At 66.6% G+C, this 54,805-nt stretch carries 60 protein-coding genes and 1 pseudogene (1 of these 61 cut by a window edge); 35 read left to right on the top strand and 26 right to left on the bottom strand.

Annotated features, from left to right (window positions below):
* Both AB7O82_RS00910 and AB7O82_RS00905 read left to right on the top strand, forming a co-directional pair.
* Positions 1–93, top strand: the 3' end of a protein-coding gene (locus tag AB7O82_RS00910; protein WP_428541189.1) for a GFA family protein. Its footprint begins 378 nt before the window's first position; only the last 93 of its 471 coding nucleotides appear in the window; its start codon lies off the left edge, out of view; it ends in the stop codon at positions 91–93.
* Between the two features lie 56 nt (positions 94–149).
* A complete protein-coding gene (locus tag AB7O82_RS00905; protein ID WP_428541192.1) occupies positions 150–512 on the top strand; it encodes a VOC family protein in 363 nt (120 codons plus the stop codon).
* A gap of 15 nt (positions 513–527) precedes the next feature.
* Here AB7O82_RS00905 and AB7O82_RS00900 read toward each other — a convergent pair whose 3' ends face one another.
* The gene (locus AB7O82_RS00900; protein ID WP_428541195.1) at positions 528–917 is read right to left on the bottom strand and encodes a VOC family protein; all 390 of its coding nucleotides are present in this window, start codon (positions 915–917) and stop codon (positions 528–530) included.
* 188 nt (positions 918–1,105) lie between these two features.
* Between AB7O82_RS00900 and AB7O82_RS00895 the strand changes: the two genes are divergently transcribed.
* A complete protein-coding gene (locus AB7O82_RS00895; protein ID WP_428541198.1) occupies positions 1,106–1,993 on the top strand; it encodes a Ku protein in 888 nt (295 codons plus the stop codon).
* Between the two features lie 15 nt (positions 1,994–2,008).
* Positions 2,009–3,115, top strand: a complete 1,107-nt coding sequence (locus AB7O82_RS00890) for a tetratricopeptide repeat protein (protein WP_428541201.1) — start codon at positions 2,009–2,011, stop codon at positions 3,113–3,115.
* A 239-nt stretch (positions 3,116–3,354) separates the two neighbouring features.
* Here AB7O82_RS00890 and AB7O82_RS00885 read toward each other — a convergent pair whose 3' ends face one another.
* The 3 genes from AB7O82_RS00885 to AB7O82_RS00875 form a co-directional block, all read right to left on the bottom strand.
* On the bottom strand, positions 3,355–4,032 hold the full coding sequence (locus AB7O82_RS00885) for an alpha/beta family hydrolase (protein WP_428541204.1): 678 nt from the start codon (positions 4,030–4,032) through the stop codon (positions 3,355–3,357).
* A complete protein-coding gene (locus AB7O82_RS00880) occupies positions 4,019–4,306 on the bottom strand; it encodes a DUF2277 domain-containing protein (RefSeq protein WP_428541207.1) in 288 nt (95 codons plus the stop codon). Before AB7O82_RS00880 ends, AB7O82_RS00885 begins: the two co-directional genes overlap by 14 nt.
* 323 nt (positions 4,307–4,629) lie before the next feature.
* Positions 4,630–5,478, bottom strand: coding sequence for an SDR family NAD(P)-dependent oxidoreductase (locus tag AB7O82_RS00875; protein ID WP_428618419.1), 849 nt, complete (start codon positions 5,476–5,478; stop codon positions 4,630–4,632).
* Between the two features lie 134 nt (positions 5,479–5,612).
* Between AB7O82_RS00875 and ligD the strand changes: the two genes are divergently transcribed.
* Both ligD and AB7O82_RS00865 read left to right on the top strand, forming a co-directional pair.
* On the top strand, positions 5,613–8,801 hold the full coding sequence (gene ligD / locus AB7O82_RS00870) for a DNA ligase D (RefSeq protein WP_428541213.1): 3,189 nt from the start codon (positions 5,613–5,615) through the stop codon (positions 8,799–8,801).
* Positions 8,798–9,748, top strand: coding sequence for an alpha/beta fold hydrolase (locus AB7O82_RS00865; RefSeq protein ID WP_428541216.1), 951 nt, complete (start codon positions 8,798–8,800; stop codon positions 9,746–9,748). The genes ligD and AB7O82_RS00865 overlap by 4 nt, the downstream gene beginning before the upstream one ends.
* 42 nt (positions 9,749–9,790) lie before the next feature.
* Here AB7O82_RS00865 and AB7O82_RS00860 read toward each other — a convergent pair whose 3' ends face one another.
* Positions 9,791–10,177 (bottom strand): nuclear transport factor 2 family protein, encoded by a 387-nt coding sequence (locus AB7O82_RS00860; protein ID WP_428541219.1) that lies wholly within the window; start codon positions 10,175–10,177, stop codon positions 9,791–9,793.
* A gap of 131 nt (positions 10,178–10,308) precedes the next feature.
* Here AB7O82_RS00860 and AB7O82_RS00855 point away from each other — a divergent pair, with 131 nt between their 5' ends.
* The 9 genes from AB7O82_RS00855 (at position 10,309) to AB7O82_RS00815 (ending at position 15,560) form a co-directional block, all read left to right on the top strand.
* Positions 10,309–10,788, top strand: coding sequence for an Lrp/AsnC family transcriptional regulator (locus tag AB7O82_RS00855; protein WP_428541222.1), 480 nt, complete (start codon positions 10,309–10,311; stop codon positions 10,786–10,788).
* Complete coding sequence (locus AB7O82_RS00850; RefSeq protein ID WP_428618417.1) at positions 10,785–11,024, top strand: hypothetical protein; 240 nt, start codon at positions 10,785–10,787, stop codon at positions 11,022–11,024. The genes AB7O82_RS00855 and AB7O82_RS00850 overlap by 4 nt, the downstream gene beginning before the upstream one ends.
* On the top strand, positions 11,012–11,338 hold the full coding sequence (locus AB7O82_RS00845) for a DsrE family protein (RefSeq protein ID WP_428618414.1): 327 nt from the start codon (positions 11,012–11,014) through the stop codon (positions 11,336–11,338). The genes AB7O82_RS00850 and AB7O82_RS00845 overlap by 13 nt, the downstream gene beginning before the upstream one ends.
* Before the next feature lie 92 nt (positions 11,339–11,430).
* Positions 11,431–12,171 (top strand): DUF72 domain-containing protein, encoded by a 741-nt coding sequence (locus AB7O82_RS00840; protein WP_428541231.1) that lies wholly within the window; start codon positions 11,431–11,433, stop codon positions 12,169–12,171.
* Positions 12,172–12,427: 256 nt separating this feature from the next.
* The gene (locus AB7O82_RS00835; protein WP_428541234.1) at positions 12,428–12,868 is read left to right on the top strand and encodes an ArsR/SmtB family transcription factor; all 441 of its coding nucleotides are present in this window, start codon (positions 12,428–12,430) and stop codon (positions 12,866–12,868) included.
* Positions 12,757–13,209, top strand: coding sequence for an SRPBCC family protein (locus AB7O82_RS00830; RefSeq protein ID WP_428541237.1), 453 nt, complete (start codon positions 12,757–12,759; stop codon positions 13,207–13,209). The genes AB7O82_RS00835 and AB7O82_RS00830 overlap by 112 nt, the downstream gene beginning before the upstream one ends.
* A complete protein-coding gene (locus AB7O82_RS00825) occupies positions 13,206–14,063 on the top strand; it encodes a transglutaminase domain-containing protein (protein WP_428541240.1) in 858 nt (285 codons plus the stop codon). Before AB7O82_RS00830 ends, AB7O82_RS00825 begins: the two co-directional genes overlap by 4 nt.
* Positions 14,064–14,145: 82 nt before the next feature.
* A complete protein-coding gene (locus AB7O82_RS00820) occupies positions 14,146–14,592 on the top strand; it encodes a VOC family protein (RefSeq protein ID WP_428541243.1) in 447 nt (148 codons plus the stop codon).
* The gene (locus AB7O82_RS00815; RefSeq protein WP_428541246.1) at positions 14,589–15,560 is read left to right on the top strand and encodes a dienelactone hydrolase family protein; all 972 of its coding nucleotides are present in this window, start codon (positions 14,589–14,591) and stop codon (positions 15,558–15,560) included. The genes AB7O82_RS00820 and AB7O82_RS00815 overlap by 4 nt, the downstream gene beginning before the upstream one ends.
* Here the strand turns inward: AB7O82_RS00815 and AB7O82_RS00810 are convergent, their stop codons facing one another.
* Positions 15,561–16,025, bottom strand: coding sequence for a gamma-glutamylcyclotransferase family protein (locus AB7O82_RS00810; RefSeq protein ID WP_428541249.1), 465 nt, complete (start codon positions 16,023–16,025; stop codon positions 15,561–15,563).
* The gene (locus AB7O82_RS00805; RefSeq protein WP_428618412.1) at positions 16,022–17,326 is read right to left on the bottom strand and encodes an adenylate/guanylate cyclase domain-containing protein; all 1,305 of its coding nucleotides are present in this window, start codon (positions 17,324–17,326) and stop codon (positions 16,022–16,024) included. The genes AB7O82_RS00810 and AB7O82_RS00805 overlap by 4 nt, the downstream gene beginning before the upstream one ends.
* A 60-nt stretch (positions 17,327–17,386) precedes the next feature.
* Between AB7O82_RS00805 and AB7O82_RS00800 the strand changes: the two genes are divergently transcribed.
* Both AB7O82_RS00800 and AB7O82_RS00795 read left to right on the top strand, forming a co-directional pair.
* The gene (locus AB7O82_RS00800) at positions 17,387–18,448 is read left to right on the top strand and encodes an alpha/beta hydrolase (protein WP_428543831.1); all 1,062 of its coding nucleotides are present in this window, start codon (positions 17,387–17,389) and stop codon (positions 18,446–18,448) included.
* Between the two features lie 2 nt (positions 18,449–18,450).
* Positions 18,451–19,080 carry a TetR/AcrR family transcriptional regulator gene (locus tag AB7O82_RS00795; RefSeq protein WP_428618410.1) on the top strand — a complete coding sequence of 210 codons (630 nt, stop codon included), beginning with the start codon at positions 18,451–18,453 and terminating at the stop codon, positions 19,078–19,080.
* 88 nt (positions 19,081–19,168) lie between these two features.
* On the opposite strand, the gene AB7O82_RS00790 is transcribed toward AB7O82_RS00795, so the two are convergent.
* The gene (locus AB7O82_RS00790; RefSeq protein WP_428618408.1) at positions 19,169–20,041 is read right to left on the bottom strand and encodes a fumarylacetoacetate hydrolase family protein; all 873 of its coding nucleotides are present in this window, start codon (positions 20,039–20,041) and stop codon (positions 19,169–19,171) included.
* A 90-nt stretch (positions 20,042–20,131) separates the two neighbouring features.
* Between AB7O82_RS00790 and AB7O82_RS00785 the strand changes: the two genes are divergently transcribed.
* A complete protein-coding gene (locus AB7O82_RS00785; RefSeq protein WP_428543837.1) occupies positions 20,132–20,791 on the top strand; it encodes a family 16 glycoside hydrolase in 660 nt (219 codons plus the stop codon).
* Positions 20,792–20,914: 123 nt separating this feature from the next.
* Here the strand turns inward: AB7O82_RS00785 and AB7O82_RS00780 are convergent, their stop codons facing one another.
* Positions 20,915–21,718, bottom strand: coding sequence for an HAD-IIB family hydrolase (locus tag AB7O82_RS00780; protein WP_428618406.1), 804 nt, complete (start codon positions 21,716–21,718; stop codon positions 20,915–20,917).
* 83 nt (positions 21,719–21,801) lie between these two features.
* Between AB7O82_RS00780 and purB the strand changes: the two genes are divergently transcribed.
* Positions 21,802–23,130 (top strand): adenylosuccinate lyase, encoded by a 1,329-nt coding sequence (gene purB / locus AB7O82_RS00775; protein ID WP_428543841.1) that lies wholly within the window; start codon positions 21,802–21,804, stop codon positions 23,128–23,130.
* Positions 23,131–23,300: 170 nt separating this feature from the next.
* Here the strand turns inward: purB and AB7O82_RS00770 are convergent, their stop codons facing one another.
* Entirely contained in the window at positions 23,301–23,627 is a 327-nt protein-coding gene (locus AB7O82_RS00770) for a DUF1476 domain-containing protein (RefSeq protein ID WP_428543843.1), read from the bottom strand.
* A 107-nt stretch (positions 23,628–23,734) separates the two neighbouring features.
* Here AB7O82_RS00770 and AB7O82_RS00765 point away from each other — a divergent pair, with 107 nt between their 5' ends.
* The 5 genes from AB7O82_RS00765 (at position 23,735) to AB7O82_RS00745 (ending at position 27,755) form a co-directional block, all read left to right on the top strand.
* A complete protein-coding gene (locus AB7O82_RS00765) occupies positions 23,735–24,583 on the top strand; it encodes an FAS1-like dehydratase domain-containing protein (protein WP_428543845.1) in 849 nt (282 codons plus the stop codon).
* Positions 24,584–24,624: 41 nt separating this feature from the next.
* Positions 24,625–25,113, top strand: a complete 489-nt coding sequence (locus tag AB7O82_RS00760; RefSeq protein WP_428543847.1) for a carbonic anhydrase — start codon at positions 24,625–24,627, stop codon at positions 25,111–25,113.
* Positions 25,114–25,177: 64 nt separating this feature from the next.
* Complete coding sequence (locus AB7O82_RS00755; protein WP_428543849.1) at positions 25,178–26,227, top strand: glycosyltransferase family 2 protein; 1,050 nt, start codon at positions 25,178–25,180, stop codon at positions 26,225–26,227.
* A gap of 4 nt (positions 26,228–26,231) precedes the next feature.
* The gene (locus AB7O82_RS00750) at positions 26,232–26,936 is read left to right on the top strand and encodes a class I SAM-dependent methyltransferase (protein ID WP_428618403.1); all 705 of its coding nucleotides are present in this window, start codon (positions 26,232–26,234) and stop codon (positions 26,934–26,936) included.
* Positions 26,937–26,966: 30 nt separating this feature from the next.
* Positions 26,967–27,755: an enoyl-CoA hydratase/isomerase family protein gene (locus AB7O82_RS00745; RefSeq protein WP_428543853.1), complete on the top strand. Its 789-nt coding sequence runs from the start codon at positions 26,967–26,969 to the stop codon at positions 27,753–27,755.
* Between the two features lie 198 nt (positions 27,756–27,953).
* On the opposite strand, the gene AB7O82_RS00740 is transcribed toward AB7O82_RS00745, so the two are convergent.
* Complete coding sequence (locus AB7O82_RS00740) at positions 27,954–29,078, bottom strand: ferritin-like domain-containing protein (protein WP_428543855.1); 1,125 nt, start codon at positions 29,076–29,078, stop codon at positions 27,954–27,956.
* Between the two features lie 155 nt (positions 29,079–29,233).
* On the opposite strand from AB7O82_RS00740, the gene purC reads away from it, so the two are divergent.
* The 7 genes from purC to AB7O82_RS00705 all read left to right on the top strand — a co-directional run bounded on the left by purC (position 29,234) and on the right by AB7O82_RS00705 (position 34,503).
* Positions 29,234–29,998, top strand: a complete 765-nt coding sequence (purC, locus tag AB7O82_RS00735; RefSeq protein WP_428543857.1) for a phosphoribosylaminoimidazolesuccinocarboxamide synthase — start codon at positions 29,234–29,236, stop codon at positions 29,996–29,998.
* A gap of 41 nt (positions 29,999–30,039) precedes the next feature.
* On the top strand, positions 30,040–30,282 hold the full coding sequence (purS, locus tag AB7O82_RS00730) for a phosphoribosylformylglycinamidine synthase subunit PurS (RefSeq protein WP_428543859.1): 243 nt from the start codon (positions 30,040–30,042) through the stop codon (positions 30,280–30,282).
* Positions 30,282–30,971 carry a phosphoribosylformylglycinamidine synthase subunit PurQ gene (gene purQ, locus AB7O82_RS00725; protein WP_428543861.1) on the top strand — a complete coding sequence of 230 codons (690 nt, stop codon included), beginning with the start codon at positions 30,282–30,284 and terminating at the stop codon, positions 30,969–30,971. Before purS ends, purQ begins: the two co-directional genes overlap by 1 nt.
* A gap of 138 nt (positions 30,972–31,109) precedes the next feature.
* Positions 31,110–33,317, top strand: a complete 2,208-nt coding sequence (purL, locus tag AB7O82_RS00720; RefSeq protein ID WP_428543890.1) for a phosphoribosylformylglycinamidine synthase subunit PurL — start codon at positions 31,110–31,112, stop codon at positions 33,315–33,317.
* 17 nt (positions 33,318–33,334) lie between these two features.
* Positions 33,335–33,571 (top strand): BolA/IbaG family iron-sulfur metabolism protein, encoded by a 237-nt coding sequence (locus AB7O82_RS00715; RefSeq protein WP_428543863.1) that lies wholly within the window; start codon positions 33,335–33,337, stop codon positions 33,569–33,571.
* Between the two features lie 55 nt (positions 33,572–33,626).
* Positions 33,627–33,968 carry a Grx4 family monothiol glutaredoxin gene (gene grxD / locus AB7O82_RS00710; RefSeq protein ID WP_428543865.1) on the top strand — a complete coding sequence of 114 codons (342 nt, stop codon included), beginning with the start codon at positions 33,627–33,629 and terminating at the stop codon, positions 33,966–33,968.
* 118 nt (positions 33,969–34,086) lie between these two features.
* Entirely contained in the window at positions 34,087–34,503 is a 417-nt protein-coding gene (locus AB7O82_RS00705; RefSeq protein WP_428618490.1) for a DUF4143 domain-containing protein, read from the top strand.
* A 23-nt stretch (positions 34,504–34,526) separates the two neighbouring features.
* On the opposite strand, the gene AB7O82_RS00700 is transcribed toward AB7O82_RS00705, so the two are convergent.
* Complete coding sequence (locus AB7O82_RS00700; RefSeq protein WP_428543867.1) at positions 34,527–35,285, bottom strand: DODA-type extradiol aromatic ring-opening family dioxygenase; 759 nt, start codon at positions 35,283–35,285, stop codon at positions 34,527–34,529.
* 74 nt (positions 35,286–35,359) lie between these two features.
* Here AB7O82_RS00700 and AB7O82_RS00695 point away from each other — a divergent pair, with 74 nt between their 5' ends.
* Genes AB7O82_RS00695 through AB7O82_RS00685 form a run of 3 tightly spaced genes read left to right on the top strand, consistent with a single transcriptional unit; the run spans position 35,360 to position 37,775 of the window.
* Positions 35,360–36,934 (top strand): ABC transporter substrate-binding protein, encoded by a 1,575-nt coding sequence (locus AB7O82_RS00695; protein WP_428543869.1) that lies wholly within the window; start codon positions 35,360–35,362, stop codon positions 36,932–36,934.
* Positions 36,913–37,395: a hypothetical protein gene (locus AB7O82_RS00690; RefSeq protein WP_428618401.1), complete on the top strand. Its 483-nt coding sequence runs from the start codon at positions 36,913–36,915 to the stop codon at positions 37,393–37,395. The genes AB7O82_RS00695 and AB7O82_RS00690 overlap by 22 nt, the downstream gene beginning before the upstream one ends.
* A complete protein-coding gene (locus tag AB7O82_RS00685; RefSeq protein ID WP_428543872.1) occupies positions 37,392–37,775 on the top strand; it encodes a winged helix-turn-helix transcriptional regulator in 384 nt (127 codons plus the stop codon). The genes AB7O82_RS00690 and AB7O82_RS00685 overlap by 4 nt, the downstream gene beginning before the upstream one ends.
* A 183-nt stretch (positions 37,776–37,958) precedes the next feature.
* On the opposite strand, the gene AB7O82_RS00680 is transcribed toward AB7O82_RS00685, so the two are convergent.
* A complete protein-coding gene (locus AB7O82_RS00680) occupies positions 37,959–38,990 on the bottom strand; it encodes an ABC transporter substrate-binding protein (RefSeq protein WP_428543874.1) in 1,032 nt (343 codons plus the stop codon).
* Positions 38,991–39,037: 47 nt separating this feature from the next.
* Between AB7O82_RS00680 and AB7O82_RS00675 the strand changes: the two genes are divergently transcribed.
* A complete protein-coding gene (locus tag AB7O82_RS00675) occupies positions 39,038–40,312 on the top strand; it encodes an FAD-dependent oxidoreductase (protein ID WP_428543876.1) in 1,275 nt (424 codons plus the stop codon).
* Positions 40,313–40,403: 91 nt separating this feature from the next.
* Here AB7O82_RS00675 and AB7O82_RS00670 read toward each other — a convergent pair whose 3' ends face one another.
* From AB7O82_RS00670 to AB7O82_RS00610, 13 genes and pseudogenes are all read right to left on the bottom strand, one after another.
* Positions 40,404–40,856, bottom strand: a complete 453-nt coding sequence (locus AB7O82_RS00670) for a nuclear transport factor 2 family protein (protein ID WP_428618398.1) — start codon at positions 40,854–40,856, stop codon at positions 40,404–40,406.
* Positions 40,857–40,969: 113 nt separating this feature from the next.
* Positions 40,970–42,535 carry an ABC transporter substrate-binding protein gene (locus AB7O82_RS00665; RefSeq protein ID WP_428543880.1) on the bottom strand — a complete coding sequence of 522 codons (1,566 nt, stop codon included), beginning with the start codon at positions 42,533–42,535 and terminating at the stop codon, positions 40,970–40,972.
* Positions 42,536–42,592: 57 nt separating this feature from the next.
* On the bottom strand, positions 42,593–43,639 hold the full coding sequence (locus tag AB7O82_RS00660; RefSeq protein ID WP_428543882.1) for an amidohydrolase family protein: 1,047 nt from the start codon (positions 43,637–43,639) through the stop codon (positions 42,593–42,595).
* Positions 43,640–43,876: 237 nt separating this feature from the next.
* Positions 43,877–44,278, bottom strand: a complete 402-nt coding sequence (gene hpxZ / locus AB7O82_RS00655) for an oxalurate catabolism protein HpxZ (RefSeq protein ID WP_428543884.1) — start codon at positions 44,276–44,278, stop codon at positions 43,877–43,879.
* Positions 44,279–44,294: 16 nt separating this feature from the next.
* Complete coding sequence (locus tag AB7O82_RS00650; protein WP_428543886.1) at positions 44,295–45,464, bottom strand: amidase; 1,170 nt, start codon at positions 45,462–45,464, stop codon at positions 44,295–44,297.
* A 12-nt stretch (positions 45,465–45,476) separates the two neighbouring features.
* Entirely contained in the window at positions 45,477–48,593 is a 3,117-nt protein-coding gene (locus tag AB7O82_RS00645) for an efflux RND transporter permease subunit (RefSeq protein WP_428618395.1), read from the bottom strand.
* Positions 48,594–48,609: 16 nt separating this feature from the next.
* Positions 48,610–49,875: an efflux RND transporter periplasmic adaptor subunit gene (locus tag AB7O82_RS00640; RefSeq protein ID WP_428556282.1), complete on the bottom strand. Its 1,266-nt coding sequence runs from the start codon at positions 49,873–49,875 to the stop codon at positions 48,610–48,612.
* A gap of 148 nt (positions 49,876–50,023) precedes the next feature.
* Positions 50,024–50,638 (bottom strand): 30S ribosomal protein S4, encoded by a 615-nt coding sequence (rpsD, locus tag AB7O82_RS00635; RefSeq protein ID WP_428556279.1) that lies wholly within the window; start codon positions 50,636–50,638, stop codon positions 50,024–50,026.
* Between the two features lie 286 nt (positions 50,639–50,924).
* Complete coding sequence (locus AB7O82_RS00630; RefSeq protein ID WP_428542233.1) at positions 50,925–51,347, bottom strand: OsmC family protein; 423 nt, start codon at positions 51,345–51,347, stop codon at positions 50,925–50,927.
* A 2-nt stretch (positions 51,348–51,349) separates the two neighbouring features.
* On the bottom strand, positions 51,350–52,117 hold the full coding sequence (locus AB7O82_RS00625; protein WP_428542230.1) for an RNA methyltransferase: 768 nt from the start codon (positions 52,115–52,117) through the stop codon (positions 51,350–51,352).
* Between the two features lie 61 nt (positions 52,118–52,178).
* Positions 52,179–53,003 carry an ATP-binding cassette domain-containing protein gene (locus AB7O82_RS00620; protein ID WP_428542227.1) on the bottom strand — a complete coding sequence of 275 codons (825 nt, stop codon included), beginning with the start codon at positions 53,001–53,003 and terminating at the stop codon, positions 52,179–52,181.
* Positions 53,000–54,304, bottom strand: a complete 1,305-nt coding sequence (locus tag AB7O82_RS00615; protein ID WP_428542224.1) for a sugar ABC transporter permease — start codon at positions 54,302–54,304, stop codon at positions 53,000–53,002. Before AB7O82_RS00615 ends, AB7O82_RS00620 begins: the two co-directional genes overlap by 4 nt.
* A 34-nt stretch (positions 54,305–54,338) precedes the next feature.
* A pseudogene (locus tag AB7O82_RS00610) lies at positions 54,339–54,805 on the bottom strand (hypothetical protein); the annotation flags it as partial.

The raw sequence follows: 54,805 nt of genomic DNA, 5'->3' as shown, positions 1-54,805 counted from the left end.
GGTGGAAAGCTCGTACCGCTCAAGGGGTATCCCGGTGTCGTCTGGGAGCGTCCCAAGAGGAAGCACCGGCTTCGCGACGACGGCATGTTCTGATGCGAAAATCAGACTGGCTCCGGTTCAGGTCACCGGCTTTGCGGTAAGGTGCCGGCATGATCGACGCGATTAGCGCAGTCACCCTCGGCACGCACGACATGCGACGGGCCGTCGGGTTCTACCTCTCCCTGGGGTTCGAGATCGTGCACGGCGGTGAATTTGCCTCTTTCACCAGCCTTCGCGCCGGCCCTGGCTATCTCAACCTGATCGCCCAGCCCGCGGACAAGACCTGGTCGTGGTGGGGACGCATCATCTTCCATGTCGCCGACGTCGATACCCTGTACCGGCGCGCGCTGGCGGGTGGGTTGCAGCCTTCGACGACACCGCGCGATGCCGAGTGGGGCGAACGATACTTTCACCTCACCGATCCCGACGGCCACGAACTCAGCTTCGCGCGGCCCTTGCGATCGCTCAGGTAGGTCCGCACCGCAGGCTCAAATCTCGGCGTAGATCTCCAGCACATTGCCGTCGGGATCGCGGAAGAAGATCGTGCGATGCCCCCAGGGATGGTCAGTCAGGGGCGAGACGAGCGCGACGCCCTTTGCCTCGAGCGCCGCTGCGCAATCGGCGACCGCCTGTGGCGGCACGCGAAATGCAAGCTGCAGAGAAAGCACGCCCTTTGCCGGCGGCGGATCGTCGAAGCGACCGCCGTGGACGGTGAGCGCGAGCGTCGTCGCTCCGACCCGATACTCGATCCAGCGCTCGCTCAGGACGCGCAACAACGGAAATTCCATGACCTGCTCGTAGAACTGCCGCATCGCGTTCAGGTCACGGGCAAAAATGACGGTGTAGTCGATCTGACGGATCTGGCTTAGCGCCTGCATTCGGTCTAGCTCCTGCGGTTGGGCATGCGGGCCCTCTATAGAGAAAATCGGCTTTGGGTGCGGTTTCCCCGTCCGTGGCGGCAACCGGACCTCGGATACAATGGTTACAGAACCGTGCAGGCCGGCCGTTGGACCTGCGACCGCCGCTCCCCTAAAATGCGCACGGCCTTCTGTTCGGGAGTATTTCGATGCCGCGGTCCACGTGGAAGGGCTACCTCAAGCTGTCGCTCGTTTCCTGCGCGGTGGCGCTCTACAATGCCACGTCGACGTCGGAGCGCGTGTCGTTCAACACCTTGAACCGCAAGACGGGCAACCGGCTGAAGCAGAATCTCGTCGATTCGGTGAGCGGCGAGCCGGTCGACACGGCCGACCGCGTCAAGGGCTATCAGGTCAGCAAGGGACAGTACGTCCTCGTCGAGGACACCGACCTCGAGGCATTGAAGATCGAGAGCACCAAGACCATCGAGATCGAGACATTCGTGCCGCAGGCGGAGGTCGACCAGATTTACCTCGACAGCCCCTACTATCTCGCGCCCGACGACAAGGTCGCCGAGGAGGCATTCGCCGTCATTCGCGACGCCATGATCCGCAAGGAGATGGTCGGCATCGGCCGGGTCGTGCTGAACCGGCGCGAGCGCATGCTGATGCTCGAGCCGCGCGGCCGGGGCATGCTGGCGACGACGCTGCGCTATCCCTACGAGGTCCGGCAGGACGGCGAATACTTTGCCGACATCACCGACGTGAAGCTGCCTGCCGAGATGCTCGACATCGCCCAGGAAATCATCGGCCGAAAGTCGGGACACTTCGAGCCCGACAAGTTCACCGACCGCTACGAGGAAGCCGTCATCGGCATGCTGCGTGCCAAGCAAGCCGGCCAGGCTTTCGCGGTGCCCGAAGCCGAGGCGCCAGCCAATGTCGTCAACATCATGGATGCGCTGAAGCGCAGCCTCGAGGCGGAAGGTGCGGAAACCGGCGCAATCCGCCGGCCGCGCGCCCCGAGCAAGAAGGCAGCCGAGGCGCCGACTGCGGCCGCCGAGCCGGCGCGCAAGCCCAAGGCGCGCAAGGCCGCCCGCTGACGGCGGGAGGCCAGGTTGCCTCTCGCCGGACAGACACTCCACCTCGTCGGCCGCATTCAGGGCCTGACGCGCCGCCGCCTCGAGCAACTGGTGCGCAGCCGCGGCGGCCGGCTCGCGACCCGGCCCTCAAATCGTGTGACGATTGTGGCTTTCGGGCATTCGGCGGTCGCGCACGCGCTCGATGACGGCCGGGTGAAGCTGCCGCCGGGATTGCCGGCGACCGCAGCGCTGATCAGCGAGAACGTGCTGCGCCGCCATCTCGGCCTGCTCGAGCCACCGCCGGAGATCGAGCGCGGGATGGGGCGCACCGAGGTCGAGCGCCTGGCCGGGCTCTCGCCTAACCTGCTGTCATGCCTGGTGCTGTTCGACGTGCTGGAGCCGGTCGACGAACGCTTCGCTTACCGCGACCTCGTGGCAGCACGCGAGGCCGCGCGCCTCCTGAAGCGCGGCGTCGCCCTGGGCGACGTGCTCATCGCGGCGGTCGCGCTGCGCCGGCGCGGCAGCCATCTTGCCGAGGCGCGACTGACCGAAGGTCCGTCGGGCGCGCTGGTGCGCGAGATCGGTGACCAGCTTGCCGAGCTGAGTGGCCAGCTCACCATGCGCCTGGAGCAGACGGCGCGCAGCCTCGACGAGCTGCTGGTCGAGGCGGAGGAGGCCACAGAGCGCGGCGACCTCGCCGCCGCCGAAAGCCTTTACACGACGGCGATGCGCGCCGACGCCGCCGACCCGGTGCTGCCCTTCAATCTCGGCAACGTGTTCCAGTCGCAGGGCCGTGCGCCCGAAGCGAAGATCGCTTGGCAGATTGCAGTGGCCCGCGACCCCGCCTTCGCCGAGGCCTGGTACAATCTCGCCCTGGCGGCGGAAGACGAGACGCAGACCGACCTCGCCGTCGCCGAGTATCGCCGCGCCGTGCAGGCCCAGCCCGACTACGCCGACGCCCACTTCAATCTGGCCCTGCTGCTCACCAAGCTCGACCGCTGCGCCGAGGCGCTCGCGATCTGGGAACGATTCCTCGAGCTCGAGCCCTCGTCGCGACACGCCAGCACCGCGCAGAAGGCGATCGCCCTCTGCCGCATGCGCTTGCAGCAGGAAAGAAAGGATCCCTCCCTGCGTTCGGGATGAGCCGTTCGCCCCCGTCTTACGGGGCGGAGGGGTATGGCTGGGAGCGCGCCACTCCGATGGCGCTCATGGCATGAGCAAGCAACAAGAAGAGCGCCATCGGAGTGGCGCGCTCCCAGCGCATTACGTGCTCTCTTGGCAGAGTTAGCGCCTATGGTTGGCGCTCCCAGCCATGAGATTCATGACCCCTCCATCGCGTATGACGCGACACCTCCCCAGCGAAGCCGGGGAGGATGATGCCTTCACAATCCCTTCGCCCACGCGGCCAGCACGTCGAGCATCTCGCGCAGGACGTCGACGTCCTTGCGGCCGGTGCGGGCCGGGACGTGGAAGGAATGGTCCGCGTCGTCGACGAGGTGCAGCGTCGCGCGCGCACCAAGAGCAGCGACCACCGGACGCAGCATCGCGAGGTCGGCCAGCGCATCTCGCGTGCCTTGCAGGAAGAGCATCGGGATGCGCACCTCGGCGAGATGGCTGGCGCGGCCGTCCGACGGGCGCTTGGCGGGATGCAAGGGGAAGCCGAGGAAGGCGAGGCCACGGACATTGGCGAGTGGTTGTGCCGCCTGCGCCTGCGAGGTCATGCGGCCACCGAACGACTTGCCGCCGGCGATCAGCGGCAGGTCGGGCGCCAGCCGGCCAGCCGCCGCCACGGCGGCGCGCACCGTGGCCTGCGCCAGCGCCGGCGGATCGGGCCGCTTGCCACCCTGCTCCATGTACGGGAACTGATAGCGAAGAGTGGCGATGCCACGCTCGGCGAGCTCCATTGCGACGTTCGCCATGAAGGTATGCGTCATGCCCGCGCCGGCGCCGTGCGCCAGCACGTAGCAACAGCGCGCGTGCGGCGGCATCTGCAGCAGGCCCGAGACGCGGCGCCCTGCGTCGACGCCGATGCCGACCTCACTCGCGCTAGGCGGTGCCATCGGCCGGCCGACCAAAGCGCAAGGCAGAGCGGGTGCGCGCTTTCTCGGCCTCAACCTCGCGGTCGCGCGGCGGTGCCGTCGTCGTCAGCGAGTCGATCAGCTCGCGCGCGGCGCGCGATACCGCTTCCACTGCGCGGTTGAACGCCTCCTCGTTGGCCCTGGAGGGCCGATTGAAGCCGCTTAGCTTGCGCACGAACTGCAGCGACGAGGCGTGAATCTCCTCCTCCGTCGCAGGCGGCTCGAAATTGTAGAGGTTCTTGATGTTGCGGCACATGAGACGCCTCCGGGGCAAGCTGGTCGGGGCAAAATGCTCGCTTGATGCTGGCACGCCTCCGCCGATCGCATCAAGCCAGCGGACATGGTTGAAGCGTCCCCTGGGGACGGCGCTCCTATGAAGACGCGCTGGGGGCGCGCCACTTAAGGCGAAGTAATCTCCGCCGGCCGTGGCGCTCATGCTCTTCCGGACCGCGTCCCGCCCGCTCATGGTTCATTCCGTCGTCCCGAGCGCGGGATGACGGCAAGGACGCATGAGCAGGCGGGACGCCCGCGGTCCAGAAGAGCATGAGCGCCTATGAGTGGCGCGCGCTGGAGGTCTCCTCAATGCTTCGGCCTGCGCCCGCGGATTTGGTCGAAACCTTTCTTGATCGCAGCGAAACGCGCTTCGATGTACGGCTCGAATTCGGCGTCCGTGAAGATGTACGGCCAATCGTTCTCGATGCCCTCGCGGACGAGTTCGCCGACATAGGTGGGATCAATGCCCTGGGAAACGCGGTCGCGAACCTGTTTCACCCGTTCCGCAAGGGGACCGGACGTCGGCATTCGGCCGACCGCGCCTTCGAAGCGCTTGGGGATGTTGCGCGCCGAATTCAAGATTTGAGTGCGAATGAAACCCGGGCACAGTACCGACACGCCGATTCCACGCGGTGCGAGCTCGCCCCGCAAGCCCTCGGACAGCGCGACAACGCCATACTTGGAAACGTTGTAGGGGATGCTCCCCGATGAAATGAGACCAGCGATCGAGGCCGTGGAGACGATGTGTCCTCCATCGCCATGCTGCTCGATCAGCGGCCCGAACATCTCGATACCCCAGATGACAGCCATCAGGTTGACGCCCAGCGTCCAGTCCCACGCGGCTTCAGTCCAAGTGCCGTAGGGTCCACCACCGCCCACGCCGGCGTTGTTGACGAGGATATGCACCTTGCCATAGCGGGCTATCGTGGCTTCCGCCGCCGACCTGAGTTCGACTTTGAGCGAAACATCCGCCTTCACCCCCTCGACGTCGACATTGGTGAGCCTCAGCTGCTCGAGCGCAGTCGACAAGGCCTTTTCCTCGATATCGCAAAGCATCACCTTCACTCCCGCCTGGGCCAAGGCGGTGGCGATCCCCAATCCAATTCCAGACGCGGCGCCCGTAACGAACGCGGTCTTCCCGGCCAGTTCCTTCATGCGCATGCTCTCCTGTGCCTTCTCGTCTAGTCCAACTTGGCCAACGGGACCAGGCAAGAGTTCGCTGCCCAGAGCAGCGGTGCTTCAATTCACACAGGGTGGCATCCGTATCGAGGTTCCCCTACGCTGCCACCGTGGCCAAATCGCTGGACACCTACAACGCCAAGCGCGACTTCTCGAAGACGCCGGAGCCGCCCGCCCGTCCCGGCGCCAGGACAGCGGGCAACAGCTACGTCATCCAGAAGCACGCCGCGCGGCGCCTGCACTACGATTTTCGCCTCGAGCTTGACGGCGCGATGAAGAGCTGGGCGGTGCCGGAAGGCCCGAGCCTGATCGCCGGCAAGAAGCGCCTCGCCGTACATGTCGAGGATCATCCGCTGGAGTACGCCGGCTTCGAGGGCGTCATCCCGCCGGGTCAGTACGGCAGCGGCACGGTGATGATCTGGGATCGCGGCACCTGGACTCCCGACTTCGATCCCGCCTTCGGCTATCGCAAGGGCCATCTCAAGTTCCAGCTCGATGGCCAGAAGCTCAAGGGCCAGTGGCATCTCGTGCGCATGGCGCCAAAGCCGCGCGAGAAGCAGGAGGCCTGGCTGCTGTTCAAGTCCGACGACGCGGCGGCACGCCCGGCCGATGCCCCGGACATACTCGTCGACAAGCCGAACTCGGCCGCGACCGGCCGCACCATGGAGGCGATTGCCCGCGACCAGGATCGTGTCTGGACATCGGGCCAGGGCGAGATCACGCAGCCGGCGAAGAAGCGCCGCCGCCGCAAGCCCGCCGTTGATCCCGCGACACTCACCAAGGCGAAGGCCGGAGCTCTGCCGGGCTACATCGAGCCGAGCCTGCCGTCGCCCATCGACAAAGCGCCCCAGGGTCGCGGCTGGCTGCACGAGATCAAGCACGACGGCTATCGCTTGCAGGCGCATCTTGAGAACGGCCGCGTCAGGCTGTTCAGCCGCCAGGGACTCGACTGGACGGAACGGTTCCCCGCCCTGGCGCATGCGCTCGCCGACCTGCCGGTGAAGGTCGCCATCATCGACGGTGAAGCGGTGGTGCATGCGGACACCGGCGTCGCGAGCTTCACCGCCCTGGTCGATGCGCTGAAGACCGGCCGCGGCGACATGGTGTTCTACGCCTTCGACCTCCTCTATCTCGACGGCTTCGATCTCCGCGCCTCGCCGCTCGGCGAACGCAAGGCGGCGCTGGCTCGGGTCATGGCAGCCGACGGCAGCACGAGTCGCCTGCGCTACAGCGACCATATCGAGGGCGATGGCGACGCCGTCTTCCGTCATGCCAGCCGTCTCGGCCTCGAGGGCATCGTCTCCAAGATGGCGTCGTCGCCTTACCAGTCGGGACGCGTCAAGACATGGCTCAAGCTGAAGTCGAGCCTGACCGACAGCTTCGTGATCGCGGGCTTCATCCCCTCCACGGTCGACAAGGCGGCGGTCTCGGCGCTGGTGCTCGGCGAATATGCCGGCAACACGCTGGTACCGGCTGGCCATGTCGGGTCGGGCTTCACGGTGGCGAGCGCGCGCGAGCTTCGACAAAGGCTCGAGCCATTGCGCACCAGCACGCCGCCGCTCGTGGACGAGACGGCCGTGACCAAGGGTGTACGCTGGGTCGAGCCCGTGCTGTCGGCCGAGATCGAGTATCGCACGCGCACTGGCGGCGGGCTGATCCGTCACGCGGTGTTTCGTGAGCTCGTCGAAGGCAAGGTGTCCGCTTCTCAGCCGCGCGACGCGGCAACGATCCAGAGCAAGTCCCGGAGCACGGCAAAGGGCGACACTGCGCCAGCGATTCGATTGACCAATCCCGGCCGCCTGCTTTGGCCCGAGCAGGGCATTACCAAGCAGGGACTGGCCGAGTTCTATGTCGAGATTGCCGACTGGATCTTGCCGCACATCGTCGGCCGCCCGCTTAGCCTGCTGCGCTGCCCCGAAGGCATCGCCCAGCAATGCTTCTTCCAGAAGCATGCCTGGGCCGGCCTGGGAGGTGCGGTGCGCCAGGTCGCGGTGCCCAACGACGAGCAGCCGATGCTCGTCGTCGACGACCTCGCGGGCCTGCTCGAGCTCATTCAGGCGAGTGTGCTCGAGATCCATCCCTGGGGTGCGCGGGCCGACCGGCCGGAGCTGCCCGACCGCGTGACCATCGATCTCGATCCCGACGACACCGTACCGTGGCAACGGGTGATCGATGCGGCCCGCGAGGTGCGCCGTCGTCTCCAGGCGAGCGGGCTCAGGAGCTTCGTCAAGACGACCGGCGGCAAGGGACTGCACGTCGTGTTCCCGCTCGTGCCGCAGGCCGATTGGGACAGCGTCAAGGCGTTCGCCCAGTCGATCGCCGCGACCATGGCCGCCGACCAGCCGACCCTCTACACCGACAACATGGCCAAGAGCGGCCGCCGCGGCCGGATCTATGTCGACTACCTGCGCAACGGCATGGGCGCCACCGCCGTCGGCGCGTACTCGACACGCGCCCGCGACGGCGCACCGGTCTCGGTGCCGCTCGACTGGGACGAGCTGGGTCCCGACATCCGCGCCAATCACTTCACCCTCCTCAACCTGCCAAAGCGCCTGGCCTTTCTGGACCGCGATCCCTGGCAGGATATTGCCATGCTGAAGCAAACCCTTCCCGTCGCGGCCGCCGCGCCGGCGGGACGGAACGAAACGGCGCCGACGAAGGCCGCGCTCACGGCCTACTGGAAGAAAGTCGGCAAGGAAGCTCTCGTCCATCTCGCCCGGCGACCTCTCGATCTCGTGCCGGCCGATCCGTCAGTCGAGGTGCCCAAGGCCGTGCAGCGAATCGCGGTCGGCGACGGTCATCGATTGTGGATCGACAGCGTCGACGGTCTGCTGGGGCTGGTCGGAATCGGGGCGGTCGAACTGCATCCTTGGAATGCCACGGTCGACGATCTCGACCATCCGGACCAGCTGGTGTTTGCGATCACCGCGGACCGTGGCAAGGACTGGCAGCGAATCGTCGCATCGGCTCTCCGCCTGCGCGCCCTCCTGCAAGCCGAGGGCCTGGAGAGCTGGCCCAGGCTTAGCGGCGGCCCCGAGCTGCACGTCATGGTGCCGATCGAGCCAGAACTCACCTGGCTGGAGGCCCAGCGCTACAGCAAGGACATTGCCGGCCGGCTGGCCGACGCCGCCGTCGATTGCCGCTACAACGCACGCGGCACTGCTGCGATCGGTGCCTTCTCGCCGCGTGCTCTGCCCGGCTTCCCGATCGCTGCGCCATTGGACTGGGAGGGATTGGAGCGCGGCGTCGACCCTGCCGGCTTCACGCTTAAATCGACTCGGAGTAGGGTCACCCGATGACAACGACGGTCTATTTTGCGACCAACCGCGCCGTGAACAACCCGCCGGAGGCGCCGACCAGCTACACCCTCAACATGATCGCGCCCGAAAAGCAGATGGCCTATGGATCGGCGTTCGTCGACAGCAGCGACCTGCCGGGAGACAACGTCGGCACGATTCGATCGCTCCAGGACTTTCAAGCAGGCGACTTCTCCGCGACGGCAAAGGCCGACATCGAGTCGGGTGGCCGCAACATCCTCGTCTTCATCCATGGTTTTGCGAACAGTTTCGCGGATGCGATCACGCGCGCCGCCTTCAATCGCGAATGGCTGACCAAGTCGAACGTCCCCGGCGCCGACACCACAGTGATTGCCTTCAGCTGGCCGTCACGCGGCCACGTAATCGAGCCGCCATTTCCCTCCTACGCCTATCACTCCGACCAAAGGACAGCCGGCAAGTCCGGGCCCCACCTCGCACGGTTCTTCGCCAACCTGCTTCCGCTGCTCCAGAACGCACGCAACAACGGCCTGCGCACCTTCCTGCTCGCCCACAGCATGGGAAACTGGGCGCTGCAAGCCGCCACCGAAGCATGGTTCTCCCAGGGCCAGGGTCCGGCTGACCTGTTCGACGAAGCCCTGCTGGCTGCCGCGGACGAGGAATACACCTCCTTCGAGCGCGGACCGTTCGGCCGGCTGAGCGCATTCAATCAGCTGGCCCGACGCATCTCCATTTATCATAGCACGGGCGACAGGGTTCTCGATGACCTCGCTGAAACGCTGAATCTCAAACAACGTCTGGGCCAGCGAGGCCCGGCGGGATATCCCAATGCGAGCCGCTTTCCGGCCTCGACGTACCGCGTGGTCGATTGCAGCGGGTACACCGATTACCTCCGCACCTTCCAGGCGACTCACCAGTACTATCGCCGCTCCGAAGGCGTCCGGACGGACATCGCGAGCGTCATGGCATAGCGCGAGCGCGGCAACTCATGACCGGGTGCCGACCGGGCGCGGCTACGGCGCGAAGCGCCTCTCGATGTGAAAGGACTTGGCGGTGATGCGCCATGCGCCGTCGACCAGGTGGAAGCAGAGATAGTCGACGTACAGGAGCGTATCGATCCGCACCCTGACCTTGACCAGGGCCTGCACCGGTGCGGCAAAGTCGATCGAGAGGATCTCCTGCTGGCGCGGCGCCGCCTTGGATTTCGGCGATGGGGTCGAGGCGAGTGCCTTGCGATACTCGGCTACGGGCAGCACGCGAAGTACACCATCGCGCAGGCCGTGCAGCTGCGCCGTCGGCGCGAACACCCGATCGAGGCGGCCCACATCGTTGTCGAACATTGTCTCGAAGTACTGGTCGACGACGTCGACGAGGCGTTGGCAGGTGGCTGTCTCGGTCATCGTCGTACTCCCGCGGGATGAAAGGCGGGCGACCATGCCATTCGAGACAGAAGCATGTCCTTGCGATCTGTGCCATCCGGATGGCAACTGACGCAATAATCCGCTAGTTCCGCGCCGAGGATATACAGAACATGCCAGGAATCGACCTCGATGCCGTCGACCGCCGCATCATTGCCGCGCTGCAGGACGATGCCCGACTCAGCAATGTCGAGCTCGCCGACCGGATCGGCTTGTCCCCCTCGCCGTGCCTGCGCCGGGTCAGGCAGCTCGAGCACGGGGGATATATCGAGGGTTACCGGGCGGTGTTGCGACGCGACCGCATCGGCCTCGGCTTCTCGGTGTTCATCGGCGTGAAGATCGACGGCCATGCCAACGAGCGCGCGCTCAAGTTCGAGCACGCGGTCGCCGCCATGCCGGAAGTGATCGCCTGCCATCTCGTGTCGGGCGAGTCCGACTACTTCCTGGAAGTCGTCGTCCCCGATCTGCACCATTACCAGCGCTTCCTGGTCGACAAGCTGTTGAACCTGCCGATCGTTCGCGAGATCCGCAGCAACATCGCCATCCAGACCGTCAAGGCCGGCGCGCCGCTGCCGCTCGGCCACCTGCGATGAAGCGGCCGAGCCAGTTCACCGGTGAGATCAGAGGGAGCCCGAGCATGCGCTTTGCTCGATTGACTGGAATCGTCTGCACCCTGCTGCTCGGCGCCGCGTCGGCGCGCCCGGTCCATGCGGCGGACGTCCCCGAGATCCGTATCGACGTTCCGGTGGTCCTGAGCGAGGCCCGGATCGTCTTCAATTCGATCATCCCGTATTCGAAGGCGACGAGCCGACCGGCTTGCAGTTCCTGAGGATCATGGTCCCGCGCTTCAGGGAGAACCGGACGAAGGCCGACATCATTGCGATCTTTCACGGCAACGCGGGCTATATGCTGCTCGACGACGCCAAGTACAGCAAGGTGCGCAACTGGCGGGGCGGCAACCCCTACAAGGCGCAGATCGCCCAGTTGATCCAGCAAGGCGTCCAGATCGAGGAATGCGCCGAGACGATGCGCCTGAGGGGGTGGAGCAACGCCGACCTGCTGCCCGACGTCAAGGTGAATGCGGGTGCCAACTTCCGGATCGTCCAGCTGGTGCAGGCCGGCTTCGTCCAGATACAACCCTGACGATGCTGTTGGATTCTCGCGTTCTGCGGCTAACTGTCTGGCCCGGGTATGGGACGCGTGCTAACCCGAGCGCCCCGGACAAGGAGCAGGTCATGAGCGGCAAGATCTATGTCGGCGTCGGCGGCTGGACCTTCGAGCCGTGGCGCGGGGTGTTCTATCCCGAGGGCCTCGCCCACAAGCGCGAACTCGAGTACGCCAGCCGCAAGCTCACCTCCATCGAGATCAACGGCACCTACTATTCGAGCTTCAAGCCCGCGAGCTGGGCGAAGTGGCGTGACGAGACACCCGATGGCTTCGTCTTCGCCATGAAGGCGTCGCGCTTCTGCACCAACCGCCGCGTGCTGGCCGAAGCGGGCGAGTCGGTGCAGCGATACGTGAGCCAGGGCCTGGTGGAACTGCGCGACCGGCTGGGCCCGATCAACTGGCAATTCATGGCCAGCAAGAAGTTCGATCCCGAGGATATCGACGCCTTCCTCAAGCTGCTGCCGCGCCAGGCCGGCAAGCTGCCCCTGCGCCACGCGCTGGAAGTGCGCCATCCGAGCTTCGACGATCCGCGCTTCTACGAGCTCGCGCGCAAGCACAATGTCGCCATCATCCACGCCGAGGGCGACGCCGATTTCCCCGTCATCGACGAGCCGACGGCCGACTTCACCTACGCCCGCCTGATGGGCTCGCAGGACACGCCAAAGGCCGGCTTCAAGCCCGCCGAGCTCGACGCCTACGCCAGGCAGGCCAGGAAATGGGCCAAGCACGGCGACGTGTTTCTCTACTTCATCTCCGGCGCCAAGGTGCGCAATCCCGCTGCGGCACAGGCGCTGATCGAGCGGCTGTGAGGGCATTTCCCGTCCCTCCCCGGTTCCGTCATCCCGACCGGAGCCGAGCATAGCGAGGCGTAGTGGGGGGACCCCTCTTCTTGCCGCATCAGTAGGAAAGGTCCCTCGACTGGTGCGCCGCCAATGGCGCTGTAATCAGCGCCCAATCGGGCGGCTCCGCTCGGTATGACGGTGTTTTTCCACATGCGTATGCCCTGCCTGTCGACGCGCGGCAGCCTCTTGACTTCTCTGACGCTGCTTCCTAATTGTTAACTCTATGGTTAACTATCAGGCCACCGCGCTCGATCGCACCTTCGCCGCGCTCTCCGATCCGACGCGGCGGGCACTGCTTGCCCGCCTCGACGAGGAGGACGGGCTCACCGTCAGCGAGCTGGCGCGGCCGTTCCCGGTATCGCTGCCGGCGATCATGAAGCACCTCGACGTGCTGAGCGACGCCGGCCTGATCGCCCGCTCGAAGACGGGTCGCACCGTGACCTGCCGGCTCGCGGCCGCCCCGATGGAGCAAGCGATGAACTGGCTCGCCCATTACCAGCGCTACTGGACCGAGCAACTCGACCGATTGGCCGCATTCCTGGAGGACGAGTCATGCAATCCAACCCCAGCCTCACCCTCGCCAAGCCCAGCCTCACCCTCGAACGCCACTTCAAGGCATCGCCGGCGCAGCTCTACAAGGCCTGGACGCAGCCGGAAAAAATGATCCGCTGGTGGGGCGTCACCGGGTCCGGCAGGACGCCTATCGCGGAGACCGATCTGCGGGTCGGCGGCCGCTTCCGAGTCCAGTTCTGGTCGCCGGAGGGCGAGCATCACAGCGTGAGCGGCGTCTATCGCGAGGTCGTGCCGGAGCGCAAGCTGGTGTTCTCGTGGGCCTGGCAAAGCACGCCCGAGCGCGAATCGCAGGTCACGGTCGCCCTGGCGCCCGATCGCGACGGCACGCTCCTGACCCTGAAGCACGAGCAGTTCTTCAACGAGACGGCGCGCGACGATCACCGCCGCGGCTGGACGGCCGCTCTCGACAATCTCGAGAAAGCCCTGGCATGAATCTCGACCCGTTCCGGACGCCGATCGACATGACCGATCCCGGCCGGCACGCGAGATTGCTCGACACCCTGCCGGGCGATGCCGGCCAGCTGGCCGAGATCGTCCAGGGCGTGCTGCTCCATCAGCACGTCGCACCGGCCTATGGCGTGACGCTGACGCCGGCGCAGCAGCTCGAGCCGCACATTCGCGGCGTCGAACCGATGCTCGAGCGGATCGCGGCGCATGACGCCCGGCCGTTGACGTCCGCCCGTCCGGTGGCCGAGCGCCTGGTCGGCAACTGCCGGCATTTCAGCCTGCTGCACGTGGCGATGCTGCGCCGCCACGGCGTGCCGGCGCGCGCTCGCTGCGGCTTCGCCGCCTACTTCGAGAAGGGCAGGTTCGTCGATCACTGGGTGACTGAGCACTGGAACGAAGCCGAACAGCGCTGGCAACAGTTCGACGCGCAGCTCGACGCCCGCCAGCGCGCGCTGTTCAAGATCTCCTTCGATCCGCGCGACACGCCGCGCGACCAGTTCCTGGTCGCGGGCGAGGCCTGGCAGCTCTGCCGCGCCGGCAAGGCCGATCCGCAAGCCTTCGGCATCCTCGACATGCACGGGCTGTGGTTCATCGCCGGCAACGTGATCCGCGACCTGGCGGCTCTCAACAATCACGAGATGCTGCCGTGGGACGTCTGGGGGGCGATGCGGCAAACCGATGCCGAGCTCGACCTCGACTTCATCGATCGCATGGCGGTGCTGACCTGCCAGCCGGACCGCGATCCTGCCGCACTGCAGCGCGCCTACCAGGACGCGCGCATCGCCGTGCCCGATACCGTGTTCAACGCCGTGCTCGGGCGTCCCGACCGCATCCACTAAGGAAAAAACCGACAATTCCTGCTGTCACGGCTGATCGGGAGTGCTGTAATCTGACGGCAATGGCAACGGTCGGAGGTGACAGATGCCCGCTCTCTCGCTCGATCATTACAACATCTACTGCAAGGACCTCGAGGCGACGGTGCGCTTCTACGAGCGCTACGTCGGCCTGCGGAACGGCGATCGGCCGCCGTTCAAGTTCCCCGGTGCCTGGCTCTATGCCGGCGACAAGGCGATCCTCCATCTCCTGTCGGAGACCGGCCGGGACGCACACGGCAGCGGCGCGATCGACCACATCGCCATCAACTGCTCCGACATCCGCGGCACCATCGACCAGATAAAGAAGGACGGCGTGCCGTTCGAGGCCAAGAAGGTGCCGGCGCGGCCGCTCCAGCAGGTCTTCGTACATGACCCCGACGGCGTCATGATCGAGCTCAACTTCTGGCACGAAGCCGACGTGCCAGAGCTCAGCGATAACATGGATCCGGTGTCGCGCAGCGCGCTGGCCGACAAGGCGAAAGTTCCGGCGTGATACGTCGCGGCGCTTTGGCCGCGCTCGCCCTCCTCGCGACGGCGGGCGCGGCCGAAGCGCAGCAGCGGCAGACGATCGACTTCGAGGGCCGGCAGAAAGGCCAGCCGGTCCGGGTGCCGGCGGAAATCTACTGGCCCGCCGCCCAGGGACCGGCAAGCGAGGGCATTGTGCCGGCGATGGTGATCCATCACGGCAGCGGCGGCATCAGCGACCAGCGTGAATTGCGCTACGCCCGCGAGCTGGCGGCGATGGGCGTCGCCGCGGTTGTGATCGATTCCTTTCGCCCCCGCGGCGTCACCTCGACCGTCGAGGACCAGTCGGCGGTGAGCGGGCCCGACTTCAATCGCGACGCGCTGGCGGTGCTGATAGCGCTCGGCGCCAACAGCCGCATCAACCGCAATCGCGTCGGCATCATGGGCTTCTCCAAGGGCGGCACCTCGGCGCTGATGGCCGCTCATCTCAACCTGCTCGCAGCGACAGGTTTACCTCCGGGCCTGCGGTATGCGCTGCACGTGCCGTTCTACCCGTCGTGCGCGACGCAATACTACCGGCCGCGCACCACGGGCCAGCCGATCTACATGCTGCTGGGCGGCGCCGACACCTATGTCGGCGTCGAGCCGTGCACCACCTATGCCGAGGCGCTGCGCGCCAACGGGGCGCGCATCGAGGTCAAGGTCTATCCCGGTGCTGGCCACGGCTTCGACGGCGGGCGTGCCTACGCGAACCGACGCGGCGAAAACTACTCCCAATGCGTGTTCCAGCAGCAGTCCGACGGCTCGTTCGTCGAGCGCAAGAGCGGCGTTGCGACCCATACGGCCGACGGCAAGCCGGTCCAGGGTGCCATGGCCAAGGCGCTCGCGGCCTGTCGCACGCTGGGCGTCAGCGGCGGCCTGCAGGAAGCCGCCGCCACGCAGTCGCTGGTCGATATGAAATCCTACGTGCGCCGCGGCTTGCTGGGCGGCGGCTGATCAGTCGACAGTCGGAGTTGCCGCCAACCATCTGACATAGTCCGCGGGCAACATGTCCCTGCCGGCCAGCAGATGCGCCAGATAGGCCCGGGTCGGTCGCAAATCCGCACCGGTCAACAGGGCTACGTAGGTGATCGCCTCGACCGGCTCGCCATTGTCGAGGCGGGCGACCGAAACGGTGCGCCGTTCGTAGTGACCGCCGGCCACCCCCTCGCAGCGATCGAGCACCGCGAAACCGGCCGCGGAAAGCTGGTTCAGAGTGCCAAAGACCGAGGCATTCTCGGCCACGACGATATTGCCGGCGCCCGAGCCGGCCGGGCTGCGGGCACGCTTGTTGAAAGCGAGCCGCCAGCCGTCGAGCCGGCCAGCGACCCGTTCTCCGGCGGGAACGCCTTCCGGCACCAGCCGCTCGTCGAACAGCCGCGCCGCGCTCATGTTCGAACCGTAGGCGAAGTACCAGCTCATGCCACCCGCCAGACCCGGACCGGCTCGCCATAGCCGCGGATCGACAGCGGCCCGAGGTCGGTCGCGCCGTCGGCGCCGGCGGTGTCGGCGTGCACTGAGCCCGAGATCAGGAGCTGTGACCCGGTCTCCTTGGTGAGCTGCTCGAGGCGGGCAGCGAGATTCACCGTGTCGCCGATCACGGTGTACTCCTTGCGTTGCGGCGAGCCCACGGTGCCGGTCACGGCATCGCCGATGTGAATGCCGATGCCGACGCGCAGCGGCTGGCGAGGGCGCACCGCGTTCCAGGCGTCGACCGCCTTCAGCATGCTGCGCGCCGCCGCCAGGGCGTTGGCGGCGGCCCGCGGATCCTCGAGCGGCGCGCCGAACAGGGCGAGAAAGCCGTCGCCCAGGAACTTGTTGATGATGCCGTGATGACGGTCGACGATCTCGATCATGTCGGCGAAGAAATCGTTCAGCAGCGCCACCGTTTCGTCGGCCGGCCGCACCCGCGTCATGGCGGTGAAGCCCCTGATGTCGAGGAACAGGACGCAGACGCGGCGCATCTCGCTCGGCGGGTCGGCCTGCTGGGCCAGCAGCCGCTCGACCACGGCCGGCGAGACGTGCTGGCCGAACAGATTGGTGACGCGATCGTGCGCCGCCGACGCCGCCACCGAGGCCTCGAACTGCCGGCGCAGGCTGCCGGCCACGATGCCGGCGATCACGCCCGCCCCGAGCAGCACGACGCTGCGGCTCAGGTGATAGACCAGCGAGTGCTCGGGCATCTCGGAGAACAATTGGATTGGCATGAGGTAGGCGGCCAGCGCGAACTGCTGGATCGCCGCCACCGCCCCGGTCCACACCGACAACCAGAAATCGAGCCGCAGCGTCGACAGCACGATGAACACGAAATAGAGCATGGGCGGCCAGAAGCCCAGCACGGTGGCCGGTTCCATATGGAGGCTGAGCTCGTAGATGACGACGCTCGGCAGGCTGGTCTCGATCAGGGCATTGGCAAAGCGGGCGATGCGGGGAAAATCGAGGTCGCGGGCCATCCGCCAGCGCAGCGCCGTCAAGGCGATCCATTCGTAGGCGACGAACGGCCCGATGCCGGCGAGCGGCGTCCATGGCTCGACGGTCTTGCGGAACAGGCGCTCGGCGAATCCGGGCACGAGATTGAGCGCACCCAGGGTCGCGGCGAGCAGCACCGTCAGCACGATGGCAAGGACCTGCATGCGCTGGACCTCGCTGCGCAGGATCTCGCGGCGCAGCGCGGTGGCAAAATTGTCGGACGTCCCCTCCGCCATCGCGGCCAACCTAGCCATCCGGCATCGGCTTCACAACGGCGAGTGGTCGGCGACCGGTCGGGATGCTAGGAACGGCTGATGGCGATGAAGGAGATTGCGCGCGACGTGGTGGGCAGGGCCGCGAACCTGGCGCTGCGCATGCCGATCTCCTGGGTAAACATCCTGGCCGGCCCGCCGATCGTGGTCGACGGCCGCACGCTCGACGGCCGCACCCAATGGTTCCTGCAGCTGCTGGCCCGCAGCGGCCGGCCGGCGATGCACCAATTGACCGTGCGCGAGGCGCGGGCCGAGCTCGATGCCGTGCTGCCCCTGCTCGGCGGCCGGCCGGCGCCGGTCGGCGAGATCGTCGACCGCACGATCGCGGGGCCGGCCGACCGGATGCGGATCAGGCTTTACCGGCCGGCAGGCACAGTCGCCCGCCTGCTGCCCGCCATCCTCTATTTCCATGGCGGCGGCTGGGTGCTCGGCAGCCTCGAGGCGTACGACCTGGTCTGCCGCTACCTCTGCGCCCGCAGCGGCTGCGCCGTGGTCGCCGTCGACTATCGCCTGGCGCCCGAGCACAAGTTCCCGGCCGCCGTGGATGACGCCGTCGCAGCCTTCCGCTGGCTCGCGGCCGAGGCGACCACGATCGGCATCGACCCGGCGCGCGTCGTGGTCGCAGGCGATTCGGCCGGCGCGACGCTGGCGACGGTGATTTCCCGGCTGCTGCGCGAGGACCCCCGGCCGCCCTGCCTGCAGTGGCTCATCTATCCGGCCACCGACCTTTCCGGAAGCACACCGTCCTATGCCAGCTGCGGCGAGGGCTTCCTGCTGACGCGCGCCGACATTGAATGGGTGCGCGGCCATTACCTCAACGGTCCCGGCGAAGTCGACGATCCGCGTGCCTCGCCCTTGAAGGCCCCGGACCTCGAGGGCCTGCCGCCCGCCCTGGTCTACACGGCGGGATTCGATCCGCTGCGCGACGAGGGCCAAGCCTATGCCGCGCGCCTGTCGGCGGCCGGGGTAAAGACAATCCATCGCGAGTTCGACTCGCTGATCCACGGCTTTGCAGGCATGCGCGGGGTGCTGCAGGCGGCCGCCCGGGCGATGGACGACATGGTGGCGGGCCTGCGCCACGAACTGGCACAATTGGGCCGTTGAGCATGGGCGAGGACACGAGCATAGCGGCGGAGCCGCGCGGCGGCAGGCGCGAGCAGAACAAGGCGGAGAACCGCACCGCGCTTCTCAAAGCGGCGCGTGCGGTGTTCGCCGAGATGGGCTTTGGAGCGGCGAGCGTGCGCGACATCGTCCGCCGCACCGATCTGGCCTCGGGCACGTTCTACAACTACTTCAAGGACAAGGACGAGATTTTCGAGGCCGTGGTCGGCGAACTGACCGGCGAGCTGCTGCGGCGCCACCATGCCGGCCGCGCCCGCGCCGCCACGACCGAGGAGTTCTTCCGCCGCCATTATGCCGTGTATTTCGATTTCATCGTCGAGGATGCCGAGCTGCTGGCGCTGGCCCGCAAGAACTTCACCGCCATCCGCACCCTGCTCGACAAGCCCGATGTGCGGGCACTGGCCCAGGCGCTCAACGACGACATCCGCGCCGCCATGGCCAATGGCCTGCTGCCCAGGGTCGACGTGTCCTACCTGGCCGCGGCGATGGGCGGCATCGCCTTCGAGATCTCCGTGATCATGGTCGCGCGCGACCCCGTGGACCCCGCCGCCGCCGTCGAGTTCGCCACCCGCCTCATGATGGGCGGGCTCGAGGGTCTGCCACGCAAGGCGTGACCGTCAGGTTTCTTTGGACCGCGGGCGTCTCGCCCGCTCATCTCATGAGCGGGCGAGACGCCCGCGGTCCGGAAGACAATGAGGCCCGTCAGGCCCCTTGCACGATCGGATTGCGCAGGATTCCTATCTTCTCGATCTCGACCTCGCAGACGTCGCCCGGCTTCAGCCAAGGCTGCGGTTTGCGCGCCATGGCGACTCCCGACGGCGTGCCGGTGATGATGATGTCGCCCGGATCGAGCGTCATGACCTTGCTGAGCTCGTGCACCAGGGTCGGCACGTCGAAGATCAGGTCGTCGGTGTTGCTGTCCTGCATGACCTCGCCGTTGACGCGCGTCATGATGCGCAGCGGCGCCGCCCCCGGCGGCAGCTCGTCCGAGGTGACGATGTCGGGACCGAAGCCGCCGGTGCCGTCGAAATTCTTGCCCAGGGTGAACTGGCCGCCCGACTTCGCCTGCCAGTCGCGCACCGAGCCGTCGTTGAAGCAGGCGTAGCCAGCGATCACGCCGAGCGCCTTCTCCTTGGGGACGTTGCGGCACTTCTTGCCGATCACGATGGTGAGCTCGGCCTCCCAGTCGAGCTGGTCGGAGGCGCTGGGCCGCGGCATCTTGCCGTTGTGCGCCACCAGCGTGTTGTCGAAGCGGCAGAACACCACCGGGTAGGGCGGGATCGGGTTTTTCGTCTCCTCGGCGTGCTTGCGATAGTTAAGACCGATGCACAGGATCTTGCCCGGGTTGGGGATCGGCGGCAGGTACTTGGCCGACTTCTCCGACACCAGGGCGGCCGGCTTGGGCTTGGCGCAGGCCTTGGCGACCTCGGCCTGGACCTTCTTGCCGCCGGCCAGAATCTCGACGACGGTCTTGGGACCGCGCGGCATCTGCTTCGACAAGTCGATGATCTTGCCATTGCCCGGCTTGACCCCGACCACCGGCTTGCCGCCGCTCATGATTGTGCACAGACGCATTCTTGGTCCCCCCAAGTTTGGAAAATCAGCCGGTGCATAAACTCCCTCTTGCCGCACATGCGGTCAAGCACAGCGCGTTCGAGGCGCGCCTTGTCACGATCACGGCGCTACACTGGCGCCATGCGTGTCCTGGTTCTTCTGCTCAGCCTCGCTCTCGCCACACCGGCCTTCGCCCAGTTGGTCGTGCCACTCGCCACGGCCGACGGCCGGGTCGCCTGTGTCCAGGGCAAGACCGGCATCGGCCGGACCTCCGAATGGCGCGCCGTGGCCGACCCTGACGGTCCGAATGGCTGGGCCTTGGCCGAAACCGCCGGCGACCCGACCGATTCGCGCTTCCCCCTGTGCGTCGCCGAGCGGGCGGTCGGGCGCGATCTCGACGCCACCCTGCGCTTCAAGCCGATCTCGGGCACCCGTGCCCAAGTGGCCGGCCTCATGTTCCGAGCCCAGAGCGCCAACGACTACTACTTCGTCCAGGCCAATGCGCTCGACAAGACGGTCCGCCTCTACAGGATGGAGAAGGGCAAGCGCAGCCAGCTCGCTCGCAAGGACGCCCCGATCGAGACCGGCAAATGGCATTCGCTGCGGGTCGTCGCGGCGAACGACCGCTTCGAGGTGGCGCTCGATGGCACGCCAATGTTCGATGTAACCGACCGCAGCCTGCCGCAGTCCGGCGCCGTGGGGGTCATCACCCAGGCCGACAGCGTCACCCATTTCGGCTCCCTGCTGCTCAGCCCGCCGCAGCCTCGATAGACGGGCGCGTCACGCCGGGCAGTACCGCGCCGCAGTATCGACGGCGATCGACTGCAGAAGGTGTTGCGTAGCAGAGCAAGCCGTCCATGTCGAAGACGACGGCCATCACGGGCCGCGGCAGCGTCATGGCGAGCAGCGCGCCGCGAGCAGCGCCTCGGCAAGCTCGACGAACCCTGCCCCCGAGCGGCGGGCCGTGACCCATCGCGGCAGGTGATCCATGCCGTCGGCGAAGTCGCGCACGTTGGCGACGCCGACAGAATTGGGGAAGTAGCCGAACATGGGCGCATCGTTGGGCGAGTCGCCGGAAAAGACCCAGCGTGCGCGCTCGGCCTCGAGATCGATGCCGAACAGTTCCCGCATCATCACGCGGCTGGTGGCGAGCTTGTCGTACTCGCCAAACCAGCCATTGACGTGGATCGAGCTCGCCTTGGCGTGCGCGCCGTGTCGCGCGAAGATCTCCAGGATGCGCTTCACCTCGGCGTGGCTGAGCGGCGGGACGTCCTCGCAGAAATCGACGGCGAGATCGGCTACGCGATAGGGTTGATCCGATGCAATGCCGGCACCCGGCACCTCGCGCAGCACCTCGGCCCGCACGGTCTCGAGCCGGCGCCGCCCCTCGGAACGCTCGTCCTCGCTCTGCACGAAGCGTGTCCTGAGCTTGCCGGCCACCCGGTCCTGCCACATCCAGAAGGCGCCGTTCTCGCCCACCACGGCATCGACCGGCCAGAAGCGGGCGATATGGTCGCACCAGCCGGCCGGCCGGCCGGTCACCGGGATGACACGCAATCCGGCGGCATGCAGCGCCGCCATCGCCTGATAGGCGTCGGCAGTCAGCCGGCCATGGGTCGAGACGGTTTCATCGATGTCGGTCAGCACGCCGGCGACATTGGCGAGGACCTCGCGCGGGCACTCGGACAAGGGTGTCATCGGCAAACGGCAGGGCAACAGGGAGACATGGTGCGCGGTTTCTAGCATGGCGTCCCCGCACCATCGGGACTAAAAGGCCAATCATGATTCCCCGCTATTCCCGGCCGCAGATGGCGGCAATCTGGGCACCCGAGAACCGCTTCCGCATCTGGTTCGAGATCGAGGCGCACGCCTGCGAGGCCATGGCAGGACTGGGCATCATCCCCAAGGCGGCGGCCGAGGCGATCTGGAGGGGCGGCAAGGCGGCCATGGCGGCCCTCGCGGCCGACCCGGCGGGCCAGGTCGCCAGGATCGATGCCATCGAGCGCGTGACCAAGCACGATGTCATCGCCTTTACGACCTGGCTCGGCGAGTTCATCGGCCCCGAATCGCGCTTCGTGCACCAGGGCTTGACCTCGTCCGACGTGCTCGACACCACCTTCGCCGTCCAGCTGAGCCAGGCGGCCGACCTCCTGATCGCCGATGTCGACCTGCTGATGGCGGCGCTCGCCAAGCGGGCCCATGAGCACAAGAACACGCCGACCATCGGCCGCAGCCACGGCATCCACGCCGAACCCACGACCTTCGGTGTCAAGCTCGCCGGCCACTACGCCGCCTTTGCGCGCAATCGCGGCCGCCTGGTGGCGGGGCGCGCCGAGATCGCGACCTGCGCCATCTCGGGCGCCGTCGGCACCTTCGCCAATATCGACCCGCGCATCGAGGCCCACGTCGCCGGAAAGCTCGGGCTCGCAATCGAAGCGGTATCGACCCAGGTGATCCCGCGCGACCGCCACGCCATGTTCTTCGCCACGCTCGCCGTGGTCGCGGCATCGATCGAGAATCTCGCCACCGAGATACGCCACCTGCAGCGCACCGAGCTGCGCGAGGCGGAGGAGTTCTTCTCCGAGGGCCAGAAGGGCAGCTCGGCGATGCCGCACAAGCGCAACCCGGTGCTGACCGAGAACCTGACCGGCCTCGCCCGCGTAGTGCGCAGCGCCGTGGTGCCAGCGCTCGAGGACGTCACGCTGTGGCACGAGCGCGATATCTCACACTCCTCCGTAGAGCGCTACATCGCGCCCGACGCGACGGTCACGCTCGACTTCGCCCTGGGCCGTGCGACCTCGGTCGTCGAGCAGTTGCTGGTCTATCCGGAGCGTATGCAGGGCAATCTTGACGCCCTGGGCGGGCTGGTGTTCTCGCAGCGCGTGCTGCTCGCGCTCACCCAGAAGGGCATGAGCCGCGAGGATGCCTACGCCGCCGTCCAGCGCAATGCCATGGAAGCCTGGCGCGGCAACGCCTCGTTCCTGGCGCTCTGTCGCGCCGACAGGGAGATCGGCCAGTTCCTGTCCGACGACGAACTCACGGCGCTATTCGACATGCGCTACCACACCAAGCACGTCGATACGATCTTCAAGCGCGTCTTCGCCCCATAAACCTCACCCCGAGGAGCCGCCCGCAGGGCCGCGTCTCGAAGGGTGGGCAAAACCACGGGTGGGCTCAGCGATCTCGTCTGCAGCCCATCCTTCGAGACGGCCGCTACGCGGCCTCCTCAGGATGAGGATATTGTTGGGCATTCCGACAAGTTGGCACCGATGGCCGCGACCTACTTCTGCTCCGCCATCACCTGCTTCTTGGCTTCTTCCAGGAGCCGCTCGCCCTGCTTGCGGATGGAATGGTCCTCCATCGGCTTGCCGGCGGCGGCGAGATCCCTCATCAGCTTGTGGATGACGTCGGAATCGCCCGGCTTCTCGAAATCGGCCATGACGACGTCCTTGGCATAGGCCTCGGCGTCGGCGCCGGCCTTGCCAATCAGGCCGGCGGCCCACAGGCCGAGCAGCTTGTTCTTGCGGGCATTGACCTTGAACTGAAGTTCCTGGTCGTGCTGGAACTTCTTCTCGAAGGATTTCTCGCGATCGTCGAACGTCGTCATTGCCGCTCCGCTGGGCTGGATGAGTGGCTATATAGCGGTGCGAACCCGGTCTTTCCACCCCACTGCGGCGATGGCAGATTCAGCAGCAAACCCGGTGAGGAGACGATATGTCGTTGGAAAAGCTGCGTGAATGGGTCGGCCGTACGCGTGCCGTCGAGGATCTCGTCACCCCCTTCCCGGTACGCGCCCTGTCCGCCACCCTCGACGAGCCGGATCCCGATCCCGTCGCCGGGGACGCGCTGCCGCCGCTCTGGCATTGGCTGTTCTTTCTCGAGGCGGCCCGGCTCTCCAAGGTCGGTTCCGACGGTCACGCCGAGCGCGGCGACTTCCTGCCCCCGGTGCCGCTGCCGCGCCGCATGTGGGCGGGCAGCCGCTTCGCCTTCACCGGCGAGCCGCTGCGCGTCGGTGATACGGTCCACCGCACATCACGCATCAAGTCGGTCGAGCCCAAGATCGGCTCGACCGGCGCGATGGTCTTCGTCACGGTCGAGCACACGGTCGCCGGCCCACGCGGCGGCGCCTTCATCGAGGACCACGACATCGTCTATCGCGAGGCGCCCAAGCCCGGCGAACGCCAGCGCGACCCCAGGCCGGCGCCGGCCGACGCCACCTGGTCCAGGAAGATCGTGGCCGATCCGGTGCTGCTGTTCCGCTTCTCCGCGCTCACCTTCAACGGCCATCGCATCCACTACGATCAGCCGTATGTGACGTCCGTCGAAGGCTACCCTGGGTTGATCGTTCACGGCCCGTTGATGGGCCTGCTGCAAATGGAACTGGCGCGTCGCTCGAACCCCGGTAAAATTCCCCGGGGGTTTGAGTTCCGCGCGCTCGCACCTGTCTATGCTGGGCCCTCTTTCTCGGTCCAGGCGAGACACGAGTCCGATGGCTCGGTGACGACCTGGATCGCCGACAACAATGGCGGCTTGGCTCAACAGGGAAAGGCTACGTTCCAATGACTCGACACGTCCACCACGCGGCCTGCGGATGCATGCCTGCCATGACGCGCCGCGGCGCCCTGGGCCTCGGCTTCGGTGCCGCCATGGCGGCGGCGTTTCCCGCCCTGGCACAATACAAGCCCACCGAGGCGATGCTGATGAACTGCATCGATCCCAGGGTCACGACGACGTCCCTCGCCTACATGGTGAGCCGTGGCTTCATGGACAAATACAGCCAGTTCGTCATCGCCGGGGGGCCAGTCGGGGCCATCGCTCCCGCGTTCAGTCATTGGCACACGGCCTTCTGGGAAAACCTCGCCATCACCATCCAGCTGCACAAGATCCGGCGCGTCGTCGGCCTCACCCATCGCGACTGCGGCGCGGTCTTCGTCGCCTATGGCGAGGCGCTGCGGACCGACAAGGCCCTGGAAACCGCCAAGCAGTCGGAGGTGCTGAAAACCTTCAAGGCGGAAATCAACAAGCGGCATCCCGATCTCGCGGTCGACATCGGCATCATGTCTCTCGATGGCGTCGTGGAAGTGGTGAGCTGACCGCCAGGACTCTCGTGCATCAGGGAGCGAAGGAGTATAGAGCCGTCTGACGGAACCCTCCTTCGTGCCCGAATCGGTCATTCCTCCCCCGCGAATCCAGAACGGCGCCCAAGGCAGCACGCTCGGGCGGCAGCTCGCCATCCAGCGCGAGCGCCGGCCGGCCGACCCGCTGCTGTCGCTGGTCGTCCCGGTCTACAACGAGGAGGAATCGATCGACATCTTTCTCGAGGCGGTTACCGGGCTCATGGAGCGCGACGGATTCCGCTTCGAGATCGTCTTCGTCAACGACGGCTCGCGCGACGACACGCTAATCCGTCTGCTCGACCACAGTGCGGCCGACCGACGGCTCAGGATCGTCAACCTGTCGCGCAACTTCGGCAAGGAAGCGGCCCTCACCGCCGGCATCGACCACGCCCGGGGTGACGTCATCGTACCGATGGATATCGACCTGCAGGATCCACCGGAATTGATCGAGCCCTTCATGACCCGCTGGCGCGAAGGCTACGACATCGTCTACGGCGTGCGTACCCAGCGGACCTCCGACACGACGGCCAAGCGCCTGTCGGCCAGCTGGTTCTACCGGGTATTCAACACGATGTCGCCGGTGCGCATCCCCGAAAATGTCGGCGACTTCCGGCTGGTCGACCGGCGCGCCGTCGAAGTGCTGCGCCAGCTGCCCGAACGCAACCGCTTCATGAAAGGCCTGTTCGCCTGGGTCGGCTTCAACGCCGTCGGCGTGCCTTACGAGCGGCCGCAGCGTGTCGCCGGCTCGACCAAGTTCAATTTCTGGCGCCTGTGGAACTTCGCGCTCGACGGCGTGGTGAGCTTCTCGACGGCGCCATTGCGCGCCTGGTTCTACGTGGGCGTCGTGATCGCCAGCATTGCCGTGCTCTACGCCCTGTTCATTGTCACCCGGGTCTTGATCTTCGGCATCGACACCCCGGGTTACGCCTCACTGCTGATCGCCGTGCTGCTGATGGGCGCCATCCAGCTGCTCTCGCTCGGCATCATCGGCGAATATCTCGGCCGCCTGTTCCTCGAGGTGAAGAGCCGGCCGATCTATGTCGTCGAGGGCGTCTACGCGGACGGCACATCGCAGCCGACAAAACCCTGAGCGCATGGATCTCAAGGAAGAGGACATCCTGGGCGCCGACATCGGCCGGCACTGGTACTATCGCGCCAAGTCGGCCGCTTTGCGCCGCGCGGTTGCGTCGCTGCGGCCGCGGCATGTCCTCGACGTCGGCGCGGGCTCGGGATTCTTCTCGCGCCATCTGCTGGAAAGGACCGACGCAACGGCGGCGCTGTGCGTCGACACCGGCTACCCCTCCGACCGCGATGACAGCAGCAACGGCAAACCGGTGCGCTTCCGTCGGACGATCGGCGCTGTCGATTGCAACCTGGTGCTGATGATGGACGTGCTGGAGCACGTCGACAACGACTGTGGCCTGGTCCGGCGCTATGCCGACAAGGTGCCGCCGGGCGCCCACTTCCTGGTAACCGTTCCTGCCTTCCGCTTCCTGTGGAGTGGCCACGACGTTTTCCTCGAGCACAAGCGGCGCTATCGGCTGGACGAGATCGAGGCCGTCCTGCGCGCCGCCGGTCTCGAGATCGTGCGCGGCTCCTACTATTTCGGCTTCGTCTTCCCGCTGGCCGCCGCCATCCGGCTGGCCTCGCGCAACTCGAGCGAACCACGGACGAACCTGCAGCGGCATGGCGCCCTCGCCAACGGCGTGCTGACCGCCGCCTGCATGGCCGAACTGCCGCTCTTCCCGATCAACCGTCTGGCCGGCCTGTCCGCCTTCGTGCTGGCCAGAAAGCCCTAGCCGGTCCTAACCTCCATCCAGGAGGACGCCATGCCACTTCTCTACCGAAAGCAGGGCCATACGGGGATCTTGACGCTGAGCCGCCCGGAGGCCCGCAACTGCTGGGGGCAGGACTACGCCGACGGCCTGCTGCGCCATCTCGACGAGGCAGCCGACGACGACGAGGTGCGCTCCGTCATCCTGACCGGCGACGAAGCCGGCGGCGCCTTCTCCGCCGGCGCCAACCTGCGCGATCCCAACACCCACAATACGCGGTCGGCCGAGGCCTTCATCAAGCGGATGGGCCGGGCGCGCAATTTTCCTTCGAACCTGGTCAGTGACTTCCCAAAGCCGGTGATCGGCGCGGTCAACGGCTATGCCATCGGCATCGGCTGCATCATCACCTTCTGTTGCGATCTGATCGTGGCCTCGGAGCGGGCCGAATGGCGACTGCCCCAGGTCGCTCTCGGCGTCCTGCCGAACTATGGCGGGGCGACGCGGCTTGCCCGGATCGTCGGCAAGGGGCTGGCCATGCGGGTGGCTCTCGGCTTCCCGATCAAGGCCGACGAGGCCTATCGCATCGGCCTCGCCCAGTGGCTGGTGCCGCACGCCCAGCTGATGGACCAGGCGATGGCTGTCGCCGACCACATTGCCGGCCTGCCGCCGCTTGCCGCGCGCATGGTCAAGGAGTCGATGAATCGCGGGCTCGATATCCCCAACATCGCCGATTCGTCACTGGTCGATTCCTACCGCTTCATGGTGCTGGAAATGAGCGAGGACAAGGCCGAGGCGCACGAGGCCTGGCGCCAGCGCCGCAAGCCCAGCTTCCGCGGGCGGTAGCTCTTCTCCTCCTCAGCGTCTTCGCTGGGGAGGTGTCGCCGTCGCACGGCGACGGAGGGGTCAAGGATCTTCCGGACCGCTGGCGTCCCGCCCGCTCGGATTCATGAGCGGCGGGACGCCAGCGGTCCGGAAGACCATGACCCCTCCGTCCGCAAAGGCGCGGACACCTCAGCGAAGACGCTGGGAAGGAGAATGAGCTCACACCGTGGCGGGAATCATGTCCTTGCTGCTGATCCGCCTGCGTCTGGCGTTGATCTCGCGCAGGACCACCAGCATCTCCTCGGCGACGACGTCGCCCGGAATGCCGTCGCCCTCGGCCTCGAGCTCCTTCATGTCGACCCACACTGCGTAAAGCGGCGCCGTGCGGCTGGTGATGATGCCGGCATGCAGCAGCGTCTTGATCAGCACGCGGAAGATGTTGGTGTTTTCCTTGAGCTGGGCGCGGCGCTCCTCGTCGCCGAACGTCTCCTTGACCGCGTCGCGCACCCACTGCCAGTCGAGGCCGTATTTGCCGTAGATGACCTGCTTCTGCTCGGCATTGATCAGGTTGAACAGCAGCATCTGGAAGAGCTGCGCCGCCCAGTCCTCGACCTTCCTGTGCTCGTCTTCGCTGAGATGGCGGATGGTCTTTGCCGCCCAGATGCGACCGAAGCGATGATGGAAGGCCTCGTCACTCATCACCAGCTGCACCAGGCGACGCAACACCGGATCGTTGGTCTTGGCGTTGAGCGTGGCGAACGAGCCCATTGCCAGTCCCTCGATCAGCATCTGCATGCCGACGATCTTCTTGTAGACCTCCGGCGTGCTCACGAGGTCGGCCAGGACCGTCCGGATGGTCTTGCCGACGGGGAGCGGCTCGCCCCAGCGCTTGGCGATGTAGCGCGTGAACCCGGTGACGTGACGCGCCTCCTCTCGCGCCTGGTTGGCGGCGTATTCCTGGGCGCCCGGGTCGAGCAGGATGTGGCACAGGCTGGCCGACAGCGACAACGCCCCCTGCTCGCCATGCAGCAGGTTGGAAACCGACCAGTGGGTGACATCGTTGGCGAGCTGGATCTGCTGGCGCCCGTCGAGCCGATCCCGCACGGCGCTGCGCAGTTCCAGCACCATGTCGAGCGGCACAATCGGCGTCGTCGCCATGTCGAACGGCATCTCGAAATCGATGTAGGCCTTGTCCAGCGGGTCCCAGAAATGGTCGTGCGTGGCCGAGATGATGCCGTCGAAGGCGTCGCTGCGCCGGCCGTAGCGCGGCACCTCGAGCATCGCCGAGAAATCCTCGGGTCCGACAGCATCATAGGCCTTGTCGTAGGTAATTTGCTGGGCCATGTGGAGACTCCTACAAACCGGCAAATATGACGTACGTGTCACCTTTTTCAATGGATTTTTCCCCCGTCCCGGCGCATGGGACTTCCGCCATAGTCCGCCCCACCGGCGGGGGCCCCAATGGGGCGGGTTCCTTGCGGCCCGCCAAGGAGTAAGAGATGTCCCGCCGCCGTCGCATCTACGAGGGCAAGGCCAAGACCTTGTACGAAGGACCAGAGCCCGGGACGATCGTCCAGTATTTCAAGGACGATGCCACCGCGTTCAACAACCAGAAGAAGGGCACGATCACCGGCAAGGGCGTGATCAACAACCGCATCTCCGAGTTCCTGATGACCAAGCTCGGCGAGATCGGCGTGCCGACCCACTTCATCCGCCGGCTCAACATGCGCGAGCAGCTCATCCGACAGGTCGAGATGATCCCGCTCGAGGTGGTGGTGCGCAATGTCGCAGCCGACTCGTTCGCCAAGCGCTTCGGTCTCGAGGAGGGTACCCAGCTGCCGCGCTCGATCATGGAGTTCTTCTACAAGAACGACACGCTGGGCGATCCCATGGTGACCGAGGAGCACATCACGGCCTTCGGCTGGGCGACACCCCAGGACCTCGACGACATCGTCGCCCTGACCCTGCGCGTCAACGACTTCCTCTTCGGTCTGTTTCTCGGTTGCGGCATCAAGCTGATCGACTTCAAGGTCGAGTTCGGCCGCCTGTACGAGGACGACATGGTCCGGATCGTGCTGGCCGACGAGATCAGCCCCGATTCGTGCCGGTTATGGGACCTCAGGACCAACGAGAAGATGGACAAGGACCGTTTCCGCCGCGACCTCGGAAAGGTCGAGGAGGCCTACCAGGAAGTGGCCCGTCGGCTCGGTATCCTGATCGACCAGGGGCCGGGGGACGTCCGTGGCCCGACGACCATGCAATAGAGACGATTGCGCAGCACAGAGGCGAGCAGCAAAGAGGCGACATGAAAGCCAGAGTTCACGTGACCCTGAAGAACGGCGTGCTTGATCCGCAGGGCAAGGCGATCGGCCACTCCCTCAACCGGCTGGGCTTCGCCGAGGTGGGCGATGTCCGCCAGGGCAAGTTCATCGAGCTTGAGCTCGCCGAGACGGACAAGACCAGGGCCAGGGCGCGGCTCGACGAGATGTGCCGCAAGCTTCTGGCCAACACGGTGATCGAGAACTACTCGATCGAGCTGGTGGGCTGATGAAATCGGCCGTTCTCGTCTTCCCCGGATCGAACCGCGAAGTCGACGTCGCCCAGGCGATCGAGCTGGTCACCGGCCGCAAGCCGCAGATGGTGTGGCACGGCGACGGCGACTTCGAGAAGACCGACCTGATCGTCGTGCCCGGCGGCTTTTCCTACGGCGACTACCTGCGCTGCGGCGCCATGGCCGCACAGTCGCCGGTGATGGCCGAGGTCAAGCGCCGGGCCGCCCAGGGCGTGCCTGTGCTGGCGATCTGCAACGGCTTCCAGATCGTCACCGAAGCGGGCCTGCTGCCGGGTACCCTGATGCGCAACGCCCATCTGAAATTCGTCTGTCGCGACGTGCATCTCAAGGTCGAGACCAGCCAGAGCCTGTTCACCAACCGCTACCAGTCGGGCCAGGTGATCCGCGTTCCGGTCGCCCATGCCGAGGGCAACTATTTCGCCAGCGAGGACACGTTGAAGGAGCTCGAGGATCGCGGCCAGGTGGCGTTCCGCTACTGCGCGCCGGACGGTACCGTGGACATCGAAGGCAACCCGAACGGCTCGATCCGCAATATTGCCGGCGTGTTCAACGAAACCAAGACGGTGATGGGCCTGATGCCGCATCCGGAGAATGCGGTCGAGCCGATGTTCGGCGGCTGCGACGGCCGCGCCCTGTTCGAAGGCCTGGTCGACGCCCTGTCATGACGACCCCTTCGTGGACCGCGGGCGTCTCGCCCGCTCATGGGAAGACCGGGCGAGACGCCCGCGGTCCAGAAGAAGCGCCACTGGAGGGGCGCGCCCCCAGCCATGAGGTCTGACTCTCACGTGATCCCCCCCGTCAAGCTGCCCAACGAGCCGGTCATCACGCCGCAGGTCATTGCCGAGCACGGCCTGTCGCCCGACGAGTACCAGCGCGTGCTCGCGATCATGGGCCGCACGCCCACCATGGTGGAACTCGGCATCTTCTCGGCCATGTGGAGCGAGCACTGCTCCTACAAATCCTCCAAGGTATGGCTCCGGAAGCTGCCGACCAGGGCGCCCTGGGTGATCCAGGGGCCGGGCGAGAATGCCGGCGTGATCGACATCGGCGACGGCCAGGCCGCCATCTTCAAGATGGAGAGCCATAACCATCCCTCCTACATCGAGCCCTACCAGGGTGCGGCTACCGGAGTCGGCGGAATCCTGCGCGACGTCTTCACGATGGGTGCCAGGCCCGTTGCCAACCTGAACGCGTTGCGCTTCGGCGACCCCAGCCATCCCAAGACCCGGCATCTCGTGTCGGGCGTGGTGGCCGGCATCGGCGGCTACGGCAACTGCATGGGCATCCCGACGGTCGGCGGCGAGACCAATTTCCACTCCGCCTACAACGGCAACATCCTGGTCAATGCCATGACGGTAGGCATCGCGCCGACCGACCGCATCTTCTATGCCGCGGCCGCGGGCGTCGGCAACCCGCTGGTCTATGTCGGCTCCAAGACCGGCCGCGACGGCATCCACGGCGCCACCATGGCCTCGACCGAGTTCTCCGAGGACAGCGAGGAGAAGCGGCCGACGGTGCAGGTCGGGGACCCTTTCGTGGAGAAGCTTCTGCTCGAGGCGTGCCTCGAACTGATGGCCACCGACGCCATCGTGGCGATCCAGGACATGGGTGCGGCCGGCCTCACCTCCTCCTCGTTCGAGATGGCGGCCAAGGGCGGGCTGGGCGTGATCGTCGAGCTCGACAAGGTGCCGATGCGCGAGACCGGCATGAACCCCTACGAGCTCATGCTGTCGGAAAGCCAGGAGCGCATGCTGATCGTGCTAAAGCCCGGCCGCGAGGCACTGGCACGCAGCATCTTCGAGAAATGGGAGCTCGACTTCGCGGTGATCGGCCATCTCACCGACTCCGGGCGCATGGTGCTGTCCTGGCACGGTGACATCGTCGGCAACATCCCGATCCCGCCGCTGGTCACCGAGGCGCCGGTCTACGAGCGGCCGTGGACCTTGACGCCCCTGCCGCCGGTGCTGGCCGCGTCGGACGTGCCGGCGCCCGGCGACTGGAATTCCTCGCTGATTGCCCTGATGAGCTGTCCCGACCTCGCCAGCAAGGCGTGGATCTGGCACCAGTACGATCACTTGATCATGGGCAACACGGCAATCCGGCCGCAGGACGGTGACGCAGCGCTCGTCCGCGTTCCTGGTGGCCACAAAGGCCTCGCCATGACATCGGATTGCACGCCGCGCTACGTGCAGGCCCATCCCGAGACCGGCGGCCGGCAGGCCGTCGCCGAGGCGTGGCGCAACATCACCGCCGTCGGCGCCCGGCCGCTTGCCGTCACCGACAACATGAACTTCGGCAATCCGCAGAAGCCCGAGATCATGGGCCAGTTTGCGGGTGCCATCATGGGCATGGCCGAGGCCTGCCAGGCGCTCGACTTCCCCGTCGTGTCCGGCAATGTCTCGCTCTACAACGAGACCGAGGGCAAACCGATCCTGCCGACGCCGACCATCGGTGCAGTCGGCGTCATCGACGACATCGCCTGTGCCGTCGGCTCGCGCATTACCACGGACGGTCTCGCCATCGTGCTGGTCGGCGAGACGACGGGCTGGCTCGGCCAGTCGCTCTATCTGCGCGAGGCGTGCGGCCGCGAGGACGGCGCGCCGCCGCCGGTCAATCTGGCGATCGAGCGGCGTAACGGTGATTTCGTGCGCGCCCAGATCGCCAACCGCCGGATCGTTGCCTGTCACGATCTCAGCGACGGCGGCCTCCTGGTGGCGCTGGCCGAGATGTGCCTGGCCGGCGGCACCGGTGTGGAAGTCGCTCTGCCCGCCGGCAACGCCGTGCCGTCGCATGCGTTTTTGTATGGCGAGGATCAAGCCCGCTATCTCGTCGCCTGCAATTCCGGCGAGGAGATGGTCCAGGCGGCACAGGCGGCCGGTGTGCCGGCGACGGTTCTGGGCTACTCCGGCGGCGCCACGCTCGCCGTCAGGGGGGTGCTCTCCCTGTCCCTGGGCGAGCTGCGATCGGCCCACGAAGCGTGGCTGCCCGCCTACATGAACGCAACGGAATAGCGCAGGAAAAGCAAGCAATGCCGATGGCCGCCCAAGACATCGTCCGCCTGATCCAGGAAGGCATTCCCGGCGCCCAGGTCGAGATCCAGGACCTCGCCGGGGACGGTGACCACTACGCCGCCACGGTCGTCGCGGCGGCCTTCGCCGGCAAGTCCAAGGTGCAGCAGCACCAGATGGTCTACAACGCATTGGGCGGCCGGATGGGCGGCGTCCTGCATGCTCTCAAGTTGACCACCATGGCGCCCAAGCCGTAACGGCCCTATATTAAGTCCAAGACCGCGCCCGTTGGGCGCTCACAGGAGACCGAACATGAGCGAACCCCAGGTGTTCGAGCGCATCCGCGACGAGATTTCCAAGAACGACGTGTTGCTGTTCATGAAGGGCACGCCGGTTTTCCCGCAGTGCGGCTTCTCGGCTGCCGTCGTCGACGTGCTGAGCGAGCTCGGCGTCAAGTTCCACGGCGTGAACATCCTGGTCGACCAGGAGCTTCGCCAGGGCATCAAGGAATTCAGCCAGTGGCCGACCATCCCCCAACTCTACGTCAAGGGTGAGTTCGTCGGCGGCTGCGACATCGTGCGCGAGATGTTCGAGACTGGCGAGCTCGAGCAGCTGTTCAAGGAAAAGGGCGTCACGCTGGCCCACGCGGCTTAGGCAGGCGGTTCCGCGAAAAGAAAAAGGTCCCTCGCGGCGCTGGGAGTGACACCGGTATTGTCATCCCAGCGCCGCGAGGGACTTTTCTGTTAGAGATCGAGCGCCGCCCACCGCCAGCATTTCTGGACGTTGCCTTCGACGGCGGAGTCCGGCCTGGACTTCAAGCGATCACGACGAACCTCGTCGAACGCGTTCTGGCGGGGGACTTTCCCGAAGCGCTGGCACGGCCGACACCCGTGCGCCGGAGAGGCTGAAGGCGATCGCTCTTTCAGGCGAGCGCACGAGCCTCACCCACTATCGCGACAAGGATCAGGCGAAGGTCGATTTCGTGTTCGAGAGAACCCCGGGAAGGATTGTCGGCATCGAGGTGAAAGCGTCGGCAACCATTCGACCGCAAGACTTCAGGGGCCTGATAAGTCTCAAGGAGGCGGCTGGCGAGGCGTTCGCCATGGGTATCCTGCTGCACGACGGCGCGCGCGTGATGCCCTATGGCGACCGGTTGGCTGCAGCGCCGATCTTGAGCCTATGGCTGTAAGGCCGGCGGTGACTCGAGCCGGATCAGGCGAACGCATACGACGCCATCGACAAGTTGCCGAGGGTGAAACTCCGGTGCAGCGGGCGGCCACGGGCGCCTTCGCCGGCCGCCCCGTAGGCCACGTGCAATGGCAGCAGGTGCTCGTCGGAGGGGTGATTTTCCTCGGCATAGGGAGCCCGCGAGCGGTAGTCGGCCAGCGCCGCCTCGTCTCCGCGCGCCACGGCGTCGGCGAGCCAGTCGTCGAATGCCCGCGCCCACGGCTCAGGCTCGGGGCTGGTGCCGTGCCGCACCAGGGCGCGCAGATTGTGGGTGGCGCTGCCCGACCCCATCACCAGCACGCCTTCATCGCGCAGCGGCGCGAGCTTTCGCCCGAGCGCTATGTGATGCGCCGGGCTCTCCTCGGGCTGGACGGACAGCTGGAAGATCGGGATGTCGGCCTCGGGCCAACCCAGCATGGCCGGCACCCAGGCGCCATGGTCCAGTCCGCGATGCGGATCGTGGGCGGCGCCGGTCAGGCTGGCGACGCGCTCGGCCAGCGCCGGCGCGCCGGGCGCCTCGTAGCGCAGCTGATAGAGCGCATCGGGAAAGCCATAGAAGTCATGGATGGTGCCCGGCCGGTGGGCCAGGGACACCGCCGGCACGTCGGTACCCCAATGCGCCGACACGGCGATGATGGCGGTAGGCTTCGGCAGTTCCTTGCCGAGCAACGCCAGGAAACCGCGCGCCGGCACGTCGTTCAGGATCAGGGTCGGAGAGCCGTGCGACACAAAGATCGTTGGCATGGACATCGCTTTATTCCTCATGCGGCCCGTGGCAGCCTGTGTGCAATCGGGTTCGAAGACAAGGGTGTGTCGACATGTTGAGATTCTTGCGCAGATGGCTGGTCGTCGCGGCCTGCCTGGCTTTGCCGATCGCCGCCGCACCGGCTGGCGCCCAGACGCTGAAGCTGGTCGCCCATTCCGACCTCAAGGTGCTCGATCCCATCTGGACCACGGCATTCATCACGCGCAACCACGGATACATGATCTACGACGTGCTGTTTGCCAGGGACGAGCAGCTCCGGGTCCAGCCGCAGATGGTCGATAAGTACGACATCTCGGCCGACAAGCTCACCTGGACCTTCACCCTGCGCGACGGCCTGGAATGGCACGACGGCACGCCGGTCACCTCGGAGGACTGCATCGCCTCGATCAAGCGCTGGGGGGCGCGCGACGCCCTCGGTCAGCAGCTCATGGCCTCGGTCGGCGAGATGAAGGCGGTCGACGCCAAGACCTTCCAGATCGTGCTCAAGGAACCGTTCGGCCTGGTGCTCGACGCACTCGGCAAGCCCTCCTCCACGGTGCCGTTCATGATGCCCAAGCGGGTGGCCGAGACCGACCCGTACAAGCAGATCGCCGACTATACCGGCTCGGGCCCGTTCATCTTCAAGAAGGACGAATGGAAGCCAGGCGAGAAGGTCGTCTACGTCAAGAATCCGAAGTACAAGCCGCGCGCCGAGCCGCCGTCGATGCTGGCCGGCGGCAAGGTGGTCAGGGTCGACCGTGTCGAATGGATCGCCGTCAGCGACCCCCTCACCGCCGTCAATGCCCTGCAGCAGGGCGAGATCGACGTCCTCGAGGTGGCGGTGACCGATCTCTTCCCGATGATGAAGGCCGACAAGAACATCGCGCTCTACGGCTGGAACGCGCTCGGCAGCCAGATGATCATGCGCTTCAACCACCTTCATCCGCCATTCAACAACGTCAAGGCACGCCAGGCGGCGATGTATGCCGTCGCCCAGGAGGATTTCCTGCGCGCCCAAATCGGCGATCCCGAGATTTACCGTGTCTGCAACGCCCCGCTGGTTTGCGGCTCGCCCTACGAGAAGAGCTACGGCGATCTCCTGGTCAAACCCAATCTCGACAAGGCCCGTCAGCTCCTCAAGGAAAGCGGTTATGACGGCACGCCGATCGTCATGATGCAGGCGACCGACCTGCAATCGGCGAACCAGCTGCCGCCGGTCGGCAAGCAGGCCCTGGAGAGGATTGGCTTCAAGGTCGACCTTCAGGCGATGGATTGGCAGACCCTGGTCGCACGCCGCGCCAAAAAGGATGCCCCCGACAAGGGCGGCTGGAATATCTTCTACACCACCACCGTCACCGCGGGCGCCGAAGACCCGGCCGGCAACGCCTTCACAAGCGGCGGCTGCGACAAGGCGTGGTTCGGTTGGCCTTGCGATCCGGAAATGGAGAAACTGCGTGCCAGCTATGCCCGCGAGAACGACGCGGAGAAGCGCAAGCAGGTCGCGCTCGCCGTGTCCGATCGCGTCATGGACCAGGCAAGCTACATCGTGCTCGGCCAATACAAAGCATTCGGCGCTTATCGCAAGGACCGCATCTCGGGCTGGCTGGCCGGCCCGGTGCCGGTGTGGTGGAACGTCACCAAGAAGTAGCACTTCTCGGAGCGACGACATCCGGTAGGCTCTCTCCTGCCGGATGTCACAGCCGGATCATCTGCGCCGCCCTGGCCAGCGGCTCCTCCTGCCAGCGCACTATCGCCTCGGGTCCGCTGCCTGACCAGCGCCTGCATGGTGCGAAAGTCCCGGCGACGATTTCCCTCGACATCCTGATCGCATGGGCCCGGGCCATGGCGTTCCACCAAGGCACCGAGCCGGTCGAGAATCTCCGCCGGGCTTTTGGAGTGGTCGAAACCCATCTGCAGTCTGAGCCCTACTCTGACCATGCCATGCCGCAGGGCAAGGATCTGGACCTCCAATTCTTTGATTTTACTGGGGAAAGCGGCTTTCCGTTGCGGCAGCCTGGTTGCTTACGCAAAGTGACTGGAACAATCTCGGCGGCGCACTATATAACTTCTAGTAAGTACCCATTCGTCACCGAAGAGGTGATCAGATGACTGCCGCCGAAGCCCACGGCAAGGAAAGCGCGTCCTGCCCCATGGACTTCATCCTGCGCATGCTGATGGGGCCGTGGACGACGTACATTCTCTACAACCTCAAGACCCACGGGCCGCAGCGCTTCGGCCAGCTCAAGCGCCGCGTGTCGGGCATCTCGGCCAAGATGCTGACCGAACGGCTACGCACCCTCGAAGGCGCAGGTCTGGTACGACGCGACTACGAGGCGACCATCCCGCCCAAGGTCACCTACTCGCTCACGCACCGCGGCCACGAGCTCGACGAGGTGATGGGCAAGCTCGCCGAAATCGGCACCCGTTGGGGCGAGGAGGACGCCGCCCTGCGGGCCGCCCGATCCGTGGAGCTGAAGGCAGCGGAGTGATGCTTTCTATCCCTCCCCCGTCGTTGGACGTCGTTGGGGGAGGTGGCCCGTAGCCGGAGGGGAAATCCTCAGGCTAGGCTCATGAAGTTCCGACGTCGAAATCTCATGGATCTCAACTGAGGCTTTCCCCCCTCCGCCCCCTTGCGGGGGCACCTCCTCCGATTCGGGGAAGGAAGTTGAGGCTCATTTCCCTGGCACGTTGAAGTGGCCCTGGATGAAGCTGAGATCGATGAACGATTTCGGATTGGCGTCGCGGGCGACCTGGCCGGTCGATTGCCAGAACGCGACCTGCTTGTAGATGTCGCCGACATCGAGCCGGCCTTCCGGGTCGATGAAGGGCAACCCGGCGGCAACCCGGTCCGGTGGCTGCTTGAGCACGGTCGACAGGATGCCGATCATCTCGTCGTAGTTGGGACCGGGCACCAGCTTGCCGTTCTCGCGCTTGCCGAATGCCAGGTGATAGGCGGCGGCACCGCGCCGATAGCCGACGAGGAACTTCTCGACCAGGGGCCGGCGGTCGGCGACGGTCTTGGGCGAGGTGAACACCGCGCCGAGCTGCCATGGCACCTCGTCGCCGACATAGGCGATCGGCTTGCCGTTGCCCTCCGCCTCGACCTGGCGAAATGTGGTGATCGGGAACACGGCGGCGTCGACCTGGCCGCCCTTGAACGCCGCCACCATGTTGGGGATCGTCTGCAATGCCACGATGGTGAGCGCCTTGGTGTCGACGCCGTGCTTGCGCGCGACGATCTCGAGCGAGTAGTGAACCGAGGAGCCGACCGTGGTCACGGCGACCCGCTTGCCAACGAGGTCCTTGACGCTGCGCACGCCGGCATCCCATGCCGCATTGGTGACGGCGATGACGTTGAGCTGGTAGCCCGGACGCTCGGCGCTTTGCGCCGCCACCACGACCAGGCCACCCTTGGCGGCAAGATTGAAGAAGCCCGCGGTGAAGGCGGTGACACCGAGATCGGCATCGCCCGACACGACGGCCAACGGCACCTGGGCCGCCGACTGGAAATCCTTCATCGTAAGGTCGAGGCCCGCCTCCTTGAACCAGCCCTTCTCCTGGGCGATGAAGATCGGCCCCGACGAGGAAAGGCGGAGCAGCGCGATGGTCGCCTTGGTCAGACCCTGGGCGCCGACCGGGCGCGCCGCGGACAGCGCAATCAGCCCGCCCAGCGTCGTGCGGCGGGTCATGGAATGTCGAAGCACCGAATCCTCCCGTTCTTCCCTGAGCCGGAGTATGGTCGGTTTGCACAATGAATCCCATCGAATGTGACGTCCTGGCCAGCGGCGGCGGCATGGCGGGCACGGTCGCCGCCGTCGCCGCTGCCCGCCAGGGTGCGCGTACCGTGCTGTTCGAGCGCCACGGCTTCCTGGGCGGCGCCGCCACGGCGGGCGCGGTCGGTCAGTTCGTCGGCTGGGAGACGCGCTCCGGACGGCGCGTCATCGCCGGCATCGCCGAGGAGATCGTCGAGCGGCTGCAGAAGGCCGGCGCCAGCACCGGCCATGGTTCCTTCATCATGTCGACCGGCCATCGCATGGACCGGGTCGAGTACGACACCGAGATCCTCAAGGTCGTGCTCGACGAGATCGCCTACGAGGCCGGCGTGCGCGTGCTGCTGCACAGCCAGCTCGCCCAGGCGAGCCGGCGCGGCCGGGCGATCGGCTCGGCCACCCTGCTCACCAAGGGCGGTCTTCTCGACGTCCGCGCCCGCGTCTTCATCGACGCGTCGGGTGATCTCGACCTGATGGCGCGGGTCGGCGCTCCTTTCCTGGTGCTCGAGGCCGGCGAGAGCCTGCAGCCCGCGACCATGATGTTCCGCCTGGGGCCGATCGACTTCGCCCTGTTCGACGACATGAGCTTCGAGGCCAAGGCGGCGCTGTCGGCGCGCGGCGTCGCCGAGGGCGCGCTGCCGCGAGCGGCGCTGCATTGCAGCCGGGTGCCAGGCAGCGACGACGGCTGGTTCAATGTCACCCGAATCGCGATCGACGCCAGTGACCCGTTCGCCCTTTCGGACGGAGAGCGCGAGGGCAGGCGCCAGGCGCTGGCTGCCGCGCGCTTCATCGCCACCCATGTGCCGGGCTGCAGCCGGGCGCGGCTGGTGTCCTTCGCCCCGCAGCTCGGCATCCGCGAGACGCGACGCATCGCCGGCCTCGCGACGCTCACCGCCGACGACCTGCGCAACGGTGCCGAGTTCATCGACGCCATGGCGCTCGGCGCCTATCCGATCGACGTGCATCATGCCGGCGGCGCCGCCATTACCTTCGAGGAGCTGGGTCCCGACCACGTCTATGCCCTGCCCTATCGCATCGCCGTCCCGCAGGGTCTCGACAACGTGCTGGTGGCGGGCCGCGGCCTGTCGGCGACGCACGAGGCGCACGGCGCCATCCGGGTGATGCCGACCGCCATGGCGGTTGCGCACGCCGTCGGCACCGCCGCGGCCCTCACCGCCGCCTCCAACCAGCCGGCCGCTTCCCTGGACCCGGCGACCCTGCGCGAGAAGCTCAGGGCCGCGGGGGCAATTCTGTAACTCTCATTGGACAAAGCTCATGGCTGGGAGCGCGCCACCCCTGTGGCGTTCATGCTCTTCATTTGGACCGCGGGCGTCTCGCCCGCTCTTCTCATGAGATGAGCCATGAGCGGGCGAGACGCCCGCGGTCCAAGGAAGAGTCATGAGCGATGAGCAGCATCGGAGTGGCGAAACGCGGCCGCCAGCTGGGCAGTGTCCTCGAGCACGCGGAACGAGGCGATCTTGCCGCCGCGGATGCCGAACACCATCGCCCAGTCGCTGCCGAAGATGCGACTCGTCGCCTGGCCTTGCCCGTCCAGGCGCCAGTCGCCACGACCTCGTTGCCGACCGCCAGCACATGCACCGGCTGCCAGCTCGAGACTTCGACATTCTCGCCGATCCTGTTGAAGAACCGGGCGACGCCCTCCGGCCCCTTGTAGGCGCCGCCATAGGGGACCTCGCTGTTGCCGGGATGGCACCAATCCACGTCACCGCTCACTTGCGCGACGATGAATGCCGCATCGCCGCGGCCGAACGCGTCGAAACAATCCCTGACCAGCTTCACGCTATCCGTCATGCCAAGCCTCCATTGTCTGGCACGACGAATACGACCTGCCGACTGCGGCGGACCGCGCACGCAATTTCATATCAGCGTGACACGATGCGCCAGCCGGCGCCCTATTTCTTTGTCACGCCCCAGAACGTCGTGACAGGCGGCGGCGGGGACCGGGTCCCGATGTTGCTGCGCACCGCCGAGACTCCGCGCCATTCACCGAGATGGACGTGCGTGACGATCTCCACGAAGCGGCGCTGCACTTCTTCGGCTGCCTTCTTCTTCTCCTCGGGCGTCGCCGCCTGTACATAGGCGTCGCGCAGCTTCTCCATTGCCTCGTCACACGGCCAGCCGGCACGCGCCTTGTCGCAGGTCGCCGCCAGATAGGGCGTCATCAGCGGATCGAGAATGTCGACCTGAGACCAGCTGGTGGCGAAGGCGGTCCAGCCGCCCTCCGACGGTAGGCCCTTCTTGGTGACGAGGCGGTTGACCATGGACGTCCAGTCCATCGCCTGCACCTCGACCTTGAAGCCCGCGCGCTCGAGTTGCGCCTTGGCAACGATCGGCAGCTGCTTGATGACGTTGAGATCGGCGGGCTGCGGCATCACCACGACGGTGCCGTCGTAGCCTGCCTCCTTCAGCATCTCGCGAGCGCGCTGGGCGTTGCCGTTCAGCACGTTCTCCATCGCGACCTCGGAGGCGAGCGGCGTACCGCAGGTGAACAGCGCCTTGCAGGTCCGGTAGAAGCGCTTGTCGCCGATATTGGCCTGCAGGAACTCCTCCTGCGAAAGCGCCACCATCGCCGCCTGGCGGATCTTCACGTTGTTGAACGGCGGGATCAGCCAGTTCATGCGGAAGACGTATTGGTTGGACGTGCTGCCGGTGATGATGCGGATGTCCTTGTCGCTTTCGAGCAGCGGCAGCGAGTCGTAGTTGACGCTCTCGATCATGTCGATCTCGCCGCGCTGCAGGGCATTCACCTGGGTCTCGGTGTCGGGGATCCAGACCCATTCCACGCGACCGACGCCGACCACCTTGCCGCCGGCCAGACCCGAGGCGGGCTCGGAGCGCGGCTTGTACCTGGTGTTCTTCACATAGACCGTCTTCTCGCCGGGTTTCCATTCGTCCTTCTTGAAGACGAACGGGCCCGAGCCGGTGTAGTCCTCGATCTGCTTGTACGGGTCTGTCTCGGCGACTCGCTTGGGCATCATGAACGGCACCACCACCGACGGCTTGCCGATCGATTCGATCACCTGGCCGAACTTGTCCTTGAGCACGAGCTGGAAGGTCCTGGGATCGACGACCTTGTACTCCTGCAGTGCCTGCGAGAGCTTGAGCCCCATCGAATCGCGCACCGCCCAGCGCTTGAGCGAGGCCACGCAATCCTCGGCCGTGACCGGCGTGCCGTCGTGCCATTCCAACCCGTCACGCAGCTTGAAGGTCCAGGTCTTGCCGTCGTCGCTGGTGGTCCAGCTCTCGACCATCTGCGGCTTGATCTGGAACTTCTCGTCCATCGCGAACAGAGTATCGTAGACCATGTAGCCGTGGTTGCGCACGATGTAGGCGCCGCTCCAGATCGGATCGAGCACCTTCAGATCGGAGTGCATGACCACACGCAGGGTCTGGGCCGAGGCGACCGATGTCGCCAAGGCCGCGAGGCCGCTCAGGAAGGCGAGAAGAAGTCGCTGCATGACTACCCCCAAAGCTTGCGAACGCAGGACAAACGGAGACTACGGCCACTCCCCGGGTTACGACAGGGCGATTTTGTAGACTCGCGATGCCGTGCCGGAGAACAGGGCAGTCCTTTCCGACGGCGAGGCATTGGCGGCGAGCCGTTTGAAGGCATTCCACAGCACGCCGTAGCCCGAGGTGATCTTGTCGACCGGGAAGTTGCTCTCGAACATGCAGCGCTCGGCGCCGAACAGCTCTATGCAGGTTTCGACCCAGGGCCTGAAGGCATCGGCCAGCATTTGCGACGAGGGCGGTGACGGCCGCTGATAGAAATCGAACCAGCCCATCGCCATGCCGAGCCCGCCGACCTTGACGCTGACGTTGGGCTGGCGCGCCAGCCTGGCCATCGACTTCTTCCAGGTCGCGAACACCTCGGCATGGCGGCTGGCATAAGAGGCGTAGCCGAGCGGGCCGCCGACGTGATCGAGGATGATCTGGGTATTGGGAAACGCCGCAGCGAGGTCGCTGATCTCGGCTAGCTGCGGATGATAGGCCCAGGCATCGAAGGTGAGATCGCGGCGCGCCAACTCGCGAAAACCGTCGCGCCAGGTCGCGTCGGCCATCAGCCCGGGCGTCGGGTTGGTGCGGGTCGCACGAATCCCCGGATCCTTGTCGAGGCCGGTCTGGTAACGGATCCCGATGAAGCGGCCGTTGCCGGCGGCGATCTGGGCATCGAACACCACGCCTGCCTTGGCTCCCAGCCGGAGATCGACGTGGCCCACGATCCTGGCGCAAGCGCGCAGGTTGCCATAGATGCCGCTGGCGCTCATTGCCGCCACACCATTGGCGAACTCCGTCTCGCCGACGCAGCGCAGTTCGGGCGGACCTTCCTTGCGGTACATTGAATGGCAGTCGACGAACACCGTGGCGACGATGTTGTGGCCGGTGCGCGTATCGGCCAGCAGGTCGTGGAACATGTAGTCGTTGTCGGCGCGCTGCCAGAGATGATGGTGAGGATCGACGATCGGCAAAGCCGGCTCAAGTGCCTCCTCCGAGACCTTGGCGACCCAGGCCGGGTCGACGGGGATGACGTTGCCGAGCCTCGGTGGCAGCGGGGTGTTCATTTGTTTCCTCCTGATCGTGTTGGCGCCCTCGCGACACTCTATCCCGGCGTCCCGAGAAAGGCGCCCGCGAAGCAAGCACCGCAAGCGAAGGACCTCCTCGTCTTCCACCCCGAGCGAGCTATGGTTCCTGGCGATGACCGATGACCTCCTTTCCTTCGGCTTCAGTCAGGACAGGTCCTTCGGCTTCGCTCAGGAGAGGCGCTGCGCTCAGTTATCGAAGAATTGCGGGTTCACCCTTCACCAGAGCGGCTTGCCGTCCATGGTCGAGACATGCGCGGCGATCACCTTCCAGCCATCGCCGGGAAAGCGGACCCAGGTCTGGCTCTGGCGGCCGACCAGATCCTCGCCGCGGATCTTGAACTCCAGATTCACCGTGGCGATGTCTCGGCCCAGAGTGAGGATCTCGAGGCGGATTCGGCGTTCCTTGATGCCCGGACCGGGCGGCCGGGCGACCCGATGGGCGTGGATCTCGTCGAAGCCGTAGCCGTTCTCGTGCATGGCGTAGCGGATGGTGTGCGGGCTCCGCCAGAAGGTGGCGTCGAGCACGTCGACGTTCTTGTCGATCAGCGCCTGCTCGTAGCGCTCGAAGAGCCCACGAACTTCCTCGACGATCTCGGGAATGTTCGGTGTGAGGTCCATAGTGTCGCTTCCCGACTCATCCCGCCATCGCCTGCGCCATCGCCACCAGCGTGGCGTCGCTGCCGCGTGGGCCGATGATGGAGAGGCCGACCGGCAGCCCGTCGACCGTCGCGCCCGGCAGGTTGACCTGCGGATGCCCGGCGAGGCCACCCTGGGCGCACAGGCAGGTGATGCGGTCGCGTAGCGGGTCGAGGATGGCGAGCGGCTGGCCGCGCAGCGGCGCCGGGAAGGGGGTCGTGGGCAGGCAGAGAATCGTGCCGGGGGGCAACAGATGGGCCATGCGGCCCCTCGCCTCCTGGCGCATCAGGTTGGCCCAGCCGCGTTCGCCTTCGGGGATCGCCGCCGCCAGCACCAGGCCGCGGGCGACCGAGTAGGCCATGCGCGGGTTGCGCTCGTCGAGCCAGCTCCTGAAGGTCGCGAGCGCCTCGCAGGGCTGCAACGTTCGCTGCGCGCGCGCCCACACCGACAGGCCTTGCGGCGCCATGATCTCCTCGCGGCTCGCGCCGATCAGCGCCGCGAGCTTCTTCACCATCGGCTGCAACGCCGCCGCGACGTTGGCATCGGCGAAGCCGAACGTGTCGACGGCAACTACCAGCCGGCCGGGCAGTGCAACCGGAATCGCCTCGCCGAGCAGCACCGCGGAGACGCGCGCGAAGGTTGCCGCGTCGCGGGCGAACCAGCCGGTGGTGTCGGAGGTCGGCGCCTGCGGCAGCATGCCGGTGAGGTCGAGACGGCCGTGGGTCGGCCGGATGCCGTAGAGGCCGCAGAAGCTCGCCGGCACGCGCACCGACCCGCCAGTGTCGGTGCCGAGTGCGGTGTCGCACAGGCCGGCCGCCACGGCGGCCGCCGAGCCCGACGACGAACCGCCGGGCACCCGGTCGGGCGCCGCCGAGTTGACTGGCGTGCCGTCGAAGGCGTTCTCGCCCAGGATGCCGAGCGACACCTCGTCCGTGACCGTCTTGCCGATCAGCGTGGCGCCGCCATCGAGCAGGGTCTGCACCGCCCAGGCGTGGCGCGTCGGCACCGGCCGGCCGGTCGGCCAGTCGGGATTGCCGCCGCCAGTCGGCACGCCGGCGACATCGAACAGGTCCTTGGCGGCGAAGGTAAGCCCGGCCAGCGGCCCGCCAGCGCGCCCCTCGACGCGCGCCCGCGGGCCCACCACGAAGGCGCCGACCGGATCGTCCATTCGCGGCCCCGCCTACTCGGCTGGTGTCGCCGGCGCGCTCCGGCGCGAACGCCTGCTCCAACCGGCTCGCCAGTTCACGCCCGCGAGCCGGTCGAACCAGATGTAGACCACGGGCGTGATGAACAGCGTCAGCAGCTGAGACACCAGAAGGCCGCCGACGACGGTGATGCCGAGCGGCTGGCGCAGCTCCGCGCCGGCGCCCGCGCCCATCGCGATCGGCAGCGCGCCCAGCAGGGCGCAGGCGGTGGTCATCATGATCGGCCGGAACCTCAGCCGCGCCGCCTCGACGATCGCCTGCTCGGCCGACGCGCCCTGCGAACGCCGATCGATCGCGAAATCGACCATCATGATGGCGTTCTTCTTGACGATGCCGATCAGCATGACGACGCCGATCATGGCGATGACGCTGAGATCCATCTTGAACAGCATCAGGATCAGCAGCGCGCCGATGCCGGCCGACGGCAGGCCCGACAGGATGGTCAGCGGGTGAATGAAGCTTTCGTAGAGAATGCCGAGGATGATGTAGATCACCAGCACCGCGGCGAACAGCAGCAGGCCCTGGTTGGCGACGGCCTGCTGGAAGACCTGGGCGCTGCCCTCGAAGCTGGTGGCGATGTTGGCGGGCAGGCCGACGTCCGCCGCGGCAGCCTGGATTTCCGCCACCGCCTGGCCGAGCGCCACACCGGGGGCCAGGTTGAACGAGACGATGACCGATGGCAGCTGGGCAATGTGGTTGACCGTGAGCGACGTCGGCTTGTCGCTGCGCTTGGCGACGGTGTCGAGCGGCACCAAGGCGCCGCCCGGCGTACGGACCTGCATGCGGCGGAGCACGTCGTTGACGTCGGCATACTTGGGGTCCGCCTCGAGGATCACCTGGTAGGTGTCGTCGGGGGCGTAGATGGTCGACACTTGGCGGCTGCCGAAGGCGGAGTACAGCAGCAGCCGGATCTGATCGACCGACAGGCCGAGCCGCGAGGCCGTGTCGCGGTCGACATCGATGACCGTCGAGCGTGCCCGTACCTGCAGGTCCGAATTGACGTCGAGGATCTGGGGAATGCGCCGCATGCGCTGTTCCATCAGCGGGGCGTACTCGCGCAGCGCCGCGAGGTCGCTCGAGCGCATCCCGAACTGGTACTGCGCGCGCGTCAAGGTCGTGCCGATGTTGATCGATTGGGTCGGCTGGAAATAGATGTTGATGCCCGGCACGGCCGCCGTCGCCCGTCGTAGCCGGGCGATCACCTGCAGGGCGCTGTCCTTGCGTTCCGGCTTGTTGCGCAGGATCACGAACATGCGCCCGGAATTGACCGTGGCGGCCGCATTGCCGCCGCCGACGATCGACAGCACCGACTGCACGTCGGGGTCACGCTTGACGATCTCGGCGAGCGCGCCCTGTCGCGCGACCATGGCATCGAACGAAGCGTCGTCGGGACCGACCGTGGAGCCCGAGATCTGGCCGATGTCCTCGGAGGGGAAGAAGCCCTTGGGGATGGCCTGGAATAGCACGCCCGTCAGCACGAAGGTGCCGAGCGTGATCAGCAGCACCAGGCGCGGCATCGCCACGGTGTGCTTGAGCGCCCAAGCGTAGCCGGCACTTACCTTGTCGAAGCTCCATTCGAACGAGCGCAGCAGGAAATTGTGCCGCTCGTGATGATCGACCGGCTTCAGCAGTCGCGAGCACAGCATTGGCGTCAGGGTCAGCGACACGATGCCCGAGATCAGGATGGCAAAGGTGATCACCAGGCCGAACTCGTTGAACATGCGGCCGACGACGCCGCCCATGAACAGCACCGGGATGAACACGGCGACCAGCGACAGGGTCATCGAGACAATGGTGAAGCCGACCTCCTTGGAGCCCTTGAAGGCGGCCTCCAACGGCTTCTCGCCCGCCTCGATATGACGCACGATGTTCTCCAGCATGACGATCGCGTCGTCGACCACGAACCCGACGGCGAGCGTCAGCGCCAGCAGGGAGATATTGTCGATCGAGTGGCCGAACACGTACATGGCCGCGAACGTGCCGATGATCGAGATCGGCAGCGCGATCGCCGGGATCAGCGTGGCTCGGAAGCTGCGCAGGAAGAAGTAGATCGCGATGATGACCAGCCCGCCCGCCAGCAGCAGCGTGAACTCGACGTCGTCGATGGCATGGCGAATGGGCAACGAGCGGTCGGCGAGCAACTGGATCTCGACGCCGGGCGGCAGCTCGGCCTGAATCGCCGGCAGCATGGCCTTCACCCGGTCGACGACGTCGACGGTGTTGCCGTCGGGCTGGCGGTAGACGCCCAGCACGATGGCGCGCGTGCCATCGAGCCAGCTCGCAACTTTGTCGTTCTCCACGCCATCGATGGCGGTCGCGACGTCGGACACCCGCACCGGAGCCCCGTTCTGCCACGTCACGATCACCGGCATGTAGTCGGCCGCCTTGTTGATCGGACCCGTGGCGTCGAGGATCGAGCTCTGACGCCGGTCGGCGATCGCGCCCACCGGCTTGCTCGAGTTGGCGTTTACGATGGCGTTCTGCAGTTCCTGCAGGGTCAGGCCGCGCACCGCGAGCTGGTCGAGCTTGGCCTGCACCCTCACGGCATATTTCTGCGAGCCGAAGATCAACACCTGGGCAACGCCGGGCAGGGTCGAAAGACGCGGCAGGATCGCCCGATTGGCGAAGGCGTCGATGTCGGACAGCCGCACCTGGGAGGAGCGCAGCGCCAGGAACATCACCGCCCAGTCGGCGGGATTGACCTTGCGGAAGCTGGGCGGTGTCGTCATCTCCGGCGGCAGGCGCCGCATCGCCGAGGAGATGGCCGACTGCACGTCCAGCGCGGCGCCGTCGATCGAGCGGTTGAGATCGAACTGCAGCACGATCGACGTGTTGCCGAGCGACGACGTCGAGGTCATCGCCGTCACGCCGGCAATGGTCGAGAACTGGCGTTCCAGGATCGACGCCACGGACGCCGCCATCGTCTCGGGGCTGGCGCCGGGAAGCTGGGCCGTGACCTGGATGGTCGGGAAGTCGACGCGCGGGATCGCCGCGACCGGAAGCTGCTTGTAGCCGAAGACGCCGGCGATGATGAACGAAGCCATGACCAGAATGGTCATGACCGGACGGCGGATGCACAGCGCGGAGATCATGCCGGGTCCTCCGCGCCTAGCCGCGCGGCTGCGCCGGCGACGGCCTGGGAGGTTGTGCTTGCGCCGGTGCCGCAGCCGGCGACGGCGTCGACGGCCGCACCACCACGTTGGCGCCGTTGACCAGTCGGAGATGGCCGTCGACCACGACCTGCTCGCCGTCGGCGAGGCCCTTGCCGATCACAGATTCGCCGTTCTGCGTGCGCTTCACGACGACCGGCCGGAGCTCGGCCACGCCGTCCTTGATCACGAACAGGTACGGCCCCTGGGGGCCGAGCTGGACGGCCGGCGCAGGAACGGCGATGGCATCGGGGTCGACACCGAGAACGATCTCGACCTTGACGAACTGGCCCGGCCACAGCCCTTCGTTGGCGTTGCCGATGCGTGCCTTTGTCGTGACCGTGCCGGTGTTGGGATCGACCGAATTCTCGATGAAGGCGATGGCACCCGCCTGCTTGTGGTCGTCGTCGATCAGGGCGACGACCTTGACCTCGCCCTTGGCCATGGCGGCGCGGATGTCGGGCAGGTAGATCTGGGGCACCGCGAAAGCGACGTAGATGGGGTCGACCTGGTTGATGGTGGCAAGGGCGGCAGCCGCCGAGTTGTCGTTGACACGGATGACGGTACCGGCCTTGCTCGAGATCGAGCCGATGCGGCCCGACACCGGGGCGCGAATCGCGGTGTAGCTGAGCGATGTCTGCACGCTCGCCTTGGCGGCCTCGTCGGCTTCGAGCTGCGCCTCGGCCGCCTTCAAGGCGGTGAATGCCGTATCGCGGCTGACCACGGTGCCGGCGTTCTTGGCCAGCAGTTCCTCGTAGCGCTGGAGGTCGCGCCTCGCCTGCTGGACCTGGGCCTGATCCTTGCGGATCTGTGCCTCGATCTGCCCGAGCTGGGCCCTGAGGGTTCGCGAGTCGAGCTCGAACAGGAGGTCGCCCTCCTTGACCAGGGCGCCCTCCTCGACATTCACCTTGGTGATCTGGCTGTCGATGCGCGCCTTGATCTGGATCGAAGCGACGGCCTGCACCGTGCCGACCGCCTCGATGACGATCGGCATCTCCTTCTTCTCGACCTTGCTGACGACCACGGGGACCGGTCCGCCGGGATTGAGGCGGCCGCGCCGTCCCTGCGGCTGCGCCGATGCGGCAGGGCTGGCGCCTGCTTTCTCGGCCGCGCTCGCAGCAGCCCCGAGACCCAGCCGCTTCACGACCTCGTCGCGATAATAGTAGCCGGCACCGCAGACCGCGATCGCGAGCGCTCCCATGACAGCGAGACGGACAATCCGCATACCCAGACTCTCCAGAACCCCTACCCTGCGTGAATATAGGCCGTCAGGGCCTCCCCGGACAGTCGCAAGCGGCCCAATCGCCAGCTCCAAAGCAAAAAACCCGCCACGGTGGGCGGGTTTTCGTCACATTCCCGAGCAGCACCGCGATCTAGCGGCTGTAGTACTCGACCACGAGCGACGGCTCCATCTGTACCGGATAGGGCACGTCGGAAAGCTTGGGACCGCGCACATAGGTGCCTTTCATGTCCTTGTGGTCAACCGTTACGTACTCGGGCACGTCGCGTTCGGCCGACTGGGTGGCTTCCAGCACCCGGGCCATTTCCCGGGCCTTGGCCGTCAGCTCGATGACGTCGTTGTCCTTCACCAGGTACGACGCGATGTTCACGCGCCGGCCGTTCACTTTCACGTGACCATGGCTCACCAGCTGACGGCTGGCGAACACGGTGATGGCGAATTTCATGCGGTAGATGACGGCGTCCAGCCGGCGCTCCAGCAACTCGACCAGGTTCTCGCCGGTATCGCCCTTGCGGCGCACCGCCTCGAGATAGTAGCGGCGCAGCTGGCGCTCCGAGACCGAGCCGTAATAGCCCTTGAGCCTCTGCTTGGCCATCAGCTGCAGCCGGTAGTCGGTCGGCTTCTGGCGGCCCTGGCCGTGCTGGCCGGGTCCGTACTCACGCTTGTTGATCGGGCTCTTCGGCCGGCCCCACAAATTGACCCGGAGGCGGCGGTCGATCTTGTACTTCGAATTCTCGCGCTTGCTCACGCGACAGCTCCATCGTTGTGCGCCGCCTTCGGCGACGCTGTTGTCCGGATAGGCCTTGGTCCGACGACGCGCTACTGGAGCGCCCTGTCGGGGCGGGACGTGGCACCCGACTGGGCATCACGACCACGTTCTCCGGAGGAGCGCGGAACATACTTTTGAGCACGGCTCTGTCAAGAGACGATTCCGCTCGCCAAATCAGGAGCTTAGCTCATTGCTGGGTGCGCGCCACTCCGATGGCGCTCTTCCCTTGAGCGCCAGCGGTGGGGCGCGCTCCCAGCAATGAGCCTTAGACCTCCTCCAGCACGATCTCATGGCTGACGGCCGCCGACTTCCGGATCATGGCCGTGGCCGAGCAGTACTTGTCTTCCGACAGGCTCACCGCCCGCTCGATCAAGGCCCGGTTCAGCTTGCGACCGCGCACCGTGTAGACGACCTTGACCGAGATGAAGACCTTGGGCGGCTCGTCTGCCCGCTCGGCGACCAGGGAGACCTCGACGCCTTCGATGTCCTGGCGCTGCTTCTTCAGCATGGCCACCACGTCGATCGCCGTGCAGCCGCCCATGCCCATCAGCACGACCTCCATCGGCCGCGAGGCGAGATCGCGGCCACCGACGTCGGTTGCGCCGTCCATGGTCAGGGTATGGCCGCTGCCGCCTTCGGCGACGAACAGGGCGCCGTCGACCCAGGAGATCCTGGCGGTGGTGGACATGCTCACTCCTCGCTGTGCTTGCCTTTGCCGAGATACTTTATGACGCCGTGAAAGGTCCGCACTTCCTGCTCGGTCATCGTCGCCCGCTGCAGGAAGGCGCGCAGGTTCTGCACCATCGCGGGCTTCGCCGCCTTGTTGCGCAGGAAGCCCGACTGGTCGAGCGCGCGCTCCAGATGGTCGAAAAGATTCTGCATCTCCTCCTTGGTCGCCGGACGGACCGCGTAGTCGGACAGGCGATCCGCCGGTGTGGTTTCCGCCACCATCGCCCATTCGTAGGCGACCAGCAAAACGGCCTGGGCGATGTTGAGCGAGGAGAACTGCGGATTGAGCGGGATCGAGAGCGCGGTGTCGGCCAGCACCATGTCGTCGTTGGTGAGACCGGTGCGCTCCGGTCCGAACAGGATGCCGACCCTGTCGCCCCCGTCGATCCAGGCGCGCATCTCGCCGGCAGCGTGGCGCGCGGTGACGATGCGCTGGCTGAGCTCGCGGTTGCGCGCACTGGTCGCGACCACGTGCTGCAGGTCGGCCACGGCCTCGGCGACCGTGTCGAAGACCGCCGCGTCCTCCAGCACGACGTCGGCACCCGAGGCCGCGCGCTGCGCCGAAGGATTGGGCCAGCCGTCGCGCGGCGCGACCAGGCGCAGGCGCGACAGGCCGCAATTCAGCATGGCGCGCGCCGCCATGCCGATGTTCTCGCCGAGCTGCGGGCGCACCAGGATGACGAACGGCGTGTCCGCGGCGGTGGCGTGGCCTTTCGAGGGTCGTCCCATGCCGCCCTATATCACGACCGCACGGTCGGTCTTGAGGTTTGCGTTTACCGCGGCAACCCGATCAATTGACTGCTCCATCGGCATGGACGCCGTCGGCGAGCATGGCGCCCGGGCCGGGCGTCGCGCCAGCCGGGCAGGTGCCGAGGATGATCATGCCCAGCACCTCGTCCTTGGTCACAGCGCGCGTCGGCGCCGTGCCGACCAGCCGGCCGTTCTTCATGACAGCCACTCGATCGGCGAGGTCGAACACGTCGTGAATGTCGTGGCTGATCAGGAAGATGCCGATGCCTTCCTTCTTCAGCTGGACGATGAGATCGGCGACCTGCTGGGTTTCCTGCGGGCCGAGCGCGGCCGTCGGCTCGTCCATGATCAGCACGCGGGCGTTGAAATGGATCGCCCGGGCGATGGCGACAGCCTGGCGCTGCCCGCCCGACAGCGCGCGCACGGGCTCCTTGAACTTGGCGAAGTGCGGATTGAGGCGCGCCATCACCGTGCGTGTCTCGGCCTCCATGGCAACGTCGTCGAGTGTGCCCCACGCAGTGCGCAGCTCGCGCCCGAGGAACAGGTTGGCCGCGGCGTCGAGATTCTCGGCCAGCGCCAGGGTCTGGTAAATCGTCTCGATGCCGTAGCTCCGGGCATCGCGCGGGCTGTGGATCGTTGCCGGCCGGCCATCGATGCGGATCTCGCCCGAATCGGGCCGGTAGGCGCCCGACAGCATCTTGATCAGCGTCGACTTGCCGGCGCCGTTGTGGCCGAGCAGGCCGACGACCTCGCCGCCATACAGGTCGAGCGACACGTCGTCGACCGCATGCACGCCGCCGAAGCTGATGCGCATGCCGCGCAGCTCGACCAGAGGAGGCCCATGGGAGGCTGTCGCGTCGCTCATCCTGCGCTCCCCTTCAGGGCGCGCGCGCGATAGAGCCGATCGAGCCACACCGCGACGACCAGCACCACGCCAACGACGATGTTCTGCAAGGGCGTGTCCAGCCCCATCAGCACCATGCCCGACTGCAGGCTCTGCATGATCAGCGCGCCCAGCACGGCGCCGGCGACGGTGCCGAGCCCGCCGCCCAGCGACGTGCCGCCGATCACCGTCGCGGCGATGACGTAGAGCTCGTCGAGCGTGCCCTGCGCGTTGGTCGCGGCGTTGAGACGTGCCGTCGAGATCGCCGCTGCCGTGGCGCACAGCGTGCCCATCAGCACGAAGACCAGGACGGTGACGCGCCTGGTGTCGACCCCCGACAGCTCGGCCGCCTCCGGATTGCCGCCGATGGCGAAGACGTAGCGGCCGAAGCGCGTGCGCTGGGCCAGGAAGGTGACGACGATGGCCACGCCGATGGCGATCAGCACCGGCACGGCGAGGCCATGCGCGATCGCCAGCCCCTCCGGCGGAACGACGAGACCGCGCGCCGCCGCCAGGCGCTCGGCGACGCGCGGCGGCAGGTTGTAGCTGTTGACGACCAGCACGACGGCCAGCACGCCAAGGCAGGCGAGCCCGGCGACCGTCATTTCCGCCCACACCGGGCGCAACGCGAAGCCGACCTTCTGACGCCGCCGGCGCGCGTGCAGCGTCCGCCAGACGATGGCGGCAAAGGCCAGCAGTGCCACGGCCCAGGTCCAGCCGGCGCCGATCGAGCCCTCGATGCCGCCGCCCATGCGCCGGAAGGCATCGTCCATAGGCGCAACGGTGCGGCCGGACGTGATCCACCAGGCGCAGCCGCGCCAGACCAGCAGGCCGCCCAATGTCACGATGAAAGCCGGCACGCCGAGATAGGCCACGATCAGGCCCTGCAGCAGGCCGATCGCCGCGCCGACAACAAGCCCGACCGCCAGGGCGACGAGCCAGATCAGCGGATGTTCGTAGCCGAGGTAGCGCGGCAGGAACTCGGCCTGCGTTACCCCCATGATCATGCCGACGACGCCCAGAATGGAGCCGACCGACAGATCGATGTGCCGCGCCACGATCACCAGCACCATGCCGGCCGCCATGACGGCGACCGACGCGGTCTGCACTGAGAGATTCCACAGATTGCGTGGCGTCAGGAAGGCGCCGCCGGACATCAGATCGACGCCGATCCAGATCAGCGCCAATGCGCCCAGCATGCCAACCAGGCGCGCGTCGATCTCGGTAGCGCGGAACAGGCTCGCGAGATCGCGGCGCCCAGGCGCCGGACTCCCTTGAGACACGCGGGAAAGCGACGAGGTCACACCGCGATTCCCCTCACGTCAGCACCGGATCCGGAAGCTCTCCAACAGCAGTCGAGCTCGCCTCCATGAGCGGCTCTTCCGGACCGCGGGCGTCCCGCCCGCTCTTCTCATGAGCGGGCGGGACGCCCGCGGTCCGGAAGAGACGACCCGCTTGCATTGCCGCTTGGGTGTGCGCTCCGGCTGCGCAATTGCAGGCCTTGACGGTGCCCGGCGTCTCGCCACGGCAGACCACGTCCTTAGGCACCCAGTTGGCCTGGATGACGACATCGAGATTGTCCCTGGTGATCGGCACGGGCGTCAGCAGGATCGACGTCATCGGCACCTTGCGCGGACCGTCGGCCCAGCTCTTGGTGCCTTGCAGCGCCGCGAGCTTGGCGCCCTTGGCCATCGCCATCGCCTGCTCTCCGGCGGTCCTGCCGAGCAGGCGCGCGTCCTTCCACACGCTCACCGTCTGCGTGCCCAGCGCGACGCGGTTCAAGG

The organism is Reyranella sp., from assembly GCF_050185545.1.
Lineage (GTDB): Bacteria > Pseudomonadota > Alphaproteobacteria > Reyranellales > Reyranellaceae > Reyranella.
This window is presented reverse-complemented; position numbering and strand designations above follow the sequence as displayed.

Excerpts from the sequence above, each read along its gene's own strand:
- AB7O82_RS00630 (WP_428542233.1), bottom strand. The coding sequence starts at position 51,347 with ATGTCCACCACCGCCAGGATCTCCTGGGTCGACGGCGCCCTGTTCGTC.
- AB7O82_RS00805 (WP_428618412.1), bottom strand. The coding sequence starts at position 17,326 with ATGGCTAGGTTGGCCGCGATGGCGGAGGGGACGTCCGACAATTTTGCC.
- AB7O82_RS00885 (WP_428541204.1), bottom strand. The coding sequence starts at position 4,032 with ATGGCACCGCCTAGCGCGAGTGAGGTCGGCATCGGCGTCGACGCAGGG.
- grxD (WP_428543865.1), top strand. The coding sequence starts at position 33,627 with ATGAGCGAACCCCAGGTGTTCGAGCGCATCCGCGACGAGATTTCCAAG.
- AB7O82_RS00650 (WP_428543886.1), bottom strand. The coding sequence starts at position 45,464 with ATGGACGATCCGGTCGGCGCCTTCGTGGTGGGCCCGCGGGCGCGCGTC.
- AB7O82_RS00760 (WP_428543847.1), top strand. The coding sequence starts at position 24,625 with ATGACGCGCCGCGGCGCCCTGGGCCTCGGCTTCGGTGCCGCCATGGCG.
- AB7O82_RS00770 (WP_428543843.1), bottom strand. The coding sequence starts at position 23,627 with ATGACGACGTTCGACGATCGCGAGAAATCCTTCGAGAAGAAGTTCCAG.
- purQ (WP_428543861.1), top strand. The coding sequence starts at position 30,282 with ATGAAATCGGCCGTTCTCGTCTTCCCCGGATCGAACCGCGAAGTCGAC.
- AB7O82_RS00865 (WP_428541216.1), top strand. The coding sequence starts at position 8,798 with ATGACAACGACGGTCTATTTTGCGACCAACCGCGCCGTGAACAACCCG.
- purC (WP_428543857.1), top strand. The coding sequence starts at position 29,234 with ATGTCCCGCCGCCGTCGCATCTACGAGGGCAAGGCCAAGACCTTGTAC.
- AB7O82_RS00790 (WP_428618408.1), bottom strand. The coding sequence starts at position 20,041 with ATGCGTCTGTGCACAATCATGAGCGGCGGCAAGCCGGTGGTCGGGGTC.
- AB7O82_RS00895 (WP_428541198.1), top strand. The coding sequence starts at position 1,106 with ATGCCGCGGTCCACGTGGAAGGGCTACCTCAAGCTGTCGCTCGTTTCC.
- AB7O82_RS00685 (WP_428543872.1), top strand. The coding sequence starts at position 37,392 with ATGACTGCCGCCGAAGCCCACGGCAAGGAAAGCGCGTCCTGCCCCATG.
- AB7O82_RS00830 (WP_428541237.1), top strand. The coding sequence starts at position 12,757 with ATGCAATCCAACCCCAGCCTCACCCTCGCCAAGCCCAGCCTCACCCTC.
- AB7O82_RS00835 (WP_428541234.1), top strand. The coding sequence starts at position 12,428 with ATGGTTAACTATCAGGCCACCGCGCTCGATCGCACCTTCGCCGCGCTC.
- AB7O82_RS00840 (WP_428541231.1), top strand. The coding sequence starts at position 11,431 with ATGAGCGGCAAGATCTATGTCGGCGTCGGCGGCTGGACCTTCGAGCCG.
- AB7O82_RS00900 (WP_428541195.1), bottom strand. The coding sequence starts at position 917 with ATGCAGGCGCTAAGCCAGATCCGTCAGATCGACTACACCGTCATTTTT.
- AB7O82_RS00800 (WP_428543831.1), top strand. The coding sequence starts at position 17,387 with ATGGCGATGAAGGAGATTGCGCGCGACGTGGTGGGCAGGGCCGCGAAC.
- AB7O82_RS00880 (WP_428541207.1), bottom strand. The coding sequence starts at position 4,306 with ATGTGCCGCAACATCAAGAACCTCTACAATTTCGAGCCGCCTGCGACG.
- AB7O82_RS00750 (WP_428618403.1), top strand. The coding sequence starts at position 26,232 with ATGGATCTCAAGGAAGAGGACATCCTGGGCGCCGACATCGGCCGGCAC.
- AB7O82_RS00780 (WP_428618406.1), bottom strand. The coding sequence starts at position 21,718 with ATGACACCCTTGTCCGAGTGCCCGCGCGAGGTCCTCGCCAATGTCGCC.
- AB7O82_RS00905 (WP_428541192.1), top strand. The coding sequence starts at position 150 with ATGATCGACGCGATTAGCGCAGTCACCCTCGGCACGCACGACATGCGA.
- AB7O82_RS00695 (WP_428543869.1), top strand. The coding sequence starts at position 35,360 with ATGTTGAGATTCTTGCGCAGATGGCTGGTCGTCGCGGCCTGCCTGGCT.
- AB7O82_RS00820 (WP_428541243.1), top strand. The coding sequence starts at position 14,146 with ATGCCCGCTCTCTCGCTCGATCATTACAACATCTACTGCAAGGACCTC.
- AB7O82_RS00665 (WP_428543880.1), bottom strand. The coding sequence starts at position 42,535 with ATGCAGCGACTTCTTCTCGCCTTCCTGAGCGGCCTCGCGGCCTTGGCG.
- AB7O82_RS00765 (WP_428543845.1), top strand. The coding sequence starts at position 23,735 with ATGTCGTTGGAAAAGCTGCGTGAATGGGTCGGCCGTACGCGTGCCGTC.
- AB7O82_RS00700 (WP_428543867.1), bottom strand. The coding sequence starts at position 35,285 with ATGCCAACGATCTTTGTGTCGCACGGCTCTCCGACCCTGATCCTGAAC.
- AB7O82_RS00875 (WP_428618419.1), bottom strand. The coding sequence starts at position 5,478 with ATGAAGGAACTGGCCGGGAAGACCGCGTTCGTTACGGGCGCCGCGTCT.
- AB7O82_RS00850 (WP_428618417.1), top strand. The coding sequence starts at position 10,785 with ATGAAGCGGCCGAGCCAGTTCACCGGTGAGATCAGAGGGAGCCCGAGC.
- AB7O82_RS00645 (WP_428618395.1), bottom strand. The coding sequence starts at position 48,593 with ATGATCTCCGCGCTGTGCATCCGCCGTCCGGTCATGACCATTCTGGTC.
- AB7O82_RS00675 (WP_428543876.1), top strand. The coding sequence starts at position 39,038 with ATGAATCCCATCGAATGTGACGTCCTGGCCAGCGGCGGCGGCATGGCG.
- AB7O82_RS00715 (WP_428543863.1), top strand. The coding sequence starts at position 33,335 with ATGCCGATGGCCGCCCAAGACATCGTCCGCCTGATCCAGGAAGGCATT.
- purB (WP_428543841.1), top strand. The coding sequence starts at position 21,802 with ATGATTCCCCGCTATTCCCGGCCGCAGATGGCGGCAATCTGGGCACCC.
- AB7O82_RS00640 (WP_428556282.1), bottom strand. The coding sequence starts at position 49,875 with ATGCGGATTGTCCGTCTCGCTGTCATGGGAGCGCTCGCGATCGCGGTC.
- AB7O82_RS00855 (WP_428541222.1), top strand. The coding sequence starts at position 10,309 with ATGCCAGGAATCGACCTCGATGCCGTCGACCGCCGCATCATTGCCGCG.
- AB7O82_RS00660 (WP_428543882.1), bottom strand. The coding sequence starts at position 43,639 with ATGAACACCCCGCTGCCACCGAGGCTCGGCAACGTCATCCCCGTCGAC.
- AB7O82_RS00795 (WP_428618410.1), top strand. The coding sequence starts at position 18,451 with ATGGGCGAGGACACGAGCATAGCGGCGGAGCCGCGCGGCGGCAGGCGC.
- hpxZ (WP_428543884.1), bottom strand. The coding sequence starts at position 44,278 with ATGGACCTCACACCGAACATTCCCGAGATCGTCGAGGAAGTTCGTGGG.
- AB7O82_RS00625 (WP_428542230.1), bottom strand. The coding sequence starts at position 52,117 with ATGGGACGACCCTCGAAAGGCCACGCCACCGCCGCGGACACGCCGTTC.
- AB7O82_RS00740 (WP_428543855.1), bottom strand. The coding sequence starts at position 29,078 with ATGGCCCAGCAAATTACCTACGACAAGGCCTATGATGCTGTCGGACCC.
- AB7O82_RS00620 (WP_428542227.1), bottom strand. The coding sequence starts at position 53,003 with ATGAGCGACGCGACAGCCTCCCATGGGCCTCCTCTGGTCGAGCTGCGC.
- AB7O82_RS00825 (WP_428541240.1), top strand. The coding sequence starts at position 13,206 with ATGAATCTCGACCCGTTCCGGACGCCGATCGACATGACCGATCCCGGC.
- AB7O82_RS00810 (WP_428541249.1), bottom strand. The coding sequence starts at position 16,025 with ATGAGCTGGTACTTCGCCTACGGTTCGAACATGAGCGCGGCGCGGCTG.
- AB7O82_RS00860 (WP_428541219.1), bottom strand. The coding sequence starts at position 10,177 with ATGACCGAGACAGCCACCTGCCAACGCCTCGTCGACGTCGTCGACCAG.
- purS (WP_428543859.1), top strand. The coding sequence starts at position 30,040 with ATGAAAGCCAGAGTTCACGTGACCCTGAAGAACGGCGTGCTTGATCCG.
- AB7O82_RS00745 (WP_428543853.1), top strand. The coding sequence starts at position 26,967 with ATGCCACTTCTCTACCGAAAGCAGGGCCATACGGGGATCTTGACGCTG.